The organism is Cellulophaga sp. RHA_52, assembly GCF_007827205.1.
Classification (GTDB): Bacteria; Bacteroidota; Bacteroidia; order Flavobacteriales; family Flavobacteriaceae; genus Cellulophaga; species Cellulophaga lytica.
Map to the genome: position 1 here is coordinate 1,190,001 of NZ_VIRZ01000001.1, position 57,671 is coordinate 1,247,671.

General features: G+C 32.9%; 57 protein-coding genes (2 of these 57 cut by a window edge). 36 read left to right on the top strand and 21 right to left on the bottom strand.

All coding sequences use genetic code 11. From position 1 onward, the window contains the following. From JM80_RS05175 to JM80_RS05190, 4 genes are all read left to right on the top strand, one after another. Positions 1-2,027 carry the 3' portion of a TonB-dependent receptor domain-containing protein gene (locus tag JM80_RS05175; protein ID WP_144709386.1) on the top strand. Its footprint begins 778 nt before the window's first position, so 2,027 of the gene's 2,805 nt are visible here — the last part of the coding sequence; its start codon lies off the left edge, out of view; the stop codon is at positions 2,025-2,027. 9 nt (positions 2,028-2,036) lie between these two features. After that, positions 2,037-3,560, top strand: coding sequence for a G-D-S-L family lipolytic protein (locus tag JM80_RS05180; protein ID WP_144709387.1), 1,524 nt, complete (start codon positions 2,037-2,039; stop codon positions 3,558-3,560). Between the two features lie 231 nt (positions 3,561-3,791). Continuing rightward, positions 3,792-5,300: a F0F1 ATP synthase subunit beta gene (atpD, locus tag JM80_RS05185; protein WP_013620622.1), complete on the top strand. Its 1,509-nt coding sequence runs from the start codon at positions 3,792-3,794 to the stop codon at positions 5,298-5,300. A gap of 69 nt (positions 5,301-5,369) precedes the next feature. Next, positions 5,370-5,648, top strand: a complete 279-nt coding sequence (locus JM80_RS05190; RefSeq protein WP_013620621.1) for a F0F1 ATP synthase subunit epsilon — start codon at positions 5,370-5,372, stop codon at positions 5,646-5,648. A 299-nt stretch (positions 5,649-5,947) separates the two neighbouring features. Here JM80_RS05190 and JM80_RS05195 read toward each other — a convergent pair whose 3' ends face one another. Genes JM80_RS05195 through JM80_RS05220 form a run of 6 tightly spaced genes read right to left on the bottom strand, consistent with a single transcriptional unit; the run spans position 5,948 to position 10,078 of the window. Next, complete coding sequence (locus JM80_RS05195) at positions 5,948-6,382, bottom strand: LexA family transcriptional regulator (RefSeq protein ID WP_083653501.1); 435 nt, start codon at positions 6,380-6,382, stop codon at positions 5,948-5,950. Positions 6,383-6,384: 2 nt separating this feature from the next. Then, positions 6,385-7,641 carry a Y-family DNA polymerase gene (locus JM80_RS05200; RefSeq protein WP_144709388.1) on the bottom strand — a complete coding sequence of 419 codons (1,257 nt, stop codon included), beginning with the start codon at positions 7,639-7,641 and terminating at the stop codon, positions 6,385-6,387. Positions 7,642-7,701: 60 nt separating this feature from the next. After that, positions 7,702-8,823, bottom strand: coding sequence for a C1 family peptidase (locus tag JM80_RS05205; RefSeq protein ID WP_144709389.1), 1,122 nt, complete (start codon positions 8,821-8,823; stop codon positions 7,702-7,704). A 43-nt stretch (positions 8,824-8,866) separates the two neighbouring features. Beyond that, positions 8,867-9,304 carry an ankyrin repeat domain-containing protein gene (locus JM80_RS05210; protein ID WP_075694654.1) on the bottom strand — a complete coding sequence of 146 codons (438 nt, stop codon included), beginning with the start codon at positions 9,302-9,304 and terminating at the stop codon, positions 8,867-8,869. Positions 9,305-9,361: 57 nt separating this feature from the next. Further along, the gene (locus JM80_RS05215; protein WP_144709390.1) at positions 9,362-9,574 is read right to left on the bottom strand and encodes a helix-turn-helix transcriptional regulator; all 213 of its coding nucleotides are present in this window, start codon (positions 9,572-9,574) and stop codon (positions 9,362-9,364) included. A 3-nt stretch (positions 9,575-9,577) separates the two neighbouring features. Continuing rightward, positions 9,578-10,078: a DUF2975 domain-containing protein gene (locus JM80_RS05220; RefSeq protein WP_075694652.1), complete on the bottom strand. Its 501-nt coding sequence runs from the start codon at positions 10,076-10,078 to the stop codon at positions 9,578-9,580. 105 nt (positions 10,079-10,183) lie between these two features. Between JM80_RS05220 and JM80_RS05225 the strand changes: the two genes are divergently transcribed. From JM80_RS05225 to JM80_RS05265, 9 genes are all read left to right on the top strand, one after another. Beyond that, the gene (locus tag JM80_RS05225) at positions 10,184-11,344 is read left to right on the top strand and encodes a pyridoxal phosphate-dependent aminotransferase family protein (protein ID WP_144709391.1); all 1,161 of its coding nucleotides are present in this window, start codon (positions 10,184-10,186) and stop codon (positions 11,342-11,344) included. Beyond that, the gene (locus JM80_RS05230; protein ID WP_077407357.1) at positions 11,341-11,715 is read left to right on the top strand and encodes a DUF2007 domain-containing protein; all 375 of its coding nucleotides are present in this window, start codon (positions 11,341-11,343) and stop codon (positions 11,713-11,715) included. The genes JM80_RS05225 and JM80_RS05230 overlap by 4 nt, the downstream gene beginning before the upstream one ends. Before the next feature lie 11 nt (positions 11,716-11,726). Beyond that, complete coding sequence (gene bioD / locus JM80_RS05235; RefSeq protein ID WP_144709392.1) at positions 11,727-12,341, top strand: dethiobiotin synthase; 615 nt, start codon at positions 11,727-11,729, stop codon at positions 12,339-12,341. A gap of 127 nt (positions 12,342-12,468) precedes the next feature. Beyond that, positions 12,469-13,734 (top strand): adenosylmethionine--8-amino-7-oxononanoate transaminase, encoded by a 1,266-nt coding sequence (gene bioA, locus JM80_RS05240; protein ID WP_038505199.1) that lies wholly within the window; start codon positions 12,469-12,471, stop codon positions 13,732-13,734. 2 nt (positions 13,735-13,736) lie between these two features. Further along, positions 13,737-14,891 carry a beta-ketoacyl synthase N-terminal-like domain-containing protein gene (locus JM80_RS05245; protein ID WP_144709393.1) on the top strand — a complete coding sequence of 385 codons (1,155 nt, stop codon included), beginning with the start codon at positions 13,737-13,739 and terminating at the stop codon, positions 14,889-14,891. A gap of 61 nt (positions 14,892-14,952) precedes the next feature. Further along, entirely contained in the window at positions 14,953-15,531 is a 579-nt protein-coding gene (locus tag JM80_RS05250) for a hypothetical protein (RefSeq protein ID WP_075694649.1), read from the top strand. A gap of 4 nt (positions 15,532-15,535) precedes the next feature. Then, positions 15,536-16,957 carry a flotillin family protein gene (locus JM80_RS05255; RefSeq protein WP_144709394.1) on the top strand — a complete coding sequence of 474 codons (1,422 nt, stop codon included), beginning with the start codon at positions 15,536-15,538 and terminating at the stop codon, positions 16,955-16,957. 134 nt (positions 16,958-17,091) lie between these two features. Beyond that, positions 17,092-18,186, top strand: coding sequence for a biotin synthase BioB (gene bioB / locus JM80_RS05260; RefSeq protein WP_013620609.1), 1,095 nt, complete (start codon positions 17,092-17,094; stop codon positions 18,184-18,186). A 147-nt stretch (positions 18,187-18,333) separates the two neighbouring features. Continuing rightward, the gene (locus tag JM80_RS05265; RefSeq protein WP_144709395.1) at positions 18,334-19,188 is read left to right on the top strand and encodes a cupin-like domain-containing protein; all 855 of its coding nucleotides are present in this window, start codon (positions 18,334-18,336) and stop codon (positions 19,186-19,188) included. A gap of 4 nt (positions 19,189-19,192) precedes the next feature. Here JM80_RS05265 and JM80_RS05270 read toward each other — a convergent pair whose 3' ends face one another. The 3 genes from JM80_RS05270 to JM80_RS05280 form a co-directional block, all read right to left on the bottom strand. Beyond that, positions 19,193-19,672 (bottom strand): regulatory protein RecX, encoded by a 480-nt coding sequence (locus JM80_RS05270; protein ID WP_034645942.1) that lies wholly within the window; start codon positions 19,670-19,672, stop codon positions 19,193-19,195. 124 nt (positions 19,673-19,796) lie between these two features. After that, positions 19,797-21,347 (bottom strand): ribonuclease E/G, encoded by a 1,551-nt coding sequence (locus JM80_RS05275; RefSeq protein WP_013620606.1) that lies wholly within the window; start codon positions 21,345-21,347, stop codon positions 19,797-19,799. 271 nt (positions 21,348-21,618) lie between these two features. Continuing rightward, positions 21,619-21,909 carry an HU family DNA-binding protein gene (locus JM80_RS05280; RefSeq protein WP_013620605.1) on the bottom strand — a complete coding sequence of 97 codons (291 nt, stop codon included), beginning with the start codon at positions 21,907-21,909 and terminating at the stop codon, positions 21,619-21,621. 125 nt (positions 21,910-22,034) lie between these two features. Here JM80_RS05280 and mutY point away from each other — a divergent pair, with 125 nt between their 5' ends. Genes mutY through gldD form a run of 4 tightly spaced genes read left to right on the top strand, consistent with a single transcriptional unit; the run spans position 22,035 to position 25,493 of the window. Further along, positions 22,035-23,060, top strand: coding sequence for an A/G-specific adenine glycosylase (gene mutY, locus JM80_RS05285; RefSeq protein WP_034645940.1), 1,026 nt, complete (start codon positions 22,035-22,037; stop codon positions 23,058-23,060). A 34-nt stretch (positions 23,061-23,094) separates the two neighbouring features. Further along, the gene (locus JM80_RS05290) at positions 23,095-23,595 is read left to right on the top strand and encodes a single-stranded DNA-binding protein (protein ID WP_144709396.1); all 501 of its coding nucleotides are present in this window, start codon (positions 23,095-23,097) and stop codon (positions 23,593-23,595) included. A 19-nt stretch (positions 23,596-23,614) separates the two neighbouring features. After that, a complete protein-coding gene (gene gldE, locus JM80_RS05295; RefSeq protein ID WP_144709397.1) occupies positions 23,615-24,946 on the top strand; it encodes a gliding motility-associated protein GldE in 1,332 nt (443 codons plus the stop codon). Then, positions 24,936-25,493: a gliding motility lipoprotein GldD gene (gldD, locus tag JM80_RS05300; RefSeq protein ID WP_013620601.1), complete on the top strand. Its 558-nt coding sequence runs from the start codon at positions 24,936-24,938 to the stop codon at positions 25,491-25,493. Before gldE ends, gldD begins: the two co-directional genes overlap by 11 nt. An 86-nt stretch (positions 25,494-25,579) precedes the next feature. Here the strand turns inward: gldD and JM80_RS05305 are convergent, their stop codons facing one another. Further along, positions 25,580-25,969 carry a heavy-metal-associated domain-containing protein gene (locus JM80_RS05305; RefSeq protein ID WP_042256676.1) on the bottom strand — a complete coding sequence of 130 codons (390 nt, stop codon included), beginning with the start codon at positions 25,967-25,969 and terminating at the stop codon, positions 25,580-25,582. 198 nt (positions 25,970-26,167) lie between these two features. Between JM80_RS05305 and JM80_RS05310 the strand changes: the two genes are divergently transcribed. Continuing rightward, positions 26,168-26,353: a hypothetical protein gene (locus tag JM80_RS05310; protein WP_038505188.1), complete on the top strand. Its 186-nt coding sequence runs from the start codon at positions 26,168-26,170 to the stop codon at positions 26,351-26,353. Positions 26,354-26,465: 112 nt separating this feature from the next. Here the strand turns inward: JM80_RS05310 and JM80_RS05315 are convergent, their stop codons facing one another. Together JM80_RS05315 and JM80_RS05320 are read right to left on the bottom strand one after the other, a co-directional pair. After that, positions 26,466-28,523 carry a pitrilysin family protein gene (locus JM80_RS05315; RefSeq protein WP_144709398.1) on the bottom strand — a complete coding sequence of 686 codons (2,058 nt, stop codon included), beginning with the start codon at positions 28,521-28,523 and terminating at the stop codon, positions 26,466-26,468. A 4-nt stretch (positions 28,524-28,527) separates the two neighbouring features. Then, on the bottom strand, positions 28,528-29,850 hold the full coding sequence (locus JM80_RS05320; RefSeq protein WP_013620598.1) for a pitrilysin family protein: 1,323 nt from the start codon (positions 29,848-29,850) through the stop codon (positions 28,528-28,530). A 292-nt stretch (positions 29,851-30,142) separates the two neighbouring features. On the opposite strand from JM80_RS05320, the gene rplU reads away from it, so the two are divergent. The 5 genes from rplU to JM80_RS05345 all read left to right on the top strand — a co-directional run bounded on the left by rplU (position 30,143) and on the right by JM80_RS05345 (position 36,866). After that, positions 30,143-30,781 (top strand): 50S ribosomal protein L21, encoded by a 639-nt coding sequence (gene rplU, locus JM80_RS05325; protein WP_013620597.1) that lies wholly within the window; start codon positions 30,143-30,145, stop codon positions 30,779-30,781. Positions 30,782-30,823: 42 nt separating this feature from the next. After that, entirely contained in the window at positions 30,824-31,084 is a 261-nt protein-coding gene (gene rpmA / locus JM80_RS05330) for a 50S ribosomal protein L27 (RefSeq protein WP_013620596.1), read from the top strand. A 139-nt stretch (positions 31,085-31,223) separates the two neighbouring features. Beyond that, a complete protein-coding gene (locus JM80_RS05335) occupies positions 31,224-32,804 on the top strand; it encodes a tetratricopeptide repeat protein (RefSeq protein WP_144709399.1) in 1,581 nt (526 codons plus the stop codon). 173 nt (positions 32,805-32,977) lie between these two features. Further along, positions 32,978-35,836 carry a TonB-dependent receptor gene (locus JM80_RS05340; RefSeq protein ID WP_144709400.1) on the top strand — a complete coding sequence of 953 codons (2,859 nt, stop codon included), beginning with the start codon at positions 32,978-32,980 and terminating at the stop codon, positions 35,834-35,836. Positions 35,837-35,846: 10 nt separating this feature from the next. Further along, the gene (locus tag JM80_RS05345) at positions 35,847-36,866 is read left to right on the top strand and encodes a phytase (RefSeq protein WP_144709401.1); all 1,020 of its coding nucleotides are present in this window, start codon (positions 35,847-35,849) and stop codon (positions 36,864-36,866) included. Between the two features lie 80 nt (positions 36,867-36,946). Here the strand turns inward: JM80_RS05345 and JM80_RS05350 are convergent, their stop codons facing one another. Both JM80_RS05350 and ahcY read right to left on the bottom strand, forming a co-directional pair. Further along, the gene (locus JM80_RS05350) at positions 36,947-38,050 is read right to left on the bottom strand and encodes an SDR family oxidoreductase (protein WP_144709402.1); all 1,104 of its coding nucleotides are present in this window, start codon (positions 38,048-38,050) and stop codon (positions 36,947-36,949) included. A gap of 102 nt (positions 38,051-38,152) precedes the next feature. Next, positions 38,153-39,469: an adenosylhomocysteinase gene (gene ahcY, locus JM80_RS05355; protein WP_013620591.1), complete on the bottom strand. Its 1,317-nt coding sequence runs from the start codon at positions 39,467-39,469 to the stop codon at positions 38,153-38,155. Between the two features lie 130 nt (positions 39,470-39,599). On the opposite strand from ahcY, the gene JM80_RS05360 reads away from it, so the two are divergent. Genes JM80_RS05360 through JM80_RS05380 form a run of 5 tightly spaced genes read left to right on the top strand, consistent with a single transcriptional unit; the run spans position 39,600 to position 43,204 of the window. Next, a complete protein-coding gene (locus tag JM80_RS05360) occupies positions 39,600-40,235 on the top strand; it encodes a 4'-phosphopantetheinyl transferase superfamily protein (RefSeq protein ID WP_144709403.1) in 636 nt (211 codons plus the stop codon). A 30-nt stretch (positions 40,236-40,265) separates the two neighbouring features. Next, the gene (locus tag JM80_RS05365) at positions 40,266-40,526 is read left to right on the top strand and encodes a thiamine-binding protein (protein WP_034645919.1); all 261 of its coding nucleotides are present in this window, start codon (positions 40,266-40,268) and stop codon (positions 40,524-40,526) included. Continuing rightward, positions 40,510-41,148, top strand: coding sequence for a nicotinamide riboside transporter PnuC (pnuC, locus tag JM80_RS05370; protein ID WP_013620588.1), 639 nt, complete (start codon positions 40,510-40,512; stop codon positions 41,146-41,148). Before JM80_RS05365 ends, pnuC begins: the two co-directional genes overlap by 17 nt. Then, positions 41,103-41,669 carry an AAA family ATPase gene (locus tag JM80_RS05375; protein ID WP_013620587.1) on the top strand — a complete coding sequence of 189 codons (567 nt, stop codon included), beginning with the start codon at positions 41,103-41,105 and terminating at the stop codon, positions 41,667-41,669. Before pnuC ends, JM80_RS05375 begins: the two co-directional genes overlap by 46 nt. Then, complete coding sequence (locus tag JM80_RS05380) at positions 41,666-43,204, top strand: DUF4301 family protein (protein WP_144709404.1); 1,539 nt, start codon at positions 41,666-41,668, stop codon at positions 43,202-43,204. The genes JM80_RS05375 and JM80_RS05380 overlap by 4 nt, the downstream gene beginning before the upstream one ends. Here the strand turns inward: JM80_RS05380 and JM80_RS05385 are convergent, their stop codons facing one another. Next, on the bottom strand, positions 43,205-43,576 hold the full coding sequence (locus JM80_RS05385; protein WP_034645913.1) for a VOC family protein: 372 nt from the start codon (positions 43,574-43,576) through the stop codon (positions 43,205-43,207). It abuts the gene before it with no gap. Between the two features lie 283 nt (positions 43,577-43,859). Here JM80_RS05385 and JM80_RS05390 point away from each other — a divergent pair, with 283 nt between their 5' ends. Beyond that, complete coding sequence (locus JM80_RS05390; RefSeq protein WP_034645912.1) at positions 43,860-46,085, top strand: TonB-dependent receptor; 2,226 nt, start codon at positions 43,860-43,862, stop codon at positions 46,083-46,085. Between the two features lie 58 nt (positions 46,086-46,143). On the opposite strand, the gene JM80_RS05395 is transcribed toward JM80_RS05390, so the two are convergent. Beyond that, positions 46,144-46,587: a hypothetical protein gene (locus tag JM80_RS05395; RefSeq protein WP_075694641.1), complete on the bottom strand. Its 444-nt coding sequence runs from the start codon at positions 46,585-46,587 to the stop codon at positions 46,144-46,146. Positions 46,588-46,698: 111 nt separating this feature from the next. Here JM80_RS05395 and greA point away from each other — a divergent pair, with 111 nt between their 5' ends. After that, positions 46,699-47,175, top strand: a complete 477-nt coding sequence (greA, locus tag JM80_RS05400) for a transcription elongation factor GreA (RefSeq protein WP_013620582.1) — start codon at positions 46,699-46,701, stop codon at positions 47,173-47,175. Next, a complete protein-coding gene (locus JM80_RS05405) occupies positions 47,175-47,567 on the top strand; it encodes an HIT family protein (protein ID WP_075694640.1) in 393 nt (130 codons plus the stop codon). The genes greA and JM80_RS05405 overlap by 1 nt, the downstream gene beginning before the upstream one ends. Here JM80_RS05405 and JM80_RS05410 read toward each other — a convergent pair. Next, positions 47,554-47,910, bottom strand: a complete 357-nt coding sequence (locus JM80_RS05410) for a hypothetical protein (RefSeq protein WP_144709405.1) — start codon at positions 47,908-47,910, stop codon at positions 47,554-47,556. The genes JM80_RS05405 and JM80_RS05410 overlap by 14 nt on opposite strands. Positions 47,911-47,912: 2 nt before the next feature. Continuing rightward, positions 47,913-49,061, bottom strand: a complete 1,149-nt coding sequence (locus JM80_RS05415) for a HAMP domain-containing sensor histidine kinase (RefSeq protein WP_013620579.1) — start codon at positions 49,059-49,061, stop codon at positions 47,913-47,915. Positions 49,062-49,167: 106 nt separating this feature from the next. Between JM80_RS05415 and JM80_RS05420 the strand changes: the two genes are divergently transcribed. Genes JM80_RS05420 through JM80_RS05435 form a run of 4 tightly spaced genes read left to right on the top strand, consistent with a single transcriptional unit; the run spans position 49,168 to position 51,426 of the window. After that, positions 49,168-50,064 (top strand): flavin reductase family protein, encoded by an 897-nt coding sequence (locus JM80_RS05420; protein ID WP_034645900.1) that lies wholly within the window; start codon positions 49,168-49,170, stop codon positions 50,062-50,064. Between the two features lie 39 nt (positions 50,065-50,103). Next, the gene (locus JM80_RS05425; protein WP_013620577.1) at positions 50,104-50,487 is read left to right on the top strand and encodes a DUF3127 domain-containing protein; all 384 of its coding nucleotides are present in this window, start codon (positions 50,104-50,106) and stop codon (positions 50,485-50,487) included. 5 nt (positions 50,488-50,492) lie between these two features. Then, a complete protein-coding gene (aat, locus tag JM80_RS05430; protein WP_144709406.1) occupies positions 50,493-51,137 on the top strand; it encodes a leucyl/phenylalanyl-tRNA--protein transferase in 645 nt (214 codons plus the stop codon). 22 nt (positions 51,138-51,159) lie between these two features. Beyond that, entirely contained in the window at positions 51,160-51,426 is a 267-nt protein-coding gene (locus JM80_RS05435; RefSeq protein ID WP_144709407.1) for a hypothetical protein, read from the top strand. 530 nt (positions 51,427-51,956) lie between these two features. Here the strand turns inward: JM80_RS05435 and JM80_RS05440 are convergent. The 3 genes from JM80_RS05440 to tyrS all read right to left on the bottom strand — a co-directional run bounded on the left by JM80_RS05440 (position 51,957) and on the right by tyrS (position 57,179). Next, on the bottom strand, positions 51,957-53,252 hold the full coding sequence (locus JM80_RS05440; RefSeq protein ID WP_144709408.1) for a DUF885 domain-containing protein: 1,296 nt from the start codon (positions 53,250-53,252) through the stop codon (positions 51,957-51,959). Positions 53,253-53,257: 5 nt separating this feature from the next. Then, on the bottom strand, positions 53,258-55,630 hold the full coding sequence (locus tag JM80_RS05445) for a prolyl oligopeptidase family serine peptidase (protein ID WP_144709409.1): 2,373 nt from the start codon (positions 55,628-55,630) through the stop codon (positions 53,258-53,260). Positions 55,631-55,883: 253 nt separating this feature from the next. Further along, on the bottom strand, positions 55,884-57,179 hold the full coding sequence (tyrS, locus tag JM80_RS05450; RefSeq protein ID WP_144709410.1) for a tyrosine--tRNA ligase: 1,296 nt from the start codon (positions 57,177-57,179) through the stop codon (positions 55,884-55,886). A gap of 94 nt (positions 57,180-57,273) precedes the next feature. Between tyrS and JM80_RS05455 the strand changes: the two genes are divergently transcribed. Further along, positions 57,274-57,671: the 5' portion of an NAD-dependent epimerase/dehydratase family protein gene (locus tag JM80_RS05455; protein WP_144709411.1), read on the top strand. It continues 610 nt past the right edge of the window; only the first 398 of its 1,008 coding nucleotides appear in the window; it begins with the start codon at positions 57,274-57,276; its stop codon lies beyond the right edge, outside the window.

Here is a 57,671-nt window from a genome sequence, read left to right on the forward strand (position 1 = left end):
GTATAAGAGCTGCTTATAAGTTTAGTGATAAATTTGCAGGTAAAGTGAATTTTGGCTATTTAAATGGTACAGATTGGGGAGCTGATAATGAAACCGATAAATTATTTAGAGGGTTTACTAGAGATGACTTGGATTATGACGGTGTAAACGTTTATGGTGATGAAGTAAGTCAGAATATGTTTAGTGTTGCACAAATACTTACTAAAACAATTGACCCTGAAACAGGAGAAACAATTTTGCCAGCTGGTGCAGAAGCATTGGTGCCTAGTGTAAATGTGAGTAGAACTGGATATAATGAAAAATATTTAACAGATTATAATGCAGAAAGTATAAAAGCAGATTGGGGTTTGTATTACAGGCCTTGGGAGAATGACTTTGAAATTTCTTATGTTGGTAAAGTAGGTTCTGGATCTACAATTTACCAAGGAGCAAACAGATATGCAATTGATGATTTCTTTTTGCAACAACATAAATTAGAAATTAAGAATGATAATTTCTTCTTAAGAGGGTATTTGACAGAAGATAAAGCTGGTGATTCTTATGATATGGTTTTTACAGGAATTAATATTAATAGAGCCTGGAAATCAGATCAACAATGGTTTGGTGAGTATGTTGGTACATATGTGTTAAGTACACTTGGCGGAGCAACGTCAGACCAAGCACATGCAGCAGCAAGAGCTCAAGCAGAATCTGGAAGATATTTACCAGGTACACCAGAGTTTCAAGCAGCATATGAAAGAAGTATAAATGATCCGGATTTAAGTTCTGGTTCTAAGTTTCAAGATAATTCAAAAATTTATCACGCAGATGCAAACTATAATTTTTCTGAAATAATTGAATTTGCAGATATTCAAGTGGGTGGATCTACAAGAACATATGAATTAAATTCTTCTGGTACAATTTATACGGATAATGATGGGCCTATTAGGTATTCTGAATTTGGTGTATATACACAAATACAGAAAAAATTATTAGAAGACCGTTTAAAGTTAACAGGTTCTTTACGTTATGATAAATCAGAATTGTTTGATGGTTTCTTCTCTCCTAGATTAGCAGCTGGCTATACATTAGGTGAAAATAAAAACCATAATTTAAGAGCCTCTTTTCAAACAGGATTTAGAAATCCAACTACGCAAGATTTATATATTGGTTTAGATGTAGGTAGAGCTATTTTAATTGGAGGAGCTAAAGATAACTTAGAAAGAGATGTTAGAACATACGGTGTTAGTCAAGAGGCGCAAGATAATCTTGGTCAGCCTGCAACTATAGAAAAATCAGGAGATGGTGCTTACAATAATTCTTATTTAGCAAGTTCATTACAGGCTTTTGGAGCTTCAGGAAACCCTGCAGATTTAAAAGTGGCAAACTCTAATTTGGCAAAACCAGAACAAGTAACTTCTTTTGAGTTAGGCTACAGAGGTAAAGTAAGTGATGTAGTTATAGATTTAAGTGGATATTATAATATTTATAAAGACTTCCTATCTAATGAAACAGTAGTTTCTACGTATTATGGAGAGGCAGGAGATAATAGTTTGTCTGTTTTGGCATTGGCTAACGGAGATTATCAAGCATACCAGACATACACTAATTCTGAAGCAAATGTAAATTCTTATGGAGCTACATTAGGTATAGATACTAAAGTTTTAGGAGGATTTGATTTAGGAGCAAATTATACATATTCTAAGTTAGATTTTGATCAAGAGGCAAACCCTGATTTTAGAACAAACTTTAACACTCCAGAACATAAGTTTAAAGCTAATTTTGGTAAAACTGATTTATTTGAAAATATTGGTTTTAATGTAGCTTACAGGTGGAGTGATTCTTATTTCTGGGAAGCATCATTTGGAGACGGGCAAGTACCTTCTTTTAGCGTGTTAGATGCTCAGGTTAACTTTACTGTTCCAAGTTTAAAATCTAATTTTAAAGTTGGTGCATCTAACTTATTAGGTGATGAGTATTTTACAGCTTTTGGTACAGGTTATGTAGGATCTCAATACTATGTTTCTTGGACAATTAATAATTTATAAGATTTAAATATGAAAACTAAATATATATGGCTAGTAGCCGCAATGGTAGCATTTTCTTCTTGTAGTGATGATGATGATTCGTCTACAATGACTGAGGAGCAATTACCTGAATTAACAGCAGGATCTGCAGATTTTTCAAACTATATTTCTTTAGGAGCCTCTTTTACTGCTGGTTATACAGATGGAGCACTTTTTAAGGCAACGCAGGAAATGTCTTTCCCAAATATACTTTCTCAAAAATTTGCAAGTGTAGGAGGAAGTACAACATTTAATCAGCCTTTAACTAATGATAATTTTGGTGGATTAGCTTTAAATGGAGATAGAATTGCAGATCCAAGATTGGTTTTTGGAGGTGCAGGACCAGTGCCACTTGAGGCAGCACTTGGGGCGCCTGTTACAGTTACAACAGATGTACTATTAAATAATCCAACAGGACCTTTTCAGAATATGGGTGTTCCTGGAGCTAAAAGTTTTCACTTGCTAGCAAACGGTTATGGTAATATTTCTAATTTGTCTGCAGGAGCAGCTAATCCGTATTTTGTTAGAATGACAGGTAGTACGCCAGATGCAAGTATGTTAGAATTAGCAGTTGCACAAAGCCCTACTTTTTTTACGTTATCAGAAATAGGGGGTAATGATGTTTTAGGTTTTGCGGTTTCTGGTGGGTCTGGTGTAGACCGTACAGGAGATCCTAATGCGGCAAATTATGGTCCAAATGATATTACAGATCCAGGTCTTTTTCAAGTGGCATTAACTGGTATGGTAGATGCACTTACAGCTAATGGGGCAAAAGGGGCAGTTGCAAATGTGCCTTACATTACTAGTCTACCTCATTTTACAACTGTACCTTATAATCCGCTTCCAATGGATGAGGCAACGGCTACACAAGTAAATAATGGTTATGCTCAGTACAATGGTGGTTTGCAAACAATGGTTACAATAGGGCAAATAGACGAAGCAGAAGCAGAAGCACGTACAATAAAATTTGTAGCATCTTCAGCTAATGCAGTGGTTATAGAAGATGAAGATTTAACAGATTTGTCTGCATTTGGATTACCAAGTTACAGACACGCAACAGCAGATGATTTGTTAGTATTACCAGCATCATCTTTTATTGGTACACGAGTTAATGATGACCCAACAATGGTAAACGGTGTATCTGTTCCATTAGAAGATAAATGGGTTTTAGTAGCTAGTGAGTTAGCATCAATTAATGCAGCAACAGATGCGTACAATGCTGCTATAGCTTCAGTTGTATCTGCAAAAGGCTTGGCATTAGTAGATTTAAATTCGGTTCTTTCTCAGGCTTCAGAAACAGGAATTACTTTTGATGATTATACAATGAATACTGATTTAGTTTTTGGAGGTTTAGTTAGTTTAGATGGTATACATTTAACATCTAGAGGCTATGCATTAATGGCTAATAAATTTTTAGAAGCTATTGATGCTACATACGAATCTAATTTTGTAGCGTCTAAAACATTAGCAAAAGCAGCTAATTACCCAACAACGTTTTCTCCTGCATTGCAGTAAAGCGTAAAATTTTATACATTTTAAAAAGCGCCTTATTTTATAAGGCGCTTTTTTGATAAAACCTTTATAAGAATTAAAAGGTTTTAGATAAGTTAAAAAAACAATAAAAAGTAGTTTTTATTTAAATTTGAAAAACTTATCTTTGCACCCTGAAAAACACAGGGTCTGTATTACAGGGTTTTATGTTTTTTAAAAACAAAAAAAATTATATATAAATAAATACTGATAGCAATGTCTAAAGTTACAGGTAAAGTTTCCCAAATTATTGGCCCAGTTATAGATGTGGAGTTCCAAGCAGGGGTAGATCTTCCAAAAATTTATGATTCATTAGAAATTAAAAAAGCAGATGGATCAATTTTGGTTTTGGAAGTACAATCACACATTGGTGAGAACACAGTAAGAACTATATCTATGGATTCTTCTGATGGTTTAAGTCGTGGAGCAGAGGTTAATGCAACAGGAAGCGCTATACAAATGCCAGTTGGAGATGACGTTTACGGACGTTTATTTAACGTAATTGGAGACGCTATTGATGGTCTTGGGAATTTACCAAAATCTGGTAAAGATGGTTTGCCAATACACAGAGAGGCACCAAAATTTGAAGACTTATCTACTTCTACAGAAGTATTATTTACAGGTATTAAAGTAATTGACCTTATTGAGCCTTATGCAAAAGGTGGTAAGATTGGTTTATTTGGAGGTGCCGGAGTAGGTAAAACAGTATTAATTCAGGAATTAATTAACAACATTGCAAAAGGTCACGGTGGACTTTCTGTATTTGCTGGTGTAGGTGAGCGTACTCGTGAGGGTAACGATTTACTACGTGAGATGTTAGAGTCTGGTATTATTAAATACGGAGATGACTTTATGCACTCTATGGAAGAAGGTGGTTGGGATTTATCTAAAGTTGATAAATCTGTAATGAAAGATTCTAAAGCAACCTTTGTATTTGGACAAATGAATGAGCCACCAGGAGCACGTGCACGTGTTGCATTATCTGGTTTAACTATTGCAGAATATTTCCGTGATGGAGCAGGTGAAGGTCAAGGTAAAGATGTACTTTTCTTTGTGGATAACATTTTCCGTTTTACACAAGCTGGTTCTGAGGTATCTGCATTACTTGGTCGTATGCCATCTGCGGTAGGTTACCAACCAACATTAGCAACAGAAATGGGTGCTATGCAAGAGCGTATTACATCAACAAAAAGAGGTTCTATTACATCTGTACAGGCGGTTTACGTACCTGCGGATGATTTAACGGATCCAGCACCGGCAACTACCTTTGCTCACTTAGATGCAACAACAGTATTGTCTCGTAAAATTGCAGAGTTAGGTATTTACCCAGCGGTAGATCCATTAGATTCTACTTCTAGAATCTTAGCTCCAGAAATTTTAGGAAAAGATCACTACTCTTGTGCACAACGTGTAAAAGAGTTGTTACAACGTTATAAAGAATTACAAGATATTATTGCTATCCTTGGTATGGAAGAATTATCTGAGGAAGATAAAATGGCAGTTGGTAGAGCAAGACGTGTACAACGTTTCTTATCTCAGCCTTTCCACGTAGCAGAGCAATTTACAGGTCTTAAAGGTGTTTTAGTAGATATCAAGGATACTATTAAAGGATTTAATATGATTATGGATGGTGAATTAGATCACTTACCAGAATCTGCATTTAACCTTAAAGGTACTATTGAAGAAGCTATAGAAGCAGGAGAAAAAATGCTTGCTGAAGCATAAATAATACATAATATTACGTGTTAGTTAATTGCTTGCACGTAATATTAACTACTTAATACTTTTATAATTATGTATTTAGAAATTGTATCACCAGAAGCTACATTATTTGCAGGAGAAGTTGTTTCTGTAACTGTACCTGGTATAAATGGAGATTTTCAAATGTTATCTAATCACGCACCAATTGTATCATTATTACAGCAAGGTACGGTTAAGATTCAAGGAAATGTATCTATAGATGAAGCTTTTGAGGGTAAATTCTCTAAAGGTTCTAACGGGGAAACTGTTTTACCAATAAATAGTGGTACTATAGAAATGAAAGATAATAAAGTTATTGTACTAGCGGATTAAGTATAAGTAACTCTACTAAATAAATATAAACGTGAAGCTAAATGCTTCACGTTTTTTTATGCCTTACTTTTAAATTGTGATTTTTTATACGTTTAAAATCTTATTTGTAAGAAAATATATTAAATTTTAAATATTCAAATGAATTTTCTTACATTGACAAAACCATATATAGGCTTTTGCTCGTATATCAATAAAAATAAAAGTAGCGTATAACGGCGTAATAATATTTATTTTATTATTGGAGTTAGTATCTGTAATAAAAGTAAAGCGTAAAGTAACTACTTTGCGCTTTTTTATTTTTATACTTTTTTAATTACATTGGTAACAATGCCCCAAATTATAAAGTTGTTTTCTTCAGTAATTTTTATTGGTTTGTAATTGGGATTTTCTGGTTGTAACCAAACTAAATTATTTTCAACTTTTAATCTTTTTACAGTAAACTCACCATCTAAATAGCAAACAGCAATTTTGTTATGTGCTGGTTCTAAGCTTCTATCTATAACTAATAGATCGTTATCTTCTAGTCCAGCACCAATCATAGATTCTCCGCTTACTCTTGCAAAAAAAGTAGCTTCAGGGTTTTTAATTAGTTCTTTGTCTAGGCTTATTCTGTTTTCTTTAAAATCATCAGCCGGAGACGGAAAGCCCGCAGAAATACCAGTATCCACAAAAATATTAGTGCTTTTTGAGGAAGCATCAACAGAGAAAAAAGTAAGATGTGTTTTATTTATCACGCTTATTTTACTTTTATAATGTCATTAAAACTTGTAGTGTATTTAGGAGATAAGTGTTTTTGCTTCATTTTCCAAGTACGTTCCAAATCTTGATTGGCTATTTTTAGTTTTTGGTCGCCATATTTAAAATTTAATTTATCTATAGCTTTCATTAGAGGTTTGTGTTTTGGATTTTCTGAGGTAAACAAATGCAATTGGTGATTGTTTGTAGGGACTAGGCCGGTTACAATAACACCAGCACGCTTGTACTTAACACCAGGTTTGTATATGCGTTCTACAGCTTTTATAGCGGCATTACTAATTGCTAAACTAGAATCTGTTGGGTAAGACATACTAACATTAAACGTGCCTCTATGCTGCTCTGTGTCTTTTTTGTGTTTGTCGCTACTTAATAAAACAACAATCATGTGACAGCTAGAATTTTGTTTGCGTAATTTTTCTGCACAACTGGTGGCAAAAGTAGATATGCGCTCTTTTATATTCTCTAAATCAGAGAAAGTATGTTCAAAACTTCTTGTAGTGGCAATAGATTTTTTATTTTCTTTAATTTCTAAATCTAAGGTAGGTATACCTTCTAAATCTTTTTTTAATTTCCACTCTGTTATAGAAAAGTTTTTACGCACCCAATTATCGGGTAAATTAACAAAGTCTAAAGCTGTTTTGCAGTTTTTAATAGCTAAGCGTTTATGTAGTCTTCTTCCAATGCCCCAAACATCTTCAAGCTTTATCCATTTTAAAGCTTTAAGTCGTTTTTCTTCTGTATCAATAACATAAGTACCATTTGTTTGTTTTGGAAACTTACGGGCAATTTTGTTTGCTACTTTGCTAAGCGCTTTTGTTGGGGCAATACCAACGCAGGTAGGTATGCCAGTCCATTTTAAAACACGGTCTCTTATTTCTGTTCCATAGGTAGTAAAATTGTAATTATTAAAGCCTTTAAACTGCATAAAAGCTTCATCAATACTATATACTTCTACATCTGGAGAAAATTGTTGTAAAATAGTCATAACACGACTACTCATATCTCCGTATAATGAATAATTTGATGAAAAAACCTGAACTTTATTAGCTGTAAAAAAACTTTTATACTTAAATGCAGGAGCTCCCATTGGTAAGCCAAGAGCTTTGGCTTCATCGCTTCTAGAGATTACACAGCCATCATTATTGCTTAAAATTGCAATAGGTTTACCTTGTAAGCTTGGGTTAAAAACCCGCTCACAGGAGGCATAAAAATTGTTACAATCTACTAGTGCATACATTGCTACAAAGGTACAAGATTTGCACTTTATATTTATGCGTGCACTAGTAGTATGTGTTAATTATAGATTTATTTTTTTAGATACATTATTTGGTAATGCATCTTTATGCACCATAACGCTTATTGCTTTTAGTCGCATATAAGCTTCACTAAAATACACATAACCATTATGTGTTGTTCTGTTAGGGTCTGTACCCCAACTGTTTTTTACTTTGTAGTATTTTGTTCCGTTTTGATCTTTTAAAACACCTGTTATGTGCATTAAATGATCATCTGTAGTTGTAAAGTTTTCAAACTCGTTTTGTCTGTAAGTTTGTGTAATTTTTAGCTCTGGGTAAATGCCTTCTAAAGCTTTTTTGTTGTTTTCGTAATCTGCAGGCACTACAGCAACTCCGTGTTTAGATGAAAAAGTACGTTCGCTAACATCGCAATCTAACTCAACTGTAAAACCGTTTTCTAGAGCATTGTCAATAGTGTGTATCATTTCGTCTAAAGTAACGTTGTACATACTACCGTTACTCCAGTTGTCTGGTATATTTAATATAAACGAACTATAAAATGGTGCGTGTGTAAATGATGTAATTGTAACATAATCTTCTGGTACAATTTTAGTCATTTTTAAAAATGAAGCAGGTGTATATTCCTTTCCTTGGTATGTAAAAGATGTTTTATTTGCTCCTAAATACACATCTAAAACGGCATTTACAGCTTTAGACCAGTTTTTGCTTAGTTCACCAGCAGGGTTTTCTGCATATGTTTTTACCATAGCTTCTAGCACTGCAACCAATTCTGCGTGATTGTGAAAAGTGCTATTTTCTAAAAGTCCGTTGTATGCTTCTTGTGGCACAAGACCATAATTTTTAACCGAGTTAATTACATCGTGTGCTAGTCCACCTTCGCTAAATTGAGCTTTGCCTTGTCTCATTACAAAGTTTTCTGCCTTTTTAGGGTATGTATTGCGTACAGTATACATCTCAGACAAATCTATTTTGTTGCCTGTAAGTCGTATAATTTCCGATTCTAAAAATGAAGAAGTAGAAAAACTCCAACAAGTTCCAGTAGCACCTTGGCTAATAACAGGTGTTGTTTCTAAATCTATAACATCTGTAAATTTGTATGCTTCTTGCGCGTTTATAGCGCCTATGGCAAGCATAAAGCCAAGGCTAAAAAGTAATTTTCGCATAGTGTTCTTAATTGATTAGTGCTTTGTGGTTAGCGTGTTTTTTTTATTGATTAAAAGATTTTATGTATTCTATAATCTCTTTACTCTCGTATTTTTTAGCAAAATCTAAAGCAGATTGCTTGTCACTGTTTCTAACTCTAATTTGTACACCTGCTTTAACAAGATCTTTTGCCATTGCCAACCTGTTGTATTTAGCAGCATACATAAAAGGAGTTTTATTGTTGCACGTTTTTTCAACACTAGCATTTTGTGCTATTAGCTCTGCAAAACAAGATTTTGCGTTAAGTTTTATAGAAAGTGTTAGTAGCGTGTATTCAGATTCTTCTAGCTTAAAGCAACTATTAATATTTTTTGATGTTATTTGCTTTTTAAGTTCTGTAACATTGTCAGTCTCTAAAACACTTTTAATGTCGCTGTTTATTTCTTGAGCACTTGCATAAGTAGAAATAACAAGTAGGATTGTAAAAAATAGGGTTTTCATTATTTTGGGTTTATTTAATTTAACTAAGTGTTTATATAAAACGTTAGTGGGTTAAATTTATTCTTTTTCTTTTACATATTCTAAAATATCTGATGGTTGGCACGATAAAGCTTTGCAGATTGCATCTAAAGTTGAAAAACGTATTGCTTTTGCTTTACCAGATTTTAAAATAGATAAGTTTGCTTCTGTAATATTTATAATTTTAGCTAGCTCTTTACTTTTTATATTTCGTTTAGCCAATATTACATCTAGTTTTACAATAATTGGCATAGTTTATATAGTTAAGTCGTTTTCTTGTTTTAAGCTAATAGATTGTTTTATTATAGAAGCTTGTATGTTAAAAAAGAAACCAATTATTAAAATAAAGAGAATTAAAACTTTGTCGCTATCATAAAGTAGCTCTATGGTCTGGCTAAATAAAATTTTCTTTGCAAATGCAATTAGAAGCATTAGGATAGAGGCTATTGAAGACATAATCAGATAATTACCTGATTTTTTTAGAAATAATGAAATGTTTTTTTGAAAATATCTCTCGTTAAGCATCAATCTAGCTACTTTTCTCAAAAAGTAGATACCTATAATAAGTAGTGCATAACTAATTATAGATAAGCCAATTATTAATATTGAAAATAGACCCCAATTTTCAACAATTTGGTCATCCATATTTATGGAACCGAAACCTAAAGGAACTACTAAGAATGCACTTATGGATGTTAAGCATAAGCAAAAAAATAAAATATCTATTAGGGTTTTAAATAAAATAGTTTTCTTCATAATGGCTATTTATTATTGTTTTTCGATAACAAATATAGATAAATTATTGAATAACAATAATTTTTTTATTTTATTTTAAAAATCATCTATTTGTATCTTTGCCAAATGCTACCACAAAAACTTCAGAAAAAACTAGAAGAGCGACAACAGAATATGTCATTGCGTGTATTACCTATGTATAAGCAGTTGGTAGATTTTTCTTCTAACGACTATTTAGGGTTTTCTGGCAATGCATCAATTTTTAGCGCTACACACAAATACTTGGTAGATAGTAGTTTTTTGCAAAACGGGGCAACTGGCTCTAGGTTGCTATCGGGTAATCATAATTTGTATGGTGAGCTAGAGAATAAATTGACATTGTTTCACCAATCTAAAGCAGCAATAGTTTACAATTCTGGTTATGATGCTAATATTGGTTTTTTTAGTTGTGTACCGCAGCGTGGAGATTTAGTTTTTTATGACGAGTATATACACGCAAGTATAAGAGACGGTATTGCAATGAGTAATGCCAAGACATATAAATTTAAGCATAACAATATTGCAGATTTAGAAAATTTAGTAGAAAGGCATACTGCTGCTGTTAAAGATAATAATAGTGCTGTTTACGTAGTTACAGAATCTGTTTTTTCTATGGATGGCGATTCTCCAAACTTAAAAGAAATGGCATTATTCTGTAAAGAACATAAACTATTTTTTGTGGTAGATGAAGCACACGCTGTTGGTGTTTTTGGTGACTTAGGCCAAGGTTTGGTACAGCAACAAAATATAGTAGATTTGGTTTTTGCGCGCATTATAACATTTGGTAAAGCTTTAGGTTGCCACGGGGCAGCTATATTAGGTAGTGCTGAGTTAAAGAGCTATTTGGTTAATTTTTCGCGTAGTTTTATATATACAACAGCTTTAGCACCGCATAGTTTAGCTACAATTTTACAGTCGTACTATTTTTTAGAAAGTAAAGAAGGTAAAGTTCAACAACAACTTTTGCAAAATGCAGTTAAGGTTTTTAAAAGTAAAGTTGAAAGTAGTAAACTAAAGCAGCATTTTATTACTAGTAACTCGGCAATACAATGTTGTTTAATTTCAGGAAATAATAGGGTAAAAAGTATAGCTAAAAAACTTGAAGAAAACGGATTTAATGTAAAGGCAATACTATCTCCAACAGTGCCGCAAGGTCAAGAACGATTGCGTTTTTGTTTGCACGCTTACAATACACCAAAAGAAATAGAAAAAGTAATAACCGTTTTGCATAATTATATAAAAGAATGAGTCAGAAATTTTACAAATTAGCTGCATTTGAGTATTTAGCAGATACAGTTATCATAAAAGGTAAGCTAGAGTCAGAGGGTATACAAGTTTTTTTAAAGGATGAAAACACGGTAAACTCAGACCCATTAATTAGCAATGCAATTGGCGGAATTAAACTTTTGGTTTTAGAAGAAGATAAAAATAAAGCATTAGAAATTTATAATGAAATTAGAAGCTATGCTGTAGATGATAACGGAAAACCTTTAGTGTGCCCAAACTGTAAAGCAGAAAAGCTAGAAGGCTATTACTCCAGAAAAGGAATTTTTTATAAGTTGTTCCCTTTTTTTGAAAAAAGAAAATTCCGTTGTTTTAACTGCAATATAGTTTCATAAACTACAATACAATGAAAACAAAACAAATATTTGTAACTGGTATATCTACAGAAGTTGGTAAAACAGTGGCTTCTGCAATATTAACAGAGGCGTTAGAAGCAGATTATTGGAAACCAATACAGGCGGGAGATTTAGATACGTCTGACAGTCACAAAATAGCAGATTTTATTTCTAACTCTAAAACGGTAATACATAAAAATAGTTACGCTTTACAAGCACCTATGAGTCCGCATGCAGCGGCAGAAATAGACGGTGTAGTAATAGAGGTAGATAAAATAGTAGCGCCAAAAACAGATAACAATTTAATTATAGAAGGTGCTGGTGGGTTGTTGGTTCCTTTAAATGATAATGATACCATTTTAGATATTATAGATCCTAGTTACCAAGTTGTAGTGGTGTCTAGACACTATTTAGGCAGTATAAATCATACTTTATTAACGGTAAATTATTTAGAAGAACGTGGTTTTAAAGTTTCTATAATTTTTAGTGGAGAAGAACATAAAACAACAGAAAGTATTATACTATCTAAAACAAATGCAAAACTTATAGGCCGTATAGAAGAAGAGCCATATTTTGATAAAAATGTAATAAAAGAATATGCAGATTTGTTTAGAGATAACCTGTAAAATATAGGTTGGTTTGTATATTTGTCAAAAATTAAAATCTATGCATGTTAACTAAAGCACATGGTATAGATATCTACTAATAAAATAAATGCATAAGTCCTAACACTATTAGGATGGCATACAGCTTATGAACCTTACAGAAAGAGATAAAAAACACTTGTGGCACCCGTTAACGCAACATAAATTACACAATACAATGTTGCCTATTGTAAAAGCAAAAGGGGCAGTGTTAACAGATGATAAAGGAAATGATTATATAGATGGAATATCTTCATGGTATACTTCTGTGTACGGGCATTGTAATGACTATATTTTAGAAAAAGTTGGTGCTCAAATGCAACAGTTAGACCAGGTTGTATTTAGTGGTTTTACGCATAAGCCAGCTATAGAGCTGTCTGAAGAATTGATAAAAATACTGCCTAATAATCAGGAAAAATTGTTTTTCTCAGACAACGGTTCTACTTCTACAGAAATAGGAATTAAAATGGCATTGCAGTATCATTTTAATAATGGAGAAAAGCGTAATGTTATGTTGGCTTTTGAAGACGGATTCCACGGAGATACTTTTGGCGCAATGTCTGTGTCTAGTTTATCTGTTTATAATGGTCCTTTTGAAGATTTTTTTATTGATGTAGAACGTATTCCTGTACCTACAGAAGATAATGTAGAAGCTATTTTATCTCAGATTGAAGAGTTGGTTAATACTAAAGCTATTGCGGGTTTTGTTTATGAGCCTTTAGTGCAAGGAGCTGCAGCAATGAAAATGCATAATGCAGAAGGTTTAAATAAAATTCTACAGACCTTAAAAAAGCACAATGTACTTTTGGTTGCAGATGAAGTAATGACTAGTTTTGGTAAAACAGGTAAGTATTTTGCGTCAGATTATATAGATGTTAAACCAGATGTTATATGTATGTCAAAGGCGTTAACAGCAGGTTTACTACCAATGGCAGTTACTAGCTGTACGCAGCAAGTTTATGATGCTTTTTATGATGACGATATTTCTAAAGGATTATTTCATGGACATACATATACTGCAAATCCTTTGGCTTGTGCAGCTGCGTTAGCAGGTTTAGAGTTGCTTCAATCTACAGAAATGCAAGATAATATTGCCAGAATTACAGCCTCTCACAAGCAATTTAATGAGGAGGTTAAAAACCACCCTAAAGTTGGTGCTACAAGGCAATTGGGAGTTATTTATGCATTAGATCTTAATATAAAAATGGAGCGCTATGGTAATTTAAGAGATAAATTATTTAAGCATTTTATGGATTCTGGAGTGTTTTTACGTCCGTTAGGAAATACCATTTATATTTTGGCGCCTTTTGTAACTACAGATGAGCAACTTCAAAAAATATATAACTCAATTAAAGAAGCACTAGAAATAGTTTAAGTATGAGTATTTACATTACGGCACTAGCATCTATTTCTCCTTTAGGAACTTCCTTAAGTGAGGTTTGGGAGAGTTATAAAAACGATGCACATTTACTGCAAGAAAAAAATATAGGAAATCAAAAAAGTTGGGTTGCAGCTTTAAGTGATGAAGCTAAACAAGAAATTGAAGCTTTGAAAAACTCGGACTTAAAATATAAAAGTTTAGATGATACTGTTTTGTTTGCTATGTACGCGTCACGTAAAGCGTTAGAGCAAGCTGGCTGGACATCTAAAGATAATTTTGGTGTAAATTTTGGTTCGTCTCGTGGTGCAACAGCTCTGTTTGAAAAATATCATAGAGAGTTTTTAGAAAAAGATAAAGCATCAACTTTATCATCACCAACAACAACATTGGGTAATATCTCTTCTTGGGTAGCCCATGATTTACAAACGCAAGGCCCAGAAATATCGCACTCTATTACTTGTTCTACGGCATTACATTCTTTGTTAAATGGTGTTGCTTGGGTAAAAAGCGGAATGGCAAATAAATTTTTAGTAGGTGGTAGTGAGGCTCCTTTAACACCCTTTACCATTGCGCAAATGAAAGCTTTAAAAATTTACGCAAGAGGCGCAGATACGTATCCGTGTAAAGCTTTTGATCTGGCAAAAGACCAAAATACTATGGTTTTGGGAGAAGGTGCCGCGGTAATTGGTATAGAAAACGGAAATAAAAAAAATGCCCTGGCAGAAATTATAGGTGTTGGTTACGCTACAGAAGTTTTAAAACATAATATTTCTATTTCTTCTGACGCAGTATGTTTTCAACGTTCTATGAAAATGGCTTTAGAAGGAGTAGACCCAGATGACGTAGATGTTATTGTAATGCATGCACCAGGTACAATTAAAGGAGATTTATCAGAAATTGAAGCAATAAAGAAAATTTTTTGTAACAAAACACCAGCATTAACTACAAATAAGTGGAAGATAGGTCATTCTTTTGGCGCTTCAGGGATGTTAAGTATAGAGCTAGCAATAGCAATGTTACAAAAACAAGAATTTATAAAAGTTCCTTTTGTAGATTATACAGAAATTCCAAAGAGCATAAAAAAGGTGCTAATAAATGCTGTTGGCTTTGGTGGTAACGCTGTAAGTATTTTATTGCAAAAAACTTTTTAAAACTAGTCATTAGCTAAGTTGTATTTTACTATCTTTCACAAACCAAACTAAATTTATATTTATGGGAGAATGGTATGCAAGCTTAGAGTTGTTTCCAAAAGTGTACTGGAGTATTGCCTTAATTGGCTCTGTGGTAATGATTGTTTTTTTGTTGCTAACCTTAATTGGTGGTGATGTAGATGGTGTAGACGGTGATGTAGATGCAGAAGTAGAAGGTGATTCTGGAATTGGATTTCAATTTTTATCTATTAAAAACTTATCAGGATTTTTTGCCATTTTTGGATGGACAGGCATTGCTTGTATAGAAGCAGGCTTTTCTAATGTACTAACTATATTAATTTCTGTTATTTGTGGTTTGTTAATGATGCTGTCTATGGCTGCATTATTTTATTACCTAAGTAAATTGCAAAGTAGCGGAACACTACGCTTAAAAAATGCTTTAGGTCAAGTTGGTGAAGTGTACCTAACTATAGGGGCAAACAGAAGCTTTATGGGTAAAGTAAGTATAACAGTGCAAGGATCTTTGCGTGAGCTAGAAGCACTTACAGATGAAACTGTGAATCTTACACAGGGTAATGTTGTTAAAGTAGAAGACATTACAGATAACGGAATTTTAATTGTTAAATTATTAAATAAATAACCATATGATTTTAGTACCCCTACAGTTGGGCGGTAATGCCAGTTTAATTGGTACTGCAGTAGCCATTTTATTCCTTTTTATAATTATAATCTCGTTTATACGTAGATACAAACGATGTCCTTCAGACAGGATTTTAGTTGTATACGGTAAAGTCGGCGGCGGAAATTCAGCCAAATGTATACACGGTGGAGCGGCTTTTATTGTGCCAGTTGTACAAGATTATGAATTTTTAGATTTAACACCTATTTCTATAGAGGTTAATCTAGTAAATGCATTAAGTAAGCAAAATATACGTGTAAATGTACCATCTAGATTTACAATTGGTATATCTACAGAGCCTGGAGTTATGCAAAATGCAGCCGAGCGTTTATTAGGGTTAGGTCAAAGTCAAATTCAAGATTTAGCTCAGGAAATTATTTTTGGTCAATTACGTTTAGTAGTTGCTTCTATGGATATAGAAGAAATTAATAATGATAGAGATAAGTTTTTAACTAACATATCTCAGAGTGTAGAAACAGAGTTAAAGAAAGTAGGTCTAAAGCTTATTAACGTAAATATTACAGATATTGTTGATGAGTCTGGATATATTGAAGCTTTAGGTAAAGAGGCAGCTGCACACGCAATTAACGCAGCACGTAAATCTGTTGCAGAAAAAACAAGAGATGGTTCTATTGGCGAGGCTAATGCTTTACAAGATGAGCGTACGCAGGTGGCAGCAGCAAATGCACAAGCTGTAGAAGGTGAAAACATTGCAAAAATTAATGTTGCAAATTCAGATTCTTTACGTCGTCAAAGAGAAGCGGAAGCAGAACGTACTGCAATTGCATCAGAAAAAGTACAATCTGCAAAAGCATTAGAGGAATCTTACGCAGCAGAAAAAGATGCTGAACTTGCAAGAGCAGAACGTGTACGTAGCTCGCAAATGGCAGATATAGTTGTACCTGCAGAAATAGATAAGAAAAAAGTAGAGATAGATGCAGAAGCAGATGCAGAGCGTACAAGACGTTTAGCAAAAGGTGAAGCAGATGCAATCTTATTTAAAGCACAAGCAGAAGCACAAGGTATTTTAGAGGTTTTAACTAAGCAAGCACAAGGTTTAGATGAAATTGTAAAAGCAGCTGGCGATAACCCTAAAGATGCTGTACTTTTATTAGTGGCAGATAAATTACCAGAATTGGTTAAAACACAGGCCGAAGCTATTAAAAATATTAAAATTGATAAGGTTACCGTTTGGGATTCTGGAACAAAAACAGCAGATGGTAAAGGTTCTACTGCTAACTTTATTTCTGGTATGTACAAATCTGTACCACCACTACAAGAAATGTTTAATATGGCTGGTATGCAGTTACCAGAATATTTAAAAGGTAAGGATGTAGAGACTGTTGATGTTAAGGAAGAATCTTCTGATAAGGACGACAGTAAATAGTTAAATTTTTAAATAAATTGAATAAAAATGAACCATTAGAGTATATCTTTTGGTTCATTTTTTTATTTAAAAAACCTTTATTGGGATTTAATTGGTAAATAGGCTATTTTTGACAACTGATTTAAAATAATCGTATGAGCGAAGTAAGACACAACTGGAGCAAGCAAGAAATTTTAGATATATATAATAAACCGTTAATGGATTTGCTTTACGAAGCAGCTACAATTCATAGACAAGAACATGATCCTAACACTGTACAAGTATCTACTTTGTTATCTATAAAAACAGGTGGTTGTCCTGAAGATTGTGGATATTGTCCACAAGCGGCTAGGTATCATACAGATGTTGAAGGCAATGATTTAATGTCGGTACAACAAGTAAAAGCACAAGCTTTACGTGCAAAATCTTCTGGAAGTTCTAGAGTTTGTATGGGGGCAGCTTGGCGTAATGTTAAAGACGGTCCAGAATTTGACCAAGTACTAGAAATGGTGCGTACTATAAACAAACTAGATATGGAGGTTTGTTGTACACTTGGTATGATTACAGAAAATCAAGCACAAAGACTAGCAGAAGCTGGTTTGTATGCATATAACCATAACTTAGATACCTCAGAAGATTACTATAAAGATGTAATTTCTACTCGTGCTTTTGAAGATAGATTAGATACTATTGAAAATGTACGTAAAACTAACGTTACTGTGTGTAGTGGAGGTATTATAGGTATGGGAGAGGCTTTAGAAGACAGAGCAGGTATGCTAGTTGCACTATCTACTTTAAGTCCACAACCAGAATCAGTACCAATTAACGCATTAGTAGCAGTAGAGGGTACGCCAATGGAGGATATAGAGCCGGTATCTATCTGGGATATGGTGCGTATGGTAGCAACTACGCGTATTGTTATGCCAAATACTCAAGTAAGGTTATCTGCAGGTCGTACACAAATGAGTAGAGAAGGACAAGCAATGTGTTTCTTTGCTGGAGCAAATTCAATTTTTGCTGGAGATAAATTATTAACTACTCCTAATCCAGATGTAAACGAGGATATGGAAATGTTTAAAATGTTAGGCTTAAATCCACAAAAACCATTTACTAAAGTTTCTCAACCAAAAACAGTAGAGGCTCAGGATTCTGAGTATCAAAATTTAGGTGAAAAGCCAAAATGGACTAGACCAGGTCATAAGATAGAACGTAATGAAGCTGCTAAAGAAAAAGCAAAGCTTTCTAAGTAATAAGTTGCAATAAGTAACTCTTTTATACAGCCGCTATTTAATTTGTAATTAGATAGCGGTTTATTAATTAATATAGCTTTTTAAGTAATTTTAAGAGTTATTTAAATCGTATTTTTTATTTTTACCGACTGTTTAATTTATCCAAATTTGCACTTACAAGATATTCCAAGGGTAAAAAATATTACCAAAGAAGACTTTTTAAAGCACTTTTTAAAGCCTCAAAAACCTGTTATTATTGAGCGTTTTATAGAAGAGTGGCCTGCTTATTCTAAATGGAATTTGGAGTATATGAAGTCTGTGGCAGGCGATAAAATAGTGCCTTTGTATGATGACAGACCTGTAGATTATAAAGATGGTTTTAATGAGCCGCACGCTAAAATGAAAATGGCAGATTATATAGATTTGCTTAAAAAAGAGCCTACTAAATTTAGAATATTTTTATGGAATATTTTAAAAGAAGTACCACAGTTGCAAAGAGATTTTACATATCCAGATTTTGGGTTGCGACTAATGAAAAGTCTTCCTATGTTATTTTTTGGTGGTAAAGACTCACATACATTTATGCATTATGATATTGATTTGGCTAATATTTTTCATTTTCATTTTGAAGGGGATAAACAAATTATTCTTTTTAACCAATCTCAAAACAAATATCTATATAAAGTACCACATTCTTTAATTACAAATGAAAGCATAGATTTTTCTAACCCAGACTACAGCAAATGGCCTGCTTTAAAGCAAGCTAAAGGGTATAAAACAACTTTGCAGCACGGAGAAGTGTTGTATATGCCAGAAGGGTATTGGCATTATATGAAGTATCTTACTCCGGGTTTTTCTATGAGTTTACGTGCAATAGCGCGTAACCCTAAAAATTTAAGTAAAGCCTTATATAATGTATTTATTATGCGTAATTATGATAATGTAATGCGTAGAATAAAAGGACAAAAGTGGATAGATTGGAAAAACAAAAAATCTATATCTAATACCAATAAACAGTTGTAATAATTTATTTTTTTGGTGTAAGTTCTTGCACTTTTTCATACACTAAATGACTTTCCCAACCTCTATAGAGTAAGTAATCTGCTATTTTTTTACGTTTTTTATATATGTTAGTTTCTTTAACTTCATTAGCTCTTTTGCTGGCAAGCTCATTTAATGTTTGTATGTATTGGTCTTCATCTATTTCTTTTAAGGCTGTTTTAATGTTGTAAATAGATATGTCTCTAAACTTAAGTTCGTTTACAATTCTATTTTTACCCCATTTTTTTATATTAAATTTTCCGCGAGCAAAACTTTGAGCAAAACGTTCTTCATTTAAATAGTTTTCTTTAATCAAATGAGTAATTATTAGATCTCTAGCATCTGCAATCATTCCCATATCTTTTAGTTTTTTGGTAACTTCCTTATGGCAGCGTTCTTGGTAAGCACAATATTGTTCTAGCTTATGGGTGGCTTCTTTAATGGTGTAAGAGGGTTGTAAACTCATATTGCAAATGTACGTAAACAAAAAAAGCGACCCCATTGCTGAGGTCGCTTTTTACTTTTTTATATAGGTCTTTTGGTTTTTTAAAGATCTATATAATAAACCGTTTTTTAAGTAAAGGTATATTCTAATATATGGTTTTACCTTTTTTGTTTTTAAAGCGATATTCTAGATACGTGTATGCGTCTCTAGGTTGCACTTTAACCCATTTTTTGTATTCCATAAACCACTTGAAACGAATGGATTGTAATCCTTTTGTAAGATATGCTGCAATAAACGGGTGTATGTGTAGAATAACATCGTTGTCTTTTGCAGGGCCGTTTAGTAGTTTTTCTAAATCGGATTTAATCTTGTCTATTAAAACTATAGGAGCTTCTACCTCTGCGCCATTTAAGCCGCTAGGATTTTTCTCCATTGTTTTAATGTTTCTTTCTGGTCTTACTCTTTGTCTTGTTATTTGAATAAGTCCAAATTTACTTGGCGGTAAAATTTTATGTTTAGCTCTGTCATCTTTCATTTCATCACGTAGATGATCAAAAAGTTTTTTTCTGTGATCTGGCTTACCCATATCTATAAAATCTACAACAATAATACCTCCCATATCACGTAAGCGTAATTGTCTGGCTATTTCTGTAGCAGAAATCATATTTACCTCTAATGCTGTGTCTTCTTGGTTTTTTGCCTTGTTAGATCTGTTGCCACTGTTAACATCTATAACGTGTAGGGCTTCAGTATGTTCTATTATTAAATAGGCGCCTTTACTCATAGAGGCTGTTCTACCAAATGAAGTTTTAATTTGTCTTTCTATCCCAAATTTTTCAAAAATAGGTACAGAAGACTCATATAATTTTACAATAGATTCTTTCTTTGGCGCAATTTCTTGCACATAATCTTTTATTTCATTGTAAAGCGTTGTATCGTCAACATGTATTCCTGTAAAGGTGTCGTTAAATACGTCTCTAAGTATAGATGAGGCTCTGTTTAGCTCCACTAGTACTTTAGATGGGTGAGGTGCTTTATACAATTTTTTACACATTACTGTCCATTTGGTCAGTAAGTTTTCTAGATCCTTGTCTAGCTCTGCAACTTTTTTGCCTTCGGCAACGGTTCTTATAATAACGCCAAACCCTTTTGGTTTAATGCTTCTTACAAGTCTTTTTAACCTCTCTTTTTCTTCTTTGCTTTCTATTTTTTGAGAAACAGAAACTCTATCAGAAAATGGCACCATAACCACATAACGCCCTGCTAATGAAAGCTCAGAGCTAATTCTTGGTCCTTTGGTAGAGATAGGTTCTTTTACAATTTGTACTAATAAGGATTGATTAGATTTTATAACATCATTAATGCTACCATCTTTATCAATATCTTTTTCAAAAGGAAAATCTTTTAAAGAAAAATCTTTTAATTTTCCTGTGCTTGCTCCTTTTACGAATTTCAGCATAGAAGATAACTGCGGACCCAAGTCATGATAGTGCAAAAATGCATCTTTTTCATAACCAACATCTACAAATGCAGCGTTAAGACCAGTAACAGGTTTTCTAATTTTGGCAAGAAATATATCGCCAACAGAAAAATTATTATTGTCTTCTTCTTTGTGAAGTTCTATTAGTTTTCCGTCCTTAGTTAAGGCAAAATCGACAGCGTTAGAACCAGATCTTACGATTAATTCTTTATTCACCTGAATCAATTTTTATTTAACTCTACTTAATAAATTAAGAGTGTTAAATGGATTAAACAATAGTTGTGCGGGCAGTATTACCCGCTGAAATTCTTTCGTTAGAATTTCTATGTCAATGAACGTTTTTAAAACGAAAAAGTAGTTGTTAACAACTACTTTTTCTTGTGTCGGTTAGCTCTTCTACGCTTCTTGCGCTTGTGAGTAGCTACCTTATGTCTTTTTCTTTTCTTACCACTAGGCATAAAATCTACTTTTTAATTAATATTATATTTTATTTTACTTGTACGTTACTCTTAACACCTTCAACAAAAACCTTTGCAGGCTTAAATGCAGGGATGTTATGAGCTGGTATTTTAATGGTAGTATTTTTAGAAATATTTCTACCAGTTTTTTCTGCTCTTGTTTTAATAATAAAACTACCAAAACCTCTTAGGTAAACATTATCTCCATTTTCTAATGAAGTTTTAACCTCTTCCATAAAAGTTTCAACAGTAGCCTGTACATCTCCTTTTTCAATACCCAGTTTATCTGAGATTTTCGATACGATATCTGCTTTCGTCATTGTCAGTATATATTATGTCCTTGTTTTTTCGGGTTGCAAATATATAAATTAAATTTATTCTTTTACGTTAATAGACTTAATTTTAAGTATATAAACCTGTACTTTTGTTTATTATTATTTATTTGATGACTTTTTCCCAAAAAATTCTTGATTGGTACACCCTAAATAAACGCTCTTTACCGTGGAGAAACACTGTAAACCCTTATAAAATATGGCTTTCAGAAATTATGCTCCAACAAACAAGAGTTGCTCAAGGTACGTCTTATTATTTAAGTTTTGAAAAACATTTTCCTACAATTTTTGATTTAGCAAACGCTTCGGAAGAAAAAGTTTTAAAATTATGGCAAGGTTTAGGGTATTATTCTAGGGCAAGAAACCTTCATTTTACCGCAAAACACATCGTAAATAATTTAAACGGAGAGTTTCCTAATACATATAAGGAGTTGGTAAAACTTAAAGGAGTAGGAGATTACACAGCAAGTGCTATTGCATCTATTTCTTTTAATGAGCAACAAGCTGTTGTAGATGGTAATGTGTATAGGGTTTTAGCAAGGTATTATGGTGTAGACTTACCTATTAATAGTACAGAGGGTATTAAATACTTTAAAAAATTAGCTACAGAAGTAATGCATACTTCTAATATTAGAGATTATAACCAGGGTATAATGGAGTTTGGAGCATTGCAATGTTCGCCTAAAAAGCCAAATTGCAATACGTGTCCTTTAAGTAGCAGCTGTGTGGCGTTAGAAAAAAACTTGGTTAGTACATTGCCCATCAAGCTAAAAAAAACAAAGATTAAAAAACGTAATTTTAATTATTTGGTTGTTGTAGATGCTGTTGGTAACACAATGTTGCAACAACGAAAAGGTAAAGGTATTTGGCAAAATTTATATGAGTTTCCTTTGTTGGAAGATGAGGTTAATGAAACCAATATAAAGGAGCTTTATGCTAAAGTATTACCAAAAGTAGAGGTTAAAAGTTTTACCTTATATAATAAGGATGCAATTGTGCATAAATTATCGCATCAACATTTATATACTCATTTTTGGATACTCCATACAAATGCTATTTTGGAAGACGGAATCGCTTTTTCTGAACTTAAAAAATATCCTGTACCTGTTTTAATAGCAGACTACATAAAAACATTGTAAATTTTTGTATTTTTGATTTTAATATAACAAAATTATGAGTGGTACGTTAAACAAAGTAATGCTAATTGGGCATTTAGGAGATGCAGTAAAAATGCACTATTTTGAAGGAGGAAATTGTATAGGAAGATTTCCTATAGCAACAAATGAAACCTACACAAATAAACAAACAGGTGAGCGTGTTACAAATACAGATTGGCACAATGTTGTAGTGCGTAATAAAGCTGCAGAAATTTGCGAAAAATATTTAAGCAAAGGAGATAAAATATATGTAGAGGGTAGACTTAAAAATAGACAGTGGCAGGCAGAAGATGGTACTACACGTTATGCAACAGAAGTACACGTGCAAGATTTTACATTTTTGTCTACAAAACAAGAAAGTATGAATAATGCGCAGAATAACCCAGCGCAGCCCGCACAACAGCAACAAAAACAGCAAGCAGCACAACAACAACAACAACAACAACAAAATGTGGCTGCACAACAAAATAACGCAGCTCCTAGTGAGCCAGAAGAAGATGATGATTTACCTTTTTAATACAACTAAAATTTAATTATTGGATCCTGACCCCCTTATTTTACTGTTAAATGCAATTGTTTTTGATGGCGCTTTAATAACCAAGTTGTTGGTGCTAATTGTACTATTGCTATTGTCTGCCTTAATTTCTGGAGCAGAGGTGGCGTTTTTTGGCTTGTCTGCAACAGATATTAATACTATAGGTGAAGCAAAAACCACAAAAGGAGAATCTGTAATTAAATTATTGCACAAGCCTAAAAAATTATTAGCAACTATACTCATAGCAAATAATGCTATAAATATTGGAATAGTGCTTTTATTTAGTGCTATTGGAGATGTTATTTTTTCAAGTATTACCTATAAAATTTTAGACCTAATATCTGTTAGGTTTTTACTAGAAGTGGTTTTGGCTACTTTTCTAATTTTAATGTTTGGGGAAATTATGCCAAAGGTTTATGCTAATAGAAATAGAGTGCAGTTTGCACATTTTATGGCATTTCCATTACGTTTTTTAGATATTATTTTTACCCCTTTAAGTTCGCCAATGCGTTCTGTAACGTTGTATTTGCACAATAAATTAGGGAAACAAAAATCTAGTTTAAGTGTAGATCATTTGTCGCAGGCATTAGAAATGACTTCTGAAGATGATACAACCAAAGAAGAACAAAAAATATTAGAAGGTATAGTGTCTTTTGGTAATACAGATACAAAACAAGTAATGAGGCCAAGGATAGATATTTTTGCTTTAGATGCAGAGCTTAAATTTTTAGAGGTTGTAGAGGAAATAAAGCAAAAAGGATATTCTAGGATTCCTGTTTATGAAGAAAACGTAGACAATGTAAAAGGCGTACTTTATGTAAAAGATTTATTGCCTTATATAGACCGTAAAGCATTTAATTGGGTTACTCTTTTAAGAGAACCTTATTTTGTTCCAGAAAATAAAAAGTTAGATGATTTGCTAAAGGAATTTCAAGAAAAGAAAAACCATTTGGCAGTTGTTGTAGATGAGTATGGTGGTACATCTGGTATTGTTACTTTAGAAGATATTATTGAAGAAATTGTAGGAGATATTAGTGATGAGTTTGATGATGAAGATTTGGTTTTTTCTAAAATAGATGATTTAACTTTTGTGTTTGATGGAAAAACTACATTAAAGGAGTTTTACCGTGTTGCACGTATCACTGAAGATGAAGATGATTTTGAAGAGCAAAAAGGAGAATCTGAAACAATAGCTGGCTTTGTGTTAGAAATAGCAGGAAGTTTTCCTAAAAGAGGAGAAAAAGTATTGTTTAAAAATTACCAATTTGTGGTAGAGAGTTTAGATAAAAAAAGATTGAAACAAATAAAAGTAATGCTGCCTAATGATGCGTAAATATATTTTTTTAGTAATAGTTTTTAGTGTTTTACTGGCCAGTTGTAATGAAGAGGTTTTGCCAAAGCCAAAGGCTATGTTGCGTTTAGAGTATCCAGACAGTACTGCAGTAAACTTTGGTACATCTAAATATTTGTTTAATTACAATGCACTAGCTCGGGTTAAAAAAACAAATGAAAGTGCGGTTACTATAGAGTATCCAAAAATGAACGCAGCAATTTTTTTAAGTTATAAGCCTGTAGAAGGCAACTTAAACCAGTTGTTGTCTGATGCTCAAAAATTATCTTATGAGCATGCAGCTAAAGCAGATAATATTTTAGAGCAGCCTTTTGTTAATTCAGAAGCTAAGGTTTACGGTATGTTTTATGATGTAAAAGGAGATGCGGCATCACAATCTCAGTTTTATGTAACAGATAGTACAGAGCATTTTTTAACGGGGTCACTTTATTTTTCTGTGAAACCTAATTACGATTCTATTTTACCTGCGGCCGTTTATTTGCAAGAAGATATTAGGAAAATAATGGAAACACTGCGTTGGAAAAACTAGGTTGTTTTTGTTAAATACTAAATTTAAAAAAGCCAATATCTATTAATAGATATTGGCTTTTTTAATATTGTTATATGGGATTTTTTTTATTCTGCTGTGTGCATATTTTCAACAGTGTAAATATCTCCAGAAGCTGCAGATGTTACGGTTTTAGTTAAATCTTCTGTAGAAACAGAATTAGTGTCGTACTCTACAATAGCCAACTCTTTATCAAAAGAAACAGTGGCAGATTTTACACCTTCCATTTTAGCTAATTTTTTTTCAATTGTAGCGGCGCATCCAATTTGGCATGTCATTCCTTTAATAGTAAATTCGGCTTTACTAAACTCAGCATTATCAGCAAATACTTTTGTTTGTTCTTTAGCAACCGTATTGTTAACTGTAACAACTTCTGGCTCTTGCTTGTTTTCTTTGCAAGAAGCTAGTAGTGTTAAAGAGCCAACAAGAACTAGGCTAATATTTTTTATAAGTTTCATATTAATAGATGTTATAGTAGGTTGCAAAAGTACTAATTTTTAATTTTTTAGTTCTTAAAATTGAAGTAGTTAATCTAAATAAAATCATAAAAAAAGCTGCCTAAATTTAATCATACAGGAATGATTAGTAAGTTTATTCTTGTTTTTAAATAAGAATACCTGTATGTTTATGTAGTTCTTAGTAAAAAAATCTATTATATGAAAAAATCAAGATCCAAAATATTACTCTATTTTGAGATTATAGCTATGTTAATATTGTGTTATTTAAAATATGCTAAAATAATAGAGGAGTGGCAATTTTATTTTATAATAACAGGTTATATGATTATTGCATACTTACATTGGTTTTTGGTAGTGTCTAAATATAAAAAAGAAGAAGACTAGTCAGGTTTACAGAAGGTGTTACTATTCTGGCGTGTTAAAAAATATAAAAGCCCCCTAAAAATTAAATTTTCAGGAGGCTTTTTTTTTTGTTCTTTCGTTAATTTAAAACTACTTACTTAAAATCTTCAGCAGTAACACCTTCGTTAACTTTTATTTCAGTTACGTTAAAGTCAAACTTTTGTGGTCCCATTGCTTGTTTCCATACAAAAGGAAATTGTATTCCAGAAACTTCTTTGTAATCTGTGTAACTAATAGTAGCGCTACCTTGTGGGGTTGTTGTAATATCTGCAATTTTTAATCCCGTTTTGGTATTGTAAGCAGCAGACTTGGTGTCGGTAAACTTAATTACATAGGCTTTAGTTCCGTCAAAATCTTCTATGCCAGTTAATGTTCCGCCTCCATTTAAGAAATTAAGTTCAGGAAAAGGAGCAGATTCTGCTTTAATGGCAGACAGTTGAGCTTCTTGCATATCCATTTTACGACCTTGAACAATCATAAATCCACTATCGCCATCTAATACTTGTTTGCTTACGGAGTTGCCCATCATGCTAACATTTTGCATAAATTGGTTGCTAGTAGTTTTTTTTATTTCTAGCAGTAAATCTTGTCCTTGTACTGTTGCTTTAGCTTGTATGTAGCTAGATGTAACGCTTTCTAATTTGGCTTTACCACCAATTGCAGCTACATAATCTGCTAATACTTTGTTTGCATCTACACCTTCAGGAATAGCAATATCATATTTAGGCTTTTCAACAGCGTTGCCATATCTATCATAATATTTAACGGGTACAGATTGGCCTTTAAAAGTAACTTTTTCTAGGTTTTCTAAAACGTCACTTCCTTTACCAGTAACAACTATACGTGCGTTAGAAGATTTAAAGTATTTTTTAGCAGCGTTCTCTACATCTGCAATAGTTATAGCGTTAACTTTCTCTAAATAAGTTTTGTAGTAGTCTTTGTCTAGACCTTCAGTTTCTATGTTAAGGGCATAGTTGGCTATTGTGCTAGGTTTTTCTAAAGCCATAATAAAGTTACCTATGTAAGCTGCTTTAGCTGCGCTTAACTCTTTTTCAGAAACTGGAATAGACGCTATTTTATCAATTTCAGATAAAATTTGTACTACAGCACTATCAGTAACGGCATTACGTACACTTGCGTAAGCTCTAAATCTAGATACAGAATTTTTATCATTTCCAATACTAGAGTAAGATCCGTAAGTATAAGCTTTATCTTCTCTAAGATTTAAAAATAATCTTGCAGATCCGCCACCACCTAATATACGGTTTGCCATCAAGGCAGCAAGGTAATCAGGATCACTCTTTTTAAGATTTACTAAGTTTTCTACAGCTATCTCAGACTGTACAGCATTAGGCGCGTCTATAAAATTAATTTGTGTGTATTGTACATCTTTAGGTGTAGCTAAAGAAAAAGAAGGAGGAGTTGCTTTTGTCCAGGCAACAAAGTTTTCTTTTACTAATTTTTTAACCTCTTTGTATTCTACATCACCAATTATAACCATATATGCATTGGCGGGTACAAAATAGTCGTTATAAAACTGCTTTACATCTTGCAAAGAAATATTATTAATTGTCTCTTCTGTTACTTGCTCTCCATACGGGTGTTTTTGTCCGTAAGCTAAAGTACTTTGTACTTTACTAGCAATATTAGATACATTTTTTTCATCTGCTTTTAGGCCGGTTAAAATCTTTTCTTTTTCCTTGTCAAATTCTTCTTGTGTAAAGTTTGGATTAATACTAGCATCTGCTAGTAACTCTACAATTCTAGGGAAATATTTAGATAATGCAAATGCAGAAGCACTTTCAGATCCAAAAGCCATACTTGCGCCCATAAAGTCTAACTCCTCATTAAAATCATCTTTAGAGATAGATGTAGATCCGTTACCTAATAAGCTAGATACAAAAGAACTAACACCAGCTTTGTTACCTTCTGCAACAGGTGGGTTGTCTATAATTAATTGTATAGATACTCTTGGTAATTTATGGTTTTCAACTACTAAAACTTTTAATCCGTTTTTAAGTTCAAAACGTTGTGGTTCAGATAAATTTATTTCTGGTAGTGGACCAGCCTCTGGCATTTTACTACGGTCTACTTGTGCTTGTAGGTTAAAAGCTATTAATGCTATAACCAATAAAGAATATATTTTTTTCATTTTCTTAGTTTTCAGGTTTTGCAACAGGTAAATATTCTAATTCTACGCGTTGGTTAGGCTTAAGGTATTTGTTGGCTACAGTTTTAATGTCTTCTCTCGTAATAGCTTTGTAAATTTCTATTTCAGTATTAATTAAATTTGTGTTGCCGTATAACATATAGTTTCTTGCTAAAGAGTTAGCAATACCTTCTACGCCGCTGTTAGAGTTAACAAAGTTATTTTCAAACTTGTTTTGTAGTTTTTGGTAATCTTTCTCAGAAATTAATTCGGTTTGTAATTTTGCAATTTCTTTATCAAACTCAACAATTAAATCATTTAAAGAGGTTTTTCCTAAAGGTAGAGCACCTATTATGTAAGAGCCATAATCTTCTTGAGAATTGTTAAAAGCAAAAACTTGTAACGCCATTTTTTTGTCATCTACCAGGCTCTTGTATAGTTTAGAGCTTTTTCCGCTAGTTAGGTATGTAGATATCATATCTAATACATATGCATCTTTTTCTGTGTTAGCAGGAGTTCTGTATGCAGTAAAGATTGCAGGAATTTGTATGTTTGGATCGTTGTAAGTAGCCTTAATAGTCTTTGTAATAGGCTCCTCTGTATACTTATTCCTTTTTATTTCTTTACCTCTTGGAATAGGTCCAAAATAATCTTGAATCATTTTTTTAGTACTAGCAACTTCAAAATCACCTGCTACTACTAAAACAGCATTGTTAGGGACGTAGTAAATTTTATTAAAATCTTTAAAATCTTCTAATGTAGCGTTGGCTAAGTGCTCTAAAGATCCAATAGTTTGCCATTTGTAAGGGTGGTTTTTAAATAGGTTTATGCCAATTTGCTCTCGGAATTTACCGTATGGAGAATTGTCTACACGCATACGTTTTTCTTCTTGTACAACTTCTTTTTGTGTATCTACCCCTATTTGGTTAATAACTGGGTGCATTAGTCTTTCAGACTCTAGCCATAGGCCTAACTCTAATTTGTTAGAAGGGAAAACCTCGTAGTAGTATGTACGGTCTTGTGTTGTATTGGCGTTATTGGTTCCTCCGTTAGATGAAACAATTTCAAACCATTTACCTCGTTCAATGTTTTTTGTTCCTTCAAAAAGTAAATGTTCAAAAAAGTGAGCAAATCCTGTTTTTTCTGGGTTTTCATCTTTAGCTCCTACGTGGTACATTACAGATGTTGTTACTATAGGGGCAGTGTTGTCTTGATGTAAAATAACGTGCATGCCGTTATCAAGATCATATTCTTCAAAAGCAACCTGTTGTGCTTGCATTGTTAATGCGGCACAAAATAGGCTTGCCGATAGGAATAAATTTCTTTTCATTTTTAATAGTGTTTTTATTTAGTTATTTCATAAGTCTAAAATTACTTGATTTGTTACAGATTTTACTTAAAAAAAATAAAATAATTAAGAAAATACTCTCAAAACATTATATTAAAGCCTTCAATTAAGAATTAAAAACAGCTAAAAAACATAGTGAATATATAGGGGTTAAATCAACTTGTCTTTTTTTTATAAAATAGCTTGTAAGTTAAGGAATTAGCAGTATATTTGCATCCGCTTATTTAGGTAGGCAAGTTCATTAAATTAAACATAATTAATTAATACACAAGCTATGTATGCAATTGTAGAGATAGCAGGGCAGCAATTTAAAGTTGCAAAAGATCAAAAAGTGTATGTTCACCGTTTACAAACAGAAGAAGGTCAAAAGGTAACTTTTGATAACGTTCTTTTGTTAGAGAATGGAAAGGACATTACTATTGGCGCCCCAGCTATAGACGGAGCCGCTGTTGAGGCAAAAGTCGTAAAGCACCTTAAAGGTGACAAAGTTATCGTCTTTAAAAAGAAAAGACGTAAAGGGTATAAAGTGAAAAATGGTCACCGTCAGTATTTAACGGAGATTGTTATTGAAAACATTTTAGCCTCTGGAGCAAAAAAAGCTGCTCCAAAAAAAGAAGCTGCTCCTAAAAAAGCAGAAGCTAAAAAAGCTGCACCAAAGAAAGCTGCAAAAGCAGACGACTTAAAGAAGGTTGAAGGAATTGGACCTAAAATTGCAGAAACATTAGCTGCGGCAGGAATATCAACTTTTGCTGAATTAGCAAAAACTGATGCTGCTAAAATTTCTGAAATCATCGCTGACGTTCGTGGTAACCACGTAACTGATACATGGCCTGCACAAGCTAAATTAGCTGCTGAAGGTAAGTGGGATGAGTTAAAGAAATGGCAAGATGAATTAGACGGTGGTAAAGCATAATTGCATTATCATTTAAGTATAACAAAATAAAACCTAGAAATTATGGCACATAAGAAAGGTGTTGGTAGTTCGAAAAACGGTAGAGAATCAGAATCGAAACGTTTAGGAGTTAAAATTTTTGGTGGTCAAGCGGCTATTGCAGGAAACATTCTTGTAAGACAGCGTGGTACTAAACATAATCCAGGAGATAATGTTTATGCAGGTAAAGACCATACTTTACACGCCAAAGTAGATGGTATTGTAAAGTTTCAGAAAAAAGCAGGCGGTAAGTCTTTTGTTTCTGTAGAGCCTTTTGAGGCTTAAGAAACTAGCTTAAAATTCTATAATTAGCTCTTCCTTTTACAAGGAAGGGCTTTTTGTGTTTTGTTATTTACATAAAAATAACAACCAATTAATAATTAAGAAATTTAGAAAAAATACCTTTCTGGTTTGTTTAATTATTATGAAACTTCTTTTTTCTTCTGTTGTTATATTCTTTTTTGTTTGTCAGGTAAAAGCACAAGTTGTTTCTGCGGAGTTTGTAAAGTTAGATAGTTTAGGAGGTGCTTTTAAAGAACTAAATAAAAGTTTAAAAAAAGCCAAGGAAACAAATAACAGTTATGGTATAGCATTAGCACACTACAAATTAGCTATATTTTGTAAAAATAATAATGCTTATACAGAAGCTTTACATCAAAATAATGAAGCTCTGGTATTGCTACAAAGTAAAAAAGATACATTAGTTGTAAATGTTTTAAACCAAATAGGAGCTTTACATTTAGAACTTAAAAATTACAATTACGCTAAGGATTATTTTGCAAAAGCAATTACACAGGCAACTACTTTAAAAGATTCTTTAGCGCTTGCTTTTTCAACCTCAAATTTAGGTAGTTGTTTTGAAAAGCAACATAAGTATGCAGAGGCTTTAAATTATCAAAATAAGAGTCTTAAACTGTACAAGCAACTAAATAACAGTAGCGGTTTGGCTATTGTAAATGAAAATATTGGTAGTATTTATGAGGATTTAGAAGACTACAAACTTGCCAAATATTTTTTTGAAAAAGCATTAGCTTATGCAAAAAATAGTAAGGAAGCTAGGCTAGCCAACATATATAATAATTTAGGCGATGTTTATAGAAAAACAGATAATTTAACTAAGGGATTAGAGTTTACAAAAAAATCCTTAAAGTCTGCCATAAAAACTAATAGTAGTGCAGATGTTGCAAGCGCATATAAAGACTTGTCTAAAAATTATAATTTACAGGGAGATTATAAAAAAGCCCATAGCTATTTACAGTTGTTTGTTGTGCTAGATACTAAAAATAGTAAACAGCAAAATACAAATCAGGCTAGTGCGCTACAGCATATCTACAATTCTAAAGAAAAGGAATCGCAAATAGCATACTTGTTGCAAGTAAATAAGGTAAATAGAGCGCAAAATATAATATTGGTTATACTGGTTGTAACAGTGTTGGCTTTAAGTTTAATTTGGTTTATGTATGTTCAGAAAAAAAGAAGACACTCTCGTAAAGAGCAAGATTATGAACAGCAATTATTAAAAGCAAAATTAGATAAAAAGCAAGCAGAAGAGAAAACATTGCAAAAAGAGGTCTATATAAAAACAGCTGCTTTATCTAGATATAGTTTGCATTTGTCTCAAAAAAATAAAATGCTGTCTAACTTATCTTTAACATTAAAAAATAGTCTTCAGCGTTCTAATATAGATTTAAAGCGCAAGTTAAAAACACTTATAAAAGAGATTGATTTTAATTTGTCTCAAGAAAAAGAATGGGATGAGTTTATGTTGTTTTTTAAAGAAATTCACCCAAGTTTTATAACTAAAATTAGTGCGGCTGCACATTGTAAATTATCTCCTGCAGAGTTAAGGCTCTGTATTTTGCTAAAGCTGAATTTATCTTCTAAAGAAATTGCATCAATATTAAGGTTAACACCAGATAGTGTACGAGTGTCTAGATACAGATTAAGAAAAAAATTACCTATTAATGCCAAAGAGGAATTAGGTGCTTATTTAACCACTTTTTAGTGTGTATAGGTGCAAATATTTTTTTTGAGTTATGGGTATGTAAATTAATTCTTATTGTTGCCTTGTTGTTTCCTTACTATTCTTGTCTTGTTGCCTTTTTGTTTCCATTAAAAAAATGTGCTATGTGTTTGATAAACATATTTTTGGAGAACAAATAAACAACTAAAATAAAAATGAAAAACTATTTAAAAACTAAGATTTTATTTCTAATTGTTGCTCTGTGTAGCGCAGCTACAATGGCACAAAATGGAAATGTTTCGGGAACAATTTCTGATGAAAACGGAATTTATGTTCCTGGTGCATCTGTAATGATTACGTCTTTAAAAAAAGGAGCTGTAACAGATTTTGACGGGCACTTTTCTTTGGTAGACATTCCTGTTGGCACCTATGAGCTAAAAATTACATATTTGGGTTATGCAGACAGCAAGCAAAGTGTTACGGTAAGTGCTAATAATACAACAGCAGTTTCTATCTACTTACAACCAAAAAGTGTAGAGTTAGATGGTGTAGAAGTTATGGGTTATGGTTTAGGTAGCCAGGCCAAAGCATTAAATACACAAAAAAATAATTTAAACATTACTAATGTAGTATCTACAGATCAGATTGGGAAGTTTCCTGACGCAAATATAGGAGATGCTGTAAAGCGTATTTCTGGTATTACAATGCAGGTTGACCAAGGTGAGGCACGTAACATTATAATTCGTGGCTTGTCTCCACAATTAAACTCTGTTACATTAAATGGTAGTCGTATTCCATCTGCAGAAGGAGATAATAGAAATGTTCAAATGGATTTAATCCCTGCAGATATGATACAAACCATTGAAGTAAGTAAAGCAATTACACCAGATATGGATGCAGATGCACTTGGTGGTTCTGTAAATTTAATTACTAGAACATCTCCACAAGGTTTTAGGTTATCTGCAACTGCAGGATCGGGGTTAAATTTTATTACAGATAAAGCAATAATTAATGGTTCTTTCTTGGTTGGTGACCGTGGTAAAGATGGTAAGTTTGGTTATATGTTATCTGCATCTTATAATAACAGCGATTTTGGTTCGGACAATGTAGAAGCAGATTGGACAGATGAGTTTGAGTATTACACAGGCGTAGATGATGTAGAAGGAGAACCTATTTTAAACCAAGTAGATGTTGATCCTTACACCAAAGAATTTCAGCAAAGAGAATATCTTGTGCAGCGTATAAGACGTAGTTTTTCGGCTAATATGGACTATAAGTTTGATGTTAATAACACTGTGTTTCTTAAAACTATTTACAACTGGAGAGATGATAGAGAAAATAGATTTAGGTTGTCTTCAGAAATTTTAGATGCAGAAGATATACAACTTCAAGACTTTACAGTAACTAATGGTATGCTTACTCGTTTTCCTGCAGAAGTTGCACGCGAAACTAAAGGAGGTATTAATAACAGTAGAAATAAAAACAGACGTTTAGAGGATCAGCGCATGCAAAACTATTCACTTGGTGGCAAGCATTTGTGGGGAGATTTAAAAGTAGATTGGTTAACTTCTTTTGCAAAAGCATCTGAAGAAAGGTTAAATGAGAGGTATTTGGTTTATGCCACAGAATATTCAGTATTAAATGATAATTCTAATACTAAATTCCCAATAATGACTGCAGAAAATGTAAACGATGCAGCACTTGATAATTTTGAATATGATGAAATTACAGAAGAAAATCAATTTACAAAAGAAGAAGATTTTAATGCATTTGTTAATTTTCAATTGCCTTCAAATATCTTTGGACAAGGAGATGGCGCTGTAAAGTTTGGAGCTAGAGCTCGTTTAAAAACAAAGTTAAGAGATAACAATTTTTTTGAGTTTGATTTAGAAGATGCATACCCTACATTAAGTACTACAAGAACTAATAATTTGTCTGATACAGATTTTTTAGCAGGGAGTAAATACAAAATAGGATCTTTTACAAGCCAAGATTGGTTAGGAGATTTAAATTTAGTAGATGGTGAGTTAGTCCCAGATGAGTTTTTAAGAGAAAATTATAACGTAGATGAAAATGTATTTGCTGGTTATGTAATGACAAATCAAAAATTATCTAAAAAATTAGATGTTTTGGTGGGTCTTCGTTTAGAGAGTACTAAAATTACGGCAACAGGAAACCGAATTGCTGATGAAGAAAATTTAGAAGGAGAAATTACAGAAGAAAGCTCATATACAAATGTTATGCCTGGTGTGCATTTTAAATATGCAATATCTAATGCTACAATACTGCGTTTTGCCTGGACAAATACTTTGGCAAGACCTAATTATGCAGATTTAGTACCGTCTGTAGATGTTATTTCTGGTGATGAGGCAATTGTACTTGGTAACCCTAAATTAGATGCAACTACAGCTATGAATTTTGATGTAATGGCAGAACATTACTTTGCTAATGTTGGGTTGCTTTCTGGAGGTGTTTTTTACAAAGACATAGATAATTTTATTTACACTTTTGTTGGTGAAACTATAGATGATACTTACGGAGCAGATACAAGTGGGTTTGATGTTTACCAACCACTAAACGGTGAAGGGGCAAGTATTTTTGGAGCAGAATTTGCTTTTCAGCGTCAGTTAGATTTTTTACCTGGCTTTGCTAAAGATTTAAGTGTTTATTTAAATTATACTTACATATCTTCTTCTGCAGATGGTATTATAAATGAAGATGGTGATGAACGAGAAAATGTAGATTTGCCTAATACAACACCTAACACTTTTAATGCTTCTTTGGCGTATAATACCAAACGCTTTTCTGCAAGGTTGTCTTCTAATTTTTCAGATAGTTATATTGATGAGTTGGGCGGTAATGAGTTTGAAGATAGGTATTATGACAAACAATTTTTTCTAGATTTTAATGCAACATATAAAGTAAATAGCAATTTAAGTATTTATGCAGATTTAAATAACATTACAGATCAACCATTACGTTATTTTCAAGGAGTTAAAAACAGAACACAACAGGTAGAGTACTATGGGCAAAGGTTAACTTTTGGTTTAAAGTATGATTTGTTTAAAAAATAAATACCTAAAAATGAATAAATACATAAACTATATAGGGGTAATGGTTGTTGTGCTTGCATTTGCGTGTAAAGAAAATAGTTTGCCTGCAATAGCTCCAAATGTTATCACAGAAAAAACTAAGAATGATACAGACGACCCTGCTATTTGGGTGAACCTTAAAAATGCAGAAAAAAGTATTGTTTTTGGAACAGATAAAGAAACTGATGGCGGAGTGTATGCTTTTGACTTAAATGGGAAAATAATTAAGAATAAAAGTATTACCGGAGTAAAAAGACCAAACAATGTAGATGTGGCTTATAATTTTAAAATAAACGATTCTACCTTTACAGATGTTTTGGTTTTTACAGAACGAGAAAAACAACAAATTAGGATGTTTTCTGTGCCAGATATGATGCCTTTGGATAACGGTGGATTTTCAGTTTTTAAAAATGAAAAAAATTTAGAATACACACTTCCAATGGGTGTAGGCTTGTATACCTCTTCTGTAGATAATACATTGTATGCTATTGTAGGCCGTAAAAATGGCCCTAAAGATGGCTATTTACATCAGTATAAATTAAGTACAGACACAACTGGTGTTGTGCAGTCTACTTTGGTACGTAAGTTTGGTGTTTTTAGCGGGAAAAAGGAAATAGAAGCAATAGCTGTAGATAGTGAACTGGGTTATGTTTATTACTCTGATGAGCAACACGGTATACGCAAGTATTATGCAGAGCCAACAAAAGGTGATAAAGAAATTAGCTGTTTTGGAGGCGAGTTGTTTTTATCAGATATAGAAGGTATTGCAATTGCAAAGCAAGCTAAAGGAAAGGGTTACATAATAGTATCTGATCAGCAAAAGGGGCAGTTTAATATTTTTTCTAGAGATACAAATAAGTTTGTAAAAGCTGTTAACTTGTCTACAACAGAAACTGATGGTTGTGAGGTTGTAACAGTGCCTTTAAATAATGTATTTAAAAACGGATTGTTTGTTGCAATGAACGATGCTAAGGACTTTTATTTTTATGATTTAGCTAAACTGGGGCTATAAAAAAGTAATGCGTTGTTATAATAAACCAAAAAAGGGATAACATTTTATGTTATCCCTTTTGTTATTGTAATGTGGTTATACTACCATTTCTGATTTCTAAAATTTTTAAGCTTTGCAAACTCTACTGTGTTGCCTAAATATTGTTCTAAATCGTACTTAGGTATAGGTAAAATGCTTTCTAGTAAAGAGGTGTCCCATTCATATGGTTTAGACGTTAAGTACGGGTTTAAGTGCACGCCAATAGTCTCGTAATAAAATTGTTCTAATTTAGATTCGAAGCCTGCTGCTTTAGTAATAATATCTTGTGTAATATTGTACGAGGTAAAATCTACCGTATCTAAAATTTTAGAAATACCTTTTGTTATGTTGGTAGCTTTGTTGTGTACAATATTTAGTTGTTGTACATCGGTATCAAAAACCTTAACAATAACTTTGGCAGCATAATCTGTTGGTATAATGTTTAACCCACTATCTGCATTTGCAGTAATCCTTATATGCTCCTTTGATGGGGTGTTGTAAAAGAACTTTGCAAATAGGTAAAACACCATATATTTAGAAATAAAAAAACTTGGATTGTCTATAGCATTACCTCCTAGTACACTAGGTCTTAGTATTTGTAGTGGTATGTTATTTTCCTTGCTCTTTTGAGTTAAAAACTTTTCAGAAGCGTGTTTAGATGCTTCATAAAAGTTACGGTAAGTTCCGCCTTCAATCTCTATATAATCATCGCCAATAATGCCGCCTAAATCACCAATAGAAAAAGCAGTGCTTATGTAAATAAACTTTTTTAAATAAGGTAAATATGCATTGTAAATAGACTTGGTGAAATTAAAATTTTCTTCAAAAATTTCATCTTTATTAACAGGGTCTACAGATAAGTTAACATAGCCAGCAGAATGTATAAAGTAATACTGCTTGTTAGTTTCTAAAAAAGATTTTGGCTCCAAAATATTATCAGCATTAATAACCTTTGTTTTAGAGGTAATTGCATCTAAATTATCTTTTATAAACTGCGGAGCATATTCGCTTTTTAGCATATTTATAACTCTTTCAAGTGGGGCAGTTAAGCCTTTTTTACGAACCAAAAGATACACTGTATTAATTTGGCTGTATTTAGTTTCAAAAAGAGTGTGCAGCACTTTAGAGCCTAATGTACCCGTTGCTCCTGTTAAGATAATGTTCATTTATAAAGTTGTATAAGTGAGGTTGGTGTATAAAAAAAGCTCTTTTCCAAATAGGTTTATATATGAGGAAAAGAGCTGAGTTATTTTATAATGCTAAAAGAATTAGTATCTGTAATGCTCTGGCTTGTATGGGCCTTCTACAGTTACCCCAATATAACTAGCTTGGTCTTCTTTTAATTCAGTAAGCTCAACGCCAATTTTAGCTAAGTGTAATTTAGCTACTTTTTCGTCTAGAGCTTTTGGTAGCATATAAACATCATTTTTATAAGCATCAGCATTTGTCCAAAGTTCTATTTGTGCAAGTGTTTGGTTGGTAAAAGAGTTGCTCATTACAAAACTAGGGTGTCCTGTGGCGCAACCTAAGTTTACCAAACGACCTTCGGCTAAAAGAATAATATCTTTCCCGTTAATAGTGTATTTATCAACCTGTGGCTTAATAGTGTTTTTGGTATTACCGTGTTTCTCATTTAACCATCCTACTTGGATTTCGTTATCAAAGTGACCAATGTTACAAACTATGGTTTTGTCTTTCATAGCTTCAAAATGCTCAGCACGTACAATATCTTTGTTACCGGTAGTTGTAATAATAATATCAGCATTACCAACAACAGTTTCTAATCTTTTTACTTCAAAACCGTCCATTGCAGCTTGTAATGCACAAATAGGATCTATTTCTGTAACAGTTACTATAGAACCTGCACCTTTAAAAGAAGCAGCAGTACCTTTACCAACATCACCATAACCACAAACCACAACACGTTTACCGGCTAACATAACATCTGTAGCTCTACGTATAGCATCTACTGCAGACTCTTTACAACCGTATTTGTTGTCAAATTTAGATTTGGTAACAGAATCGTTTACGTTAATAGCTGGCATTGGTAAAGTTCCGTTTTTTACACGCTCGTAAAGTCTGTGAACACCAGTTGTAGTTTCTTCAGATAAACCATTAATACCTTCTGCAAGTTCTGGGTATTTATCTAAAACCATATTGGTTAAATCTCCACCATCATCTAAAATCATATTTAATGGCTTTCTTTCTTCGCCAAAAAATAAGGTTTGTTCTATACACCAGTCAAACTCTTCTTCTGTCATATCTTTCCAAGCGTAAACAGCTGTTCCTGTTGCAGCAATTGCAGCTGCAGCCTGGTCTTGTGTAGAAAAAATGTTACATGAACTCCATGTAACCTCTGCGCCTAAAGCTTGTAAAGTTTCTATTAAAACAGCAGTTTGTATAGTCATATGCAAACAACCAGCAATTCTAGCACCTTTAAGAGGCTGAGAATCTTTGTATTCCTCTCTTAAAGACATTAAACCTGGCATTTCTGCTTCAGCTAATTCAATTTCTTTTCTTCCCCAATCTGCTAGAGAAATATCTTTTACCTTATTTGGTACGTAAGCAACTGTATTTGAGCTCATTTTTTCTTTTTTTCGTATTTTTAATAAAAAGAAACACTTTGGCGTAGCGTTTTAAATAGTTAAATTCGCTTACCAATACTATTTCATTTGCCTTAAGCAGTGCAAAGATACTAATATCTTAAATAATGCTATGCCTCTTTACAAAACTATAACAGTAAACAATACCACAAAACTCTACATTTGGAAAATAGAAGAGTCAGAGGCAGAATTAGCTAAGCCAATTGCACTTACAGATCATTGCCAAAACAGATTAAACGGAATGAAATCTGATATGCACAGAAAAGGGTTTTTAAGTATAAGGCATTTGCTTAAACAAGCTGGTTATACAGATTTTGATTTAAGGTATGATGAGGTGGGGAAACCACACTTAAAAGATGGTAATTTTATATCTATAACACACTCACATCACTTTACAGGAATTATTGTTAGCAAGACAGATGAGGTTGGAGTTGATATAGAAATGCAGCGAGATAAAATTTTAAAAATTGCACATAAATTTACTCCAATTGAAGAGTACAAAACCATAGCAAATGTATCTGCATTAACCCAAAAACTAACTATAGTTTGGGGAGCAAAAGAATCGTTATATAAAATTTATGCGCAAAAAGGATTAAGTTTTTTGCATCACATAAATGTTAAAGATTTTACGTTTGCAGATGAGCAAACAACAGCAGAGATATTATACCAAGGAGCATCTTCATTTTATAAGGTTGCATTTTTAGAGTTTGAGGGTTTTACTTGTGTTTATGCATTAAAAACAACATAGACTTACTAATTTATTACTAATAATTTTACAATGAATATTTCTGTAGAACTTACATTTTCGCCACTTCAGGATACTTTTGAGGAGCACATAATTAATTTTATTAAAAAACTAAGAGCATCTGGATTAACAATTTTAGAGAACCCGCTAAGTACCCAAGTTTATGGAGATTATGATGAGGTAATGCGTGTTTTAAACTCAGAAATTAAAGAAGCATTTGAGTTAATGGACAAAGGGCTGCTTTTTATGAAAATTGTAAAATCTGACAGAAGCGATTATGAGCCACATTTTTGATTGGATTTTTGCGCAATACAATGGCGTACCAACACATTTAATAGTTTTAGAATCTATTGGTGTTTTATTTGGGTTGCTAAGTGTTATTTACTCTAAAAGAGAAAACATATTGGTTTTTCCTACAGGTATTATTAGCACCGCTATTTTTGTATATATTTTATTGGTATATGGCCTTTTAGGAGATATGATGATAAATGCCTACTATTTTTCTATGAGTATTTATGGTTGGTACGTTTGGACCAGAAAAGTAGATGCAAATCATTTTATACCAATAACAACAACAACGGTTAAAGATAAAATGTGGTCTGCAATTTTATTTACAATTACTATTGCATTTGTAACGCTTGTTTACTTGTTTTTTGATAAATTTAATAGTTGGACCGCTTATGTAGATACATTTACCACAGCAATTTTCTTTGTAGGTATGTGGTTAATGGCAAAAAAGAAGATTGAAAATTGGATATATTGGATTATAGGAGATGTTATTTCTGTTCCGTTATATTTGTATAAAGGACTTGTTTTTACAGCGTTACAATATTTTGTATTTACAGGAGTAGCAATTTTAGGATATTTAGCATGGAAGAAAAGTATAGGCAAGAGCCCACAAACATTGTTAAAGTAGTTTTGTTTGGGCCAGAGTCTACTGGTAAAACAACGCTGTCAGAACAATTAGCAAGGCATTACCATTCTGTTTGGGTGCCAGAATATGCTAGGGAGTATTTGCAAGACAAATGGAACAACGAGCGTAAAACCTGTGAACCTAAAGATCTTTTGCCAATTGCTGAAGGTCAAATGAAATTAGAGAATAAATTAGCAAAAAAGGCTACAGATGTACTTATTTGTGATACAGATTTGCTAGAGACTAAAGTGTACTCAGAGGCTTATTACATTGGAACTTGTGATCCTGTTTTAGAAAAATATGCCTTAGAAAACACATACGATTTATACTTTTTAACCTATGTAGACGTTCCTTGGGAGGCAGATGATTTAAGAGATAAGCCACAAGAACGTCAAGAAATGTTTAATTTTTTTAAACAAACATTGCTTAAGTATAATAGGAATTTTATTACTTTAAGGGGCGGTAAAGCAGAAAGACTAGCTACAGCAGTAGCAGCAATAGACAAAATACTAGAAAATAGATGAATTTTACAGATATAGATTTAAAGCAATTTGCAGCAAAAGGAATTACTAACGAAAAGGTTTTAGCTCAAATAGAAACCTTTAAAGAGGGGATACCTTTTGTAAATTTATCTAAAGCAGCCGTTGTAGGTGATGGTATCTTAAAATTTACAGATAAAGAGCAGGAAGAGCTTATTTCTTTGTTTGAAAAAGAACGTTCAGAAAAAGAATTGCTAAAATTTACTCCTGCCTCTGGTGCAGCAACACGTATGTTTAAGGCTTTATTTGCTTTTTTAGAAGTATATAACCCTAAAAAACAAACATTACAAGAGTATATAAATACATCAGAAGATAATGCTATTAAGACTTTTACAGAAGGATTAAAAAATTTCCCTTTTTATAAAGATGTAAAATCACGTATAGGTAATAATTTTTCGTCTACAGGAGAAGAAGTGTATGCTTTTGTGGAAGAATTATTAGCAGAAAATAAATTAAATTATGGCTTTTACCCCAAAGGATTATTGCCTTTTCATGCATACAAAAACGGTATTGTAACTCCGTTTTATGAACATTTAAAAGAGGCTGCATTGTACGCAACAACTGCTAAAAAGGCCAAGCTGCATTTTACAATTTCTGAACAGCATAAAAAAATGTTTTTAGAAAAGGAAGCGCAAGTATTAGATGTGGTTACAAAAGAAACAGGTGTTAGTTTTGAGGTAGATTATTCATTTCAGAAAGTAGAAACAGACACCATTGCTGTAGATATAGATAACATTCCTTTTAGATTAAAAAACGGAAGCTTATTGTTTAGGCCAGGAGGTCATGGGGCACTTATTGAAAATTTAAACGATAAAAAAGCAGATGTTATTTTTATAAAAAACATAGATAATATTATTGTAGAAGAACATTTAGAAACAATAGCTAACAGCAAAAAAATGCTAGCAGGGTTTTTATTAAAAGTTCAGAATAAAGCGTTTAAATATGCTTCAATTTTAGACAATAATGATGTTGATGACGATTTAATAAATGAAATTAGATTGTTTTTAAAGGAGGAATTAAATGTCAGATTTAAAAATGGATTTATTCACTTAGGAAAAGAAGATCAAATAGCACTTTTAAAAAATCATATAAACAGGCCAATTAGAGTTTGTGGTATGGTAAAAAACCTTGGAGATCCAGGTGGTGGGCCATTTTGGATTAAAGATTATCAAGAAAATGTTTCACTTCAAATAGTAGAGTCAGCACAAATTAATACGTCTAATTACAATCAGGCTAAAATATTGCAAAATGCAACTCATTTTAACCCAGTAGATTTAGTTTGTGGTGTTAAAAATTACAAAGGAGAAAAATATAATTTGTTAGACTTTGTAAATGAAAAGCAAGGTTTTATAACAGAAAAAACAAAAGAAGGAAGGCCTGTTAAGGCTTTAGAATTGCCTGGTCTTTGGAACGGAGCAATGGCATATTGGAACACTATTTTTGTAGAGGTGCCAAGTATTACTTTTAACCCAGTAAAAACAGTAAACGATTTGCTTAAATCTGCTCACCAACCGTTGTAATTACACGTGTTGGTCTAGCAGAATAGGGTTTCCGTCAGGGTCTACAATAACTAAGTTTGCAGGTCCTGTAGTGTTTTCATCTGCTTTTGAGCTAAGCTCAAGTCCAGAGGCAATTAATTGCTTTTGTATGTCTCTAATATCATCATAATTTTTAAGTGTATTTGCACTTTGGTCCCAACCAGGATTAAATGTTAGCATATTTTTATCAAACATTCCTTCAAACAAACCAATAATGGTGTTTTCGTTTTTAAGTATTAGATACTTTTTATCAATTTCACCAGCAAAAACACTAAAACCTAATTTTTCGTAAAAAGCTTTAGATGTTTTTATGTCTTTTACGCTTAAACTTATAGAAAATGCTCCTAATTTCATAATGTACATTTAGTTGTTGTAGTTAATAAAATTAACTTTTTTTTATGAATACTAGAAAGTGTGCCCTACATTTGCTGCCATCTCAAAGGGGTGCTTATTAGTTTAGGCTGAGATTATACCCAACGAACCTGAGCGGGTAATGCTGCTAAGGGAAGTAATAGCAACGCAGTACAGAAGTGTTAGCTAGGTTAAAAGGCAATTAATAAATGGAGCTTGCCACTCAAAAAAAATCTATACAATTTAACAAAAATAACAGCCCCTTTTATTTGTAATACTATTACGAATGAAAACAAACTGTTTTAAATTAAGTGCTACTACTCACAAAAATAGCAGCAATAAAAGACAAGTATACTTAAAAACTTTAGGCACAACTTTAGCTGTTTTTGGATTAGCTTTTACAAGCGCGGCACAAGAAAAAGAAATAGACACCTTAGAAGGTAAAAAGGTAGTTTTAGATGAGGTTTTAGTTTCTGGAGTACGTGTAACAACTCAATCTCCTGTAACATTCTCTAACTTAACCAAAGAGCAATTTAAATCTCGTAATTTAGGTCAGGATATTCCTATATTAATGAACTTTTTACCTGCTGTAGTAACCACTTCAGATGCTGGTGCTGGTGTTGGTTATACGGGTATTAGAGTGCGTGGTACAGATGCTACGCGTGTAAATGTTACTATAAATGGTATACCTTATAACGACTCTGAGTCTCACGGTACTTTTTGGGTTAATATGCCAGACTTTGCTTCTTCTACAGAGAATTTGCAATTGCAACGAGGTGTTGGTACATCTACTAACGGTTCTGGTGCTTTTGGTGCCAGTTTAAACATTTTAACAGATGCTGTTTCTGCAGATGCATACGGGCAAGTATCTACATCTATTGGTAGTTTTAATACGTTAAAAAACAATATTAAATTTAGTACAGGTTTATTAAATAATCACGTAGAAATTTCTGGTAGGTTGTCTAGAATTGCTTCAGATGGTTATGTAGACAGGGCTTCGTCTAACTTAGATTCTTACTTTTTGCAAGCTGCTTATGTAGATGATAATACTTTAATAAAGGCATTACTTTTTGGAGGTCATGAGGTCACGTACCAATCTTGGGATGGTATTGATGCAGAAACATTAAAAGAAAACAGAACATACAACCCGGTTGGTGCTTACAAAGATGAAAATGGTGTTACTCAGTTTTATGCTAACGAAAATGATGATTACAAGCAAGATCATTTTCAATTATTGTGGAACGAGCAAATTTCTGATATTTGGTCTACTAACTTGGCGGTACACTATACAAAAGGACGTGGTTTTTTTGAGCAATACAAAGAAGATGAAGATCCTGCAGATTATAATGGTATTGTAGCTGGTTTTAACGGAACAGATGTTACAGATTTAATTAGAAGAAGGTGGTTAGATAATGATTTTTATGGGACTACTTTTTCTGCTAACTATAAAGAAAACGGAGTAAACTTTATTATAGGTGGTGGCTATAATAAATATAAAGGAGACCATTTTGGAGAAGTAATTTGGGCACAGCAATTTACAGCTAATAGTAGTTATGAAGACCGTTATTATGATGATAACTCTACTAAAACCGACTTTAATATCTACACTAAATTAAATTATAATGTAGATGAGAAATGGAGCCTTTTTGGAGATGTACAATTCAGAAGAGTTGGTTATAAGGCTAACGGAGAAGATACAGGTTTGGTAAATGATAGGTTTAATTTTATAAATCCAAAAGCTGGGGTAACTTTTAACTTAAATAAAAATAATAATTTTTATGCTTCTTATGCTGTGGCAAACAGAGAGCCTAACAGAAATGATTATGAAAGCGGTAGTCCTAAGCCAGAAAAATTAAATGATTATGAGTTAGGTTGGCGCTATGTAACTTCTGCCGTACAAGTAAACACAAACTTATACTATATGGGTTATAAAGATCAACTGGTTGTTACGGGTGAGTTAAATGATGTAGGAGCTCCGCTTAGAGAAAATGTTGGAGATAGTTACCGTTTTGGTTTAGAAGTAGATGCAAATATTGTTTTTAATGATCAGCTCTCTACCAGACCAAACATTGCCGTAAGTAGTAATAAAAATAAAGATTTTTTCACAGATAGAGATGGAGATATACAAGACTTAGGAGATACAAATATTGCGTATTCGCCAAACGTTGTTGCCGGAAATATTTTTACTTATGCGCCAAAAGAGAACATAAAATTATCTTTTTTATCTAAATTTGTAGGCGAACAATACTTAAGTAACACAGATACAGAAGACTCTAAGTTAGATAGCTATTTTGTAAACGATTTTAATGTGGCTTACGAGATAAAATTTAATAAAATATTTAAGTCAGTTGTCTTAACCGGATTAGTAAATAATGTTTTTAATGAAAAATATGTATCTAACGGATATACATATTTAAATAGTTGGGACACTCCTGGCACTACTTTTGAAGTACAAGGTTATTACCCACAAGCAGGAACAAACTTTTTAGTGGGTGCAACATTTAATTTTTAAGATTTGAACACTAACCATGTTTACAAAGGGTGGGCCTTATTTTAGGTTTGCCCTTTTTTTAATTTCTAACAGTAACTATATTACCGTTTATAGATGAGCTGTAAAAAAGCATGTCATGATATCTATTGTCATCATCTGGCCTATTTAAAAATTGACCCGTAAATAAATTGTATTTATAGTCTTCGCATGGGCAAGTAACATTTTGCTTATCATCATCTAAAACCATAGTAGAGCAAGAGCTAGGCTCGTGGTTTGGGCAGCTAGCTTCAAAAGCCATAAAACTATCAAACCCTGTATTTATAACAAAAATACCTTTAGTGCCAACACCTTGACTGCCAACGTAAACGGCATTTCCAGTGTTTTTTAAGGCACTATATGATGGTAAGTTTAGGTTTAAATCTATTCTAAAACTAATCTCTTGTAGGTAAGGATTTCTGTTAGTTCTACCGCTATCACAAGAAAGTAATAGAAAAACGGCTAAAAGTGTAAAAAGTGTTTTCATAATATGTTTTCTTAGTACTAATACAACAGCAAATGTGAACAAAAATTATGTATATTTGTATAAAATCCTCTAGAAATAAGAGGATTTTCTTATTTATAAAATGATCATGTTATGAGTAACGTATCTTATTATACCGCAGAAGGTTTAAAAAAGTTAAAAGATGAGCTTAATCAGCTTAAAGACATAGAGCGCCCAAAGGCGTCACAAGCTATTGCAGAGGCTAGGGATAAAGGAGATTTATCTGAGAATGCAGAGTACGATGCAGCCAAAGAAGCACAAGGTTTATTAGAGCTTAAAATTTCTAAGTTAGAAGAAATTGTTGCTGGAGCCAGAATTATTGATGAGTCTCAGTTAGATACATCTAAGGTACTAGTTTTATCTACGGTTAAACTAAAAAACCAGTCTAATGGTATGGAAATGAAATATACCTTAGTTGCAGAAAGTGAAGCCGATTTAAAAACAGGGAAAATATCTGTAAACTCTCCAATAGGTAAAGGTTTGCTAGGTAAAAGTGTTGGTGACGAAGCAGAAATTGCTGTGCCTAACGGAAAAATTAAACTTACAATTTTAGAAATAACTAGAGCATAATGGCATCTATTTTCACTAAAATAATTAATGGCGAAATACCTTGTTATAAGGTGGCAGAAGATGCTAACTATTTTGCTTTTTTAGATATTAGCCCTAACGCAAAAGGGCATACGCTTTGTGTGCCCAAAAAAGAGGTAGATAAAATTCTAGATTTAGACGAAGAAACTTATATGGGGTTAATGGCTTTTTCAAGAAAAGTGGGTAAAGCTATTGAAGCTGTTATTCCTTGCAACCGTGTAGGTATGTCTGTTATTGGTTTAGAAGTGCCACACGTGCACGTGCATTTAATACCTCTAAATTCTATGGCAGATGCTTCATTTAAAAAGAAAGAGGAAGTTACTACAGAAGAGTTTACGGCTTTAGCAGCAAAAATAGCAGCTAAAATTCAATAATTTTTTGGGTAAAAATGTAAACTGCTATACCAACTATGGCAATTAGTACAAGCATAATTATATAAAATAAAGATGTAAATTTTACACTTGTTTTGTGCGGTATAGCTAACTTTTGGTAGTAGTTAAAAGAGCGCTCTATGTCATCTGTCCAGTTTACTGGGTATATTGTGCAGTGGCATCTTAGGCATTTTATATCATTACTTACCTCACTGGTAGTTTTGTGTATAAATTTGCCAAATTTTTGCTTTTGATAAAAAGTAACCATAAGCTCGTTATGAAAACATTCTGGACAGTTATTTTTTATGTTAGCCTCTTTTAGTATTACTAATTTCTCCTTAGACATAGTTAAATTTTTGTTTTTAACGAAATCTGCATTACAGTGCCATCTTTACTCGAAGATAACACTTTTACTTTACCGTTATGGTATTCTTCTACAATTCTTTTAACTAAAGACAGCCCTAAACCCCAGCCACGACGCTTAGATGTGTGCCCTGGATTAAAAATAGAAGCATAGTTTCCTTTAGGTATTCCATGGCCAGTATCAGACACTAAAATGTTTACAAAGCTTCCTGCAGGGATAATTTCTATGGCAATATGTCCTTTACCTCGCATAGCATCAATACCATTTTTAACTAAGTTTTCAATGGTCCAGTTGTACAAGGGTTTGTTAAGCATAACTGGCAGTTCATCTACTTTACTATCAAAAGAAAACTGAATTAATTTAGAGCTTCTTCGTTTTAAATAATCAAAAGCACTTTTAGTTTCGGCAACAATATCTTTTTCTTCAAGCTTAGGTAAAGACCCAATGTTAGAAAACCTGTCTGTAATAGTTTGTAGCCTACAAATATCTTTTTCAATTTCTACAGATATTTCTGGATTTATGTTTTCATCTTTTAACAACTCATTCCACCCCAAAAGAGAGGTAAGCGGAGTGCCTATTTGGTGTGCCGTTTCTTTAGCCATACCAGCCCAAAGTTTACTTTGTTCAGATGCTTTATTGGTTTTAAAGAAAAAGAAAATTACAGCACCAAATAAAAATATAATTAGTAATAGCGCTAAAGGGTAATATTTTAAATTATTTAAAACTTCAGAATTACCATAATAAAGGGTAGCAATTAGCTCTCCTTTATGGGTCATTAAAATAGGTGTATTTTCTTTTTTAAAATCCTCTATCTTTTGTTTTATAAAAGCAGTGTCTTTCTTTTTGTTGCCTTCTATGTTTTTTGCGTTAAAAGTGCCGCTTTTGTTCACCAAAATCATTGGTGTAGAGGTATTGTTTTGAAAAATCTTTAAATGTAAATCTCCTAAATCTTCCGTTTGTGAAGAGTTACGAAACTCGGTTTGGGCTGTGGCCCATATTTCCATTTTGTGTCTTTCTTCTTTCTTAAATTGCTCAAAAAAACTATTTGTATTCCATAAAATAAGGCTCACAATAAAGAAAGCGCCAACCATTAAGGAAATGTTTATAGTTTTGTTTTTTGGATTAAAATTCATTGTTCCAATTCTTGGGTTTAAAGATAACGTAATTTAATGCACATTTGGTATTTCTATCTTGCCATCTTGTTTTAAATAGCGGACAAATTATGTACCTTTGCATTCTATGAAAAAAACAATTTCTATAGTACCAAACGAGGTTACAACGGCTAAATTGCACGGATATCTTTTAGGTGCTGTTGGCCCTAGACCTATTGCATTTGCTAGCACAGTAGATAAAGATGGTAACCCTAACTTATCTCCTTTTAGTTTTTTTAATGTATTTAGTGCAAACCCGCCAATACTAATTTTTTCTCCTGCTAGGCGTGTTAGAAATAATACAACAAAACACACCTTAGAAAATGTATTAGAGACTAAGGAAGTTGTGGTAAATATTGTAAATTATGCAATAGTACAGCAAATGTCTTTGTCTAGTACAGAGTATGCAGAAGGGGTAAATGAGTTTAAAAAGGCTGGTTTAACAATGTTAAAGTCTGATGTGGTCACCCCTTTTAGGGTAGCAGAATCTCCAGTGCAGTTTGAGTGCAAAGTTACTAAAGTAGAGGCTTTAGGTGATGAAGGTGGTGCCGGTAATTTGGTGTTTTGCGAAGTTGTTAAGGTGCACGTAGATTCTTCAGTTTTAGATGAAAACGGAAGTATAGACCAACATAAAATAGATTTGGTTGCCCGTATGGGAGGTAATTGGTATAGCAGAGCTAAAGAAGGTATGTTTGAGGTTCCAAAACCGTTATCTACCTTAGGAATAGGTATAGATAGTTTGCCAGACAAAATAAAAAACAGTAAGTTGTTATCTGGTAATGATTTAGGGTTGTTAGGTAATATAGAAGTTTTACCAACAGCCAAAAGTGTACAACAATTTGTTAATGAAAATGAAGATGCACAAGCAACACTAGCAACTAATGATAGTGTACAGCTGCAATTAAAGGCTAAAGAATATATTTTTAATAACAACCCATTGGGAGCATTAAAATTATTGTTAGCAGGTATAGATATAATAGAATAAGAACTAAATTAATAAACACGCATAAGAAACTAATTTAAGATGGAAGTACAAGGAAAAGTGAAAATGGTTGGGGAAACTCAGACTTTTGGAAGTAACGGATTTAGAAAAAGAGAAATAGTTGTTACAACAGAGGAGCAGTATCCACAGCATATAATGGTAGAGTTTGTTCAGGATAAATGCGATTTGTTAAACGGTTATAGTGTTGGGCAACCAGTAAAAATTAGCATAAACCTTAGAGGTAGAGAATGGGTTAACCCACAAGGAGAAACTAAGTACTTTAACTCTATACAGGGTTGGAGAATAGAAAACTTACAACAAGCTGCTCCAAGCGGAGATGCAGGAATACCACCAGCTGCGCCAGCACAAGCTTTTGAGCCTGCTGATAATTTAAATGAAGAAGATCACGATGATTTGCCTTTCTAGGTTAAATGGTGAATCCAATATATTATTTAACAGATAAGTTAGAGTTTCCTCCAGTACATACAGCTAATGAAGAAGGTTTGTTAGCGGCTGGAGGAGATTTATCTGTAGAACGATTACAACTTGCCTATAAAAGCGGAATTTTTCCTTGGTTTGATGATGATAGATTGCCACTTTGGTGGAGTCCAGACCCAAGAATGGTATTGTTTCCGCAAGAATTAAAAGTTTCTAAAAGTATGCGTAAGCTTTTACGCGATAAAACTTTTACTGTCACAAAAAATAAAAATTTTGAAGAAGTAATTCACCGTTGTGCTACTGTACCAAGAGATGGGCAGCCAGGCACGTGGATTACCCAAAATATGCAAAACGCATATATAGAATTGCATAAAAAAGGCTTTGCACACTCTTACGAGGTTTGGTTAGATAACCAATTGGTGGGTGGTTTGTATGGCATAGATTTAGGTACTGTGTTTTGTGGAGAAAGTATGTTTAGTGATGTTAGCAACGCATCTAAATACGGTTTTATAACAATGGTACAAGAAATGCAAGCTAATAATTACAAACTTATAGATTGCCAAGTCTATACCCAGCACCTAGAGAGTTTAGGTGCCAGAGAAATAGATAGGGATTATTTTATGGAGTTTATTGAGTAGTTACCTAACATTTTAATGCAAATTGAAAACTAGAACTAAATACATATTTCTGATTATAGGAATTATTGATTCTGTACTGATATATTACAATCATAATAACGCTTTAGCTGAAACTAGTTTTGACCCACCAGAATTAAAATATTCCAAATGGTTGTTTGGGATTGGAATTTTATGTGTTGGACTGTATTTTTTAAATGAAAGATGGCGAAATATATTAGCTAAAATTATGTTAGGAGCTTTTGGAATTTGTTTAGCATTAAGCTTATATCTGTTTATCCAAGTCATTTAAATCGCAAAAAAAAAGACAGTTTTCTAATGGACGACTTACTCATACGAAACTGTTACTCAACGTTTACAATCTCAATTTCTTGTTGATAAGTCTCAATAATTATTTGATGTTTTAAATGCCCTAGTAATGTATCTTTGGTATATGGGTTTTTGGGAATTTATCGGACTCATATCTTCAGTATTTTGAATCATTTCATTCTTCAAAAATGACTTTTTGGTTCTAAGCCTTTTAAAAAAAATCTAATTTTAGGGTATCCTAATTCGTAAAAACATATCAATATGTTAGTGAAGGATTCTCAGTTGGCAAAATTATTCTTGGCACTAAATCTAGAGGATTAGTTGAAATAGATATTTCAGAATTTGATATATCAACAGCGGAATTCTTAAAAATTATTAATACCGGAATAAAAAGCGTCTCAGCACTTCAGTAGATTACGTCTTAATCCATTCAGAATTGATAATGTCAATACTAGAGCAAAAAAAAATATATTTAATCCCGTAAATGAAGGTTATACAAGACTGAATTTAACTCTACTTTAAACTACTTGCTGTATGTGGGTTACTTAACAACTCTTTAAAAACTGCCCAGCGTTTTTCTGGTTGGTCTACAGTACCTCCTTTAGCTTTTACATAGTCTGCAACTAGGTCTTTACCTAAATTATAATTTATAACATAGCTACGGTACTGGTCTATAAAACGTGTGCGTTGCAATGCTCTATCTGGTGCGTAAAACAAATATTTTTCTAGCCATTTGGCAGCTTCTTCTCTAGAGATTTCTCCGTTTAAATATTGCCTTGCAGCTTCATTACCTGCGTAATTTAGCTTACCTATTAGTCCTAGAATTTTATAGTATTTATCGGCCTTGCTAGCATCTAAACCTGCAATAGGGAAAAGTACTTCTTTTTCAAAAGCAACACGCTCATCTCCTGGGAAAGCTACGTCTATACCATAGTTTGCACTACCTTCTGCTATTAAAGATTGCGGAGAAAATAATGGATATACCGAAAATTCTTTCCATCCTTTAGCATCAACTAAATTTTGTTCTAATAGCGCATTAAATACGTGGTGACCAGGGTAACCTTCGTGGCAAGCTAAGTCTATTGCACGTTGTATAAAAATTGGAAAATCGGTATTTATCTGTATTAAACTTTTACTTTTACCTTGGTAGTAATTGTAGCCAGACCAACTTTTATCATTTACATATTCTAACACAAAATCTTCATTCTGTGGTAATTTAAAATGGTGATTAGTTCTTTTTCTTGCTTCTGTAATAGCAACTCTAAAAACAGTATCTAGCTTATCTTTTGGTATTATAAATTGTTTTTCAAAAGCAGCATATCTAGTAGCTAAATCTTCATCTCCTGGTAGCTCTTCTTCTAAAGCAGCAATAAGTTTGTTAAAGTGCTCTTCTGTAAAATGCGGTGGTTCTGCATCATATAAAAGTTTAGCTTCTTCATCAAAACTATAGGTTTTACCTGCTAGCATCTCTAACTTGGTTTTTACAGCAGTTAGTTGCTTTTTAAACATTGTATGTCTTGCTTTTTCAATACTAGAAAAAGCAGTTGTATCTACCAAATTAGCGCTATTTATTAATGTGTTGGTTCTGGCTATAAAATCTGAAGCTGGTATAGTATCTAATTTAGCTGAGGTTGGTTTCCATTCTTCTGGGCCATAATAAGCATCAACAAAATCACTATTATATTGTCCTACTTCTAAAACCAGTTTTACGTAATCTTCTGCTAAAGCATTCATTTTAGGCTTTTCTGGTGGTTTACTACAAGATCCTAATGCTATTACAGCAAATAAGGCTGCTATTTTATTCTTCATAAATGTTATTCTTTAGTGGTAATGTTTAAAAGACTCTCATTAAACAAATTAAAAATACGTGTATATTCATCTGTCCAGCTACTAGGCTCTACAAAACCGTGACGCTCTACAGGATAAACAGCCATTTCCCAGTTCTTTTTTTCTAACTCTATTAAACGCTGAGATAAACGTACCATATCTTGAAAATGCACATTATCATCTACCATACCGTGTAGAATTAATAAATCTCCTTTTAAACCATCTGCATAATAAATAGGAGAGCTTTTTCTGTAAGCAATGCTATCTGTAACCGGAGTATTTAAAATACGTGCAGTATAACCGTGGTTGTAAGCAGCCCAATCACCTACAGAACGTATTGCAGCACCAGCTTTAAAAGTGTCTGGAGCATTAAACATTCCCATTAATGTTATAAATCCGCCATAAGAACCGCCATAAATTCCGATTTTATCTTTGTCTATACCATATTTATCTACTAATAATTTTGCGCCATCTACTTGGTCCGATAAATCTTTACCACCCATATGGCGGTAAATCCCGGTTCGCCACTTGCTGCCATAACCAGCACTACCTCTGTAATCTATGTCTAACACAGTATACCCATTATCTACCAATATGTTATGAAACATATACTCTCTGTAGTAAGAGCTCCACCATTTGTGTGCATTTTGTAAATAGCCAGCTCCGTGTACAAAAATTACAGCAGCTTTGTTTTTTGTTGCTGTTTTAGGTTGATATAACCTTGCGTATACCTCGGCTCCGTCCTCAGCTTTAAAGGTAATAACCTCAGGATCTTTCCAGGTGTATTTTTTAAAACTGTCTGTAAGTGAATTTGTAATTTGTTTTGGAGCTGTTTTAGATCTGTTTTTTATTGGATTAGGTTGTATGTATAACTCTGTTGGTTTGTTGCTGTACGAATGTAAAATAGCCATTTGGCGCTCATCTGGAGATAAAGTAACCTCGTTATTACCAACCATTGTGGTTAACTGAGTTAATTTACCACCTTTTAAAGGCATTGTATAAAACTGTCTGTCTCCAGGGTGATTTTTATTAGCTGTAAAATACCAACGTTTTTTGTCTGTAGAAATGGTTGGTTCATAAATTTCAAAATTACCAGAGGTAAGTGCTTTTGTTTTTTTAGTTAACACATTAGTGGTGTACAAATGAGAATAACCTGTTTTTTCAGACTGGTACCAAATACTATTGTCATCTGGTAACCAACCTAAATTACCCCAACCAATTCCTGGGCCGGCAATCCAAGCTTTATCGTGTTGGTGGTCTAAATTGGTAACGGTACCATCAGCAAGATTTAAAAGAACTATCCAACGGTCTTTATAATCGTTAGAGCTAATATCTAAAACGGCTTTTTTACCATCTGCACTCCAAATAGGACCAACTATGTAGCCAATTCTGTTGTCGTTTTTATATGTTTTGTTTGGGTAGTCTTTAGTGTACTCTGGTACATAATCTAAACCTTCTAAATTATTTAAAGATACAGGGTATGTTTTTTTGTTTTTAATATCATAAATATGAAGCTCATAGCTGCTTGGCTTGTCACCAACCTTAGAGCGTGTATTTTCATTTTCTACATAGCCAGATTCTGTTACAAAATGCGGCATAGTAGTACGCTTGTTACTTGCATAAGTGGCAGCAATGTAGGTTACATAACTACCATCTGTACTAATACTTTGGCTGCTAATAGACTTACCTTCTGTGTATATAGAAAATAGCTCTTTTTCTTTGTAGCGTTCCATTGCCTTTTTGCGAGCGTCTTCTTTGGCTTTGCGTTCTCTTAAAACATCAAAAAGAGCAAGTTGGTCATTACGTAACCATTCATCTTTATCGCTTAAGTGCTTTTCTTTATCTTTTTTGTCTGTAAAATTTGTGATTTGCGCAGTTGCACCAGTTTTTATATTCCAAGTATAAATATTTTGTCCTTTTTGATATGCAATTTTACTGTCGTTTTCTATAAATTTTGCATTTCTTTCTCGGTCTGTAGTTTGGGTAACCTGTATGGTTTTATTGGTAGTAATATCTGTATAAAAAATATCGCCACGTTTTATATATACATTTTTTGTTCGTTTAGAATTAAAAGTTGGGGTAGAAGGTAGGTTGTATTCGGTTTCAAAATCTACTTTACTAATATTGCCATTAGTGCTGTTGTAAACGTAAAGAGAGTCGCTATATGCATTTTCTGTATTCCAGTTAAAATAAATGCTTTTACTGTCTTGAGACCATTTAGCACTAGAAGGTAAGTGGCCAATAAAGTCACTACCCTGCATAATTTGTTTAATGCTTAAAACCGATTTGTTATTTTCTTGAGCGTAGATTGATAGTGAGCAAAGCAGAATGCTTATGCTAAAAAGGAACTTTTTTTTCATTTTCTTTTGGTTCTTTCTGATGATTTTTTGGCTAAGTCAGTGTCAGTATTTTGTTTAATGCACTAAAGTTAGCATTATTTCCAATTCTATAGTAATATATTCCAAGTATCTGTTTGGTCTGTAAACGAGTGGCTGTAGAATGTAAAACTTAATTTAATTAAGAATAAAATAGCTAAAATGGATTATCAACTAAAAAAAAGGTATAAAAAAAGGCTGGTAAATAACCAGCCTTTAAAATATGTAAGCTTAAAATTTAATTTACAACCAATACAAAATAATTCTTTTTGCCACGTTGTAATAATACAAATTTGTTGTTAATTAAGTCTTTGCTTGTAATAACGTAATCTTCTTTTACTTTTTCTTTGTTTACAGAAATTGCATTTTGTTTAAGTTCTCTACGTGCAGCACCATTAGAGTCTAAAAACTGAGTTTTAGCAGCTAATGCACCAATCATATCCAAACCTTCTTCAATATCTGCAGCAGTTACTTCTGCCTGTGGTACACCTTCAAAAATATCTAAAAAAGTTTTTTCGTCTAGTGTTTTTAAATCTTCAGAAGTAGATTTTCCAAATAAAATATTACTTGCCTTTATAGCATTGTCTAAATCTTGTTTAGAGTGTACACTAATTGTAATTTCTTCTGCTAATTTTTTCTGTAAAGCACGCATATGTGGCGCTTCTTTATGTTCTGCAATTAATGCATCAATTTCTTCTTTAGTTAAAAAAGTAAAGATTTTTATAAATTTTTCAGCATCCTCATCAGATGTGTTTAGCCAGTATTGGTAAAACTTGTAAGGAGAAGTACGTTCTGCATCTAACCAAATGTTACCACCTTCAGTTTTTCCAAACTTAGTACCATCTGCTTTTGTAATTAATGGGCAGGTAAGTGCATAGCCTTTACCGCCACCAATTCTACGTATCATTTCTGTGCCCGTAGTAATATTTCCCCATTGGTCACTGCCACCCATTTGTAAGGTACAGTTGTGTTCTTTAAACAAGTGGAAAAAATCATACCCTTGCACTAATTGGTATGTAAACTCTGTAAAAGACATTCCTTCTTTGGCTTCAGAAGTTAAACGTTTTTTTACAGAATCTTTAGCCATCATGTAGTTAACGGTAATATGTTTACCAACATCACGAATAAATTCTAGAAATGAAAATTCTTTCATCCAATCGTAATTATTAACTAAAACAGCAGCATTTTCTTCGTTACTTTTAAAATCTAAAAAGCGAGATAGCTGGTCTTTTATAGCATTTTGGTTGTGTCTAAGTGTTTTTTCATCTAGCAAATTACGTTCTGCAGATTTTCCAGACGGATCACCAATCATGCCTGTAGCTCCACCAATTAACGCATATGGTTTGTGACCTGCTAGTTGAAAATGACGTAGCATCATTACACTAACCAAATGGCCAATATGTAAAGAGTCTGCTGTTGGGTCTATACCCACATAAGCAGCACGCATTTGTTCTAGTAAGTGTTCCTCTGTTTCGGGCATAACATCATGTATCATACCCCTCCATTTTAATTCTGCGACAAAATTAGAAGCCATTGTATTTTATGTTTTGTAATAGTAGATGCAAATATAAAAGAAATAGAGAGCTTTGGCAGTAGTCTACAGTAAATTAAATTGCTAAATTTGAACTATGATATTGGTAACAGGAGGCACAGGATTAGTAGGCGCGCATCTTTTATTGCAGCTGCTTAAAACAGAGGACGCAGTAAAGGCTATACATAGGCCAAGCAGTAACTTGGAGCAGGTAAAAAAAGTATTTTCTTATTATGTAGACAATGCAGATGAGTTATTTGCAAAAATTAATTGGGTTGTTGCAGATGTTACAGATATACCTTCTTTAGAAGATGCATTTATTAACGTTACGCACGTTTACCATTGCGCAGCTTTAATTTCTTTTGACCCTAATGATTATTTTAAATTAAGACACGTAAATACAAAAGGCACTGCCAATATTGTAAATATTTGTTTGGCTAATAATGTGCAAAAGCTAACTTACGTAAGTTCTATTGCTACTTTGGGTAAAAATGA

Excerpts from the sequence above, each read along its gene's own strand:
- JM80_RS05180 (WP_144709387.1), top strand. The coding sequence starts at position 2,037 with ATGAAAACTAAATATATATGGCTAGTAGCCGCAATGGTAGCATTTTCT.
- atpD (WP_013620622.1), top strand. The coding sequence starts at position 3,792 with ATGTCTAAAGTTACAGGTAAAGTTTCCCAAATTATTGGCCCAGTTATA.
- JM80_RS05190 (WP_013620621.1), top strand. The coding sequence starts at position 5,370 with ATGTATTTAGAAATTGTATCACCAGAAGCTACATTATTTGCAGGAGAA.
- JM80_RS05200 (WP_144709388.1), bottom strand. The coding sequence starts at position 7,641 with ATGTATGCACTAGTAGATTGTAACAATTTTTATGCCTCCTGTGAGCGG.
- JM80_RS05205 (WP_144709389.1), bottom strand. The coding sequence starts at position 8,823 with ATGCGAAAATTACTTTTTAGCCTTGGCTTTATGCTTGCCATAGGCGCT.
- JM80_RS05210 (WP_075694654.1), bottom strand. The coding sequence starts at position 9,304 with ATGAAAACCCTATTTTTTACAATCCTACTTGTTATTTCTACTTATGCA.
- JM80_RS05215 (WP_144709390.1), bottom strand. The coding sequence starts at position 9,574 with ATGCCAATTATTGTAAAACTAGATGTAATATTGGCTAAACGAAATATA.
- JM80_RS05220 (WP_075694652.1), bottom strand. The coding sequence starts at position 10,078 with ATGAAGAAAACTATTTTATTTAAAACCCTAATAGATATTTTATTTTTT.
- JM80_RS05225 (WP_144709391.1), top strand. The coding sequence starts at position 10,184 with ATGCTACCACAAAAACTTCAGAAAAAACTAGAAGAGCGACAACAGAAT.
- JM80_RS05230 (WP_077407357.1), top strand. The coding sequence starts at position 11,341 with ATGAGTCAGAAATTTTACAAATTAGCTGCATTTGAGTATTTAGCAGAT.
- bioD (WP_144709392.1), top strand. The coding sequence starts at position 11,727 with ATGAAAACAAAACAAATATTTGTAACTGGTATATCTACAGAAGTTGGT.
- bioA (WP_038505199.1), top strand. The coding sequence starts at position 12,469 with ATGAACCTTACAGAAAGAGATAAAAAACACTTGTGGCACCCGTTAACG.
- JM80_RS05245 (WP_144709393.1), top strand. The coding sequence starts at position 13,737 with ATGAGTATTTACATTACGGCACTAGCATCTATTTCTCCTTTAGGAACT.
- JM80_RS05250 (WP_075694649.1), top strand. The coding sequence starts at position 14,953 with ATGGGAGAATGGTATGCAAGCTTAGAGTTGTTTCCAAAAGTGTACTGG.
- JM80_RS05255 (WP_144709394.1), top strand. The coding sequence starts at position 15,536 with ATGATTTTAGTACCCCTACAGTTGGGCGGTAATGCCAGTTTAATTGGT.
- bioB (WP_013620609.1), top strand. The coding sequence starts at position 17,092 with ATGAGCGAAGTAAGACACAACTGGAGCAAGCAAGAAATTTTAGATATA.
- JM80_RS05270 (WP_034645942.1), bottom strand. The coding sequence starts at position 19,672 with ATGAGTTTACAACCCTCTTACACCATTAAAGAAGCCACCCATAAGCTA.
- JM80_RS05280 (WP_013620605.1), bottom strand. The coding sequence starts at position 21,909 with ATGACGAAAGCAGATATCGTATCGAAAATCTCAGATAAACTGGGTATT.
- mutY (WP_034645940.1), top strand. The coding sequence starts at position 22,035 with ATGACTTTTTCCCAAAAAATTCTTGATTGGTACACCCTAAATAAACGC.
- JM80_RS05290 (WP_144709396.1), top strand. The coding sequence starts at position 23,095 with ATGAGTGGTACGTTAAACAAAGTAATGCTAATTGGGCATTTAGGAGAT.
- gldD (WP_013620601.1), top strand. The coding sequence starts at position 24,936 with ATGATGCGTAAATATATTTTTTTAGTAATAGTTTTTAGTGTTTTACTG.
- JM80_RS05305 (WP_042256676.1), bottom strand. The coding sequence starts at position 25,969 with ATGAAACTTATAAAAAATATTAGCCTAGTTCTTGTTGGCTCTTTAACA.
- JM80_RS05310 (WP_038505188.1), top strand. The coding sequence starts at position 26,168 with ATGAAAAAATCAAGATCCAAAATATTACTCTATTTTGAGATTATAGCT.
- JM80_RS05315 (WP_144709398.1), bottom strand. The coding sequence starts at position 28,523 with ATGAAAAAAATATATTCTTTATTGGTTATAGCATTAATAGCTTTTAAC.
- JM80_RS05320 (WP_013620598.1), bottom strand. The coding sequence starts at position 29,850 with ATGAAAAGAAATTTATTCCTATCGGCAAGCCTATTTTGTGCCGCATTA.
- rplU (WP_013620597.1), top strand. The coding sequence starts at position 30,143 with ATGTATGCAATTGTAGAGATAGCAGGGCAGCAATTTAAAGTTGCAAAA.
- rpmA (WP_013620596.1), top strand. The coding sequence starts at position 30,824 with ATGGCACATAAGAAAGGTGTTGGTAGTTCGAAAAACGGTAGAGAATCA.
- JM80_RS05335 (WP_144709399.1), top strand. The coding sequence starts at position 31,224 with ATGAAACTTCTTTTTTCTTCTGTTGTTATATTCTTTTTTGTTTGTCAG.
- JM80_RS05340 (WP_144709400.1), top strand. The coding sequence starts at position 32,978 with ATGAAAAACTATTTAAAAACTAAGATTTTATTTCTAATTGTTGCTCTG.
- JM80_RS05345 (WP_144709401.1), top strand. The coding sequence starts at position 35,847 with ATGAATAAATACATAAACTATATAGGGGTAATGGTTGTTGTGCTTGCA.
- JM80_RS05350 (WP_144709402.1), bottom strand. The coding sequence starts at position 38,050 with ATGAACATTATCTTAACAGGAGCAACGGGTACATTAGGCTCTAAAGTG.
- ahcY (WP_013620591.1), bottom strand. The coding sequence starts at position 39,469 with ATGAGCTCAAATACAGTTGCTTACGTACCAAATAAGGTAAAAGATATT.
- JM80_RS05360 (WP_144709403.1), top strand. The coding sequence starts at position 39,600 with ATGCCTCTTTACAAAACTATAACAGTAAACAATACCACAAAACTCTAC.
- JM80_RS05365 (WP_034645919.1), top strand. The coding sequence starts at position 40,266 with ATGAATATTTCTGTAGAACTTACATTTTCGCCACTTCAGGATACTTTT.
- pnuC (WP_013620588.1), top strand. The coding sequence starts at position 40,510 with ATGAGCCACATTTTTGATTGGATTTTTGCGCAATACAATGGCGTACCA.
- JM80_RS05375 (WP_013620587.1), top strand. The coding sequence starts at position 41,103 with ATGGAAGAAAAGTATAGGCAAGAGCCCACAAACATTGTTAAAGTAGTT.
- JM80_RS05380 (WP_144709404.1), top strand. The coding sequence starts at position 41,666 with ATGAATTTTACAGATATAGATTTAAAGCAATTTGCAGCAAAAGGAATT.
- JM80_RS05385 (WP_034645913.1), bottom strand. The coding sequence starts at position 43,576 with ATGAAATTAGGAGCATTTTCTATAAGTTTAAGCGTAAAAGACATAAAA.
- JM80_RS05390 (WP_034645912.1), top strand. The coding sequence starts at position 43,860 with ATGAAAACAAACTGTTTTAAATTAAGTGCTACTACTCACAAAAATAGC.
- JM80_RS05395 (WP_075694641.1), bottom strand. The coding sequence starts at position 46,587 with ATGAAAACACTTTTTACACTTTTAGCCGTTTTTCTATTACTTTCTTGT.
- greA (WP_013620582.1), top strand. The coding sequence starts at position 46,699 with ATGAGTAACGTATCTTATTATACCGCAGAAGGTTTAAAAAAGTTAAAA.
- JM80_RS05405 (WP_075694640.1), top strand. The coding sequence starts at position 47,175 with ATGGCATCTATTTTCACTAAAATAATTAATGGCGAAATACCTTGTTAT.
- JM80_RS05410 (WP_144709405.1), bottom strand. The coding sequence starts at position 47,910 with ATGTCTAAGGAGAAATTAGTAATACTAAAAGAGGCTAACATAAAAAAT.
- JM80_RS05415 (WP_013620579.1), bottom strand. The coding sequence starts at position 49,061 with ATGAATTTTAATCCAAAAAACAAAACTATAAACATTTCCTTAATGGTT.
- JM80_RS05420 (WP_034645900.1), top strand. The coding sequence starts at position 49,168 with ATGAAAAAAACAATTTCTATAGTACCAAACGAGGTTACAACGGCTAAA.
- JM80_RS05425 (WP_013620577.1), top strand. The coding sequence starts at position 50,104 with ATGGAAGTACAAGGAAAAGTGAAAATGGTTGGGGAAACTCAGACTTTT.
- aat (WP_144709406.1), top strand. The coding sequence starts at position 50,493 with ATGGTGAATCCAATATATTATTTAACAGATAAGTTAGAGTTTCCTCCA.
- JM80_RS05440 (WP_144709408.1), bottom strand. The coding sequence starts at position 53,252 with ATGAAGAATAAAATAGCAGCCTTATTTGCTGTAATAGCATTAGGATCT.
- JM80_RS05445 (WP_144709409.1), bottom strand. The coding sequence starts at position 55,630 with ATGAAAAAAAAGTTCCTTTTTAGCATAAGCATTCTGCTTTGCTCACTA.
- tyrS (WP_144709410.1), bottom strand. The coding sequence starts at position 57,179 with ATGGCTTCTAATTTTGTCGCAGAATTAAAATGGAGGGGTATGATACAT.